The sequence below is a fragment of the Pedobacter sp. UYEF25 genome (assembly GCF_054061655.1).
In genome coordinates this window covers 288,358-346,028 of record NZ_JBSSEL010000003.1, presented here as the reverse complement: position 1 = coordinate 346,028, position 57,671 = coordinate 288,358, and the positions used below count along the sequence as shown (strand labels likewise).

General features: G+C 37.6%; 51 protein-coding genes (2 of these 51 only partly in view). 26 read left to right on the top strand and 25 right to left on the bottom strand.

What is annotated here, in order from left to right:
- Window positions 1-2,266, bottom strand: the 5' portion of a protein-coding gene (locus ACVWYG_RS05495) for a UvrD-helicase domain-containing protein (protein WP_457269152.1). 989 nt of this gene lie to the left of the window's left edge; the window shows 2,266 of its 3,255 coding nt (coding positions 1-2,266); the start codon lies at window positions 2,264-2,266; its stop codon lies beyond the left edge, outside the window.
- 477 nt (window positions 2,267-2,743) lie between these two features.
- Here ACVWYG_RS05495 and ACVWYG_RS05490 point away from each other — a divergent pair, with 477 nt between their 5' ends.
- Together ACVWYG_RS05490 and ACVWYG_RS05485 are read left to right on the top strand one after the other, a co-directional pair.
- A complete protein-coding gene (locus tag ACVWYG_RS05490; protein WP_457269151.1) occupies window positions 2,744-3,514 on the top strand; it encodes a lytic transglycosylase domain-containing protein in 771 nt (256 codons plus the stop codon).
- Window positions 3,515-3,645: 131 nt separating this feature from the next.
- Complete coding sequence (locus ACVWYG_RS05485; protein ID WP_457269150.1) at window positions 3,646-4,695, top strand: 2Fe-2S iron-sulfur cluster-binding protein; 1,050 nt, start codon at window positions 3,646-3,648, stop codon at window positions 4,693-4,695.
- 10 nt (window positions 4,696-4,705) lie between these two features.
- Here the strand turns inward: ACVWYG_RS05485 and ACVWYG_RS05480 are convergent, their stop codons facing one another.
- From ACVWYG_RS05480 to ACVWYG_RS05470, 3 genes are all read right to left on the bottom strand, one after another.
- The gene (locus tag ACVWYG_RS05480) at window positions 4,706-5,497 is read right to left on the bottom strand and encodes a DUF4249 domain-containing protein (protein ID WP_457269149.1); all 792 of its coding nucleotides are present in this window, start codon (window positions 5,495-5,497) and stop codon (window positions 4,706-4,708) included.
- Window positions 5,498-5,501: 4 nt separating this feature from the next.
- On the bottom strand, window positions 5,502-7,883 hold the full coding sequence (locus tag ACVWYG_RS05475) for a TonB-dependent receptor (protein WP_457269148.1): 2,382 nt from the start codon (window positions 7,881-7,883) through the stop codon (window positions 5,502-5,504).
- 162 nt (window positions 7,884-8,045) lie between these two features.
- Entirely contained in the window at window positions 8,046-8,504 is a 459-nt protein-coding gene (locus tag ACVWYG_RS05470; RefSeq protein WP_457269147.1) for a ferritin-like domain-containing protein, read from the bottom strand.
- A gap of 158 nt (window positions 8,505-8,662) precedes the next feature.
- On the opposite strand from ACVWYG_RS05470, the gene ACVWYG_RS05465 reads away from it, so the two are divergent.
- Window positions 8,663-9,199: a YciE/YciF ferroxidase family protein gene (locus tag ACVWYG_RS05465; RefSeq protein WP_457269146.1), complete on the top strand. Its 537-nt coding sequence runs from the start codon at window positions 8,663-8,665 to the stop codon at window positions 9,197-9,199.
- Window positions 9,200-9,553: 354 nt separating this feature from the next.
- On the opposite strand, the gene ACVWYG_RS05460 is transcribed toward ACVWYG_RS05465, so the two are convergent.
- Window positions 9,554-10,186 (bottom strand): class I SAM-dependent methyltransferase, encoded by a 633-nt coding sequence (locus ACVWYG_RS05460; RefSeq protein WP_457269145.1) that lies wholly within the window; start codon window positions 10,184-10,186, stop codon window positions 9,554-9,556.
- A gap of 42 nt (window positions 10,187-10,228) precedes the next feature.
- Entirely contained in the window at window positions 10,229-11,137 is a 909-nt protein-coding gene (locus tag ACVWYG_RS05455; RefSeq protein ID WP_457269144.1) for a hypothetical protein, read from the bottom strand.
- Window positions 11,138-11,591: 454 nt separating this feature from the next.
- On the opposite strand from ACVWYG_RS05455, the gene ACVWYG_RS05450 reads away from it, so the two are divergent.
- Window positions 11,592-12,509: a mechanosensitive ion channel family protein gene (locus ACVWYG_RS05450; RefSeq protein WP_457269143.1), complete on the top strand. Its 918-nt coding sequence runs from the start codon at window positions 11,592-11,594 to the stop codon at window positions 12,507-12,509.
- Window positions 12,510-12,620: 111 nt separating this feature from the next.
- On the opposite strand, the gene htpG is transcribed toward ACVWYG_RS05450, so the two are convergent.
- The 3 genes from htpG to ACVWYG_RS05435 all read right to left on the bottom strand — a co-directional run bounded on the left by htpG (window position 12,621) and on the right by ACVWYG_RS05435 (window position 15,907).
- Window positions 12,621-14,507, bottom strand: coding sequence for a molecular chaperone HtpG (gene htpG, locus ACVWYG_RS05445; RefSeq protein ID WP_457269142.1), 1,887 nt, complete (start codon window positions 14,505-14,507; stop codon window positions 12,621-12,623).
- Window positions 14,508-14,575: 68 nt separating this feature from the next.
- Window positions 14,576-14,968, bottom strand: coding sequence for a response regulator transcription factor (locus ACVWYG_RS05440; protein ID WP_457269141.1), 393 nt, complete (start codon window positions 14,966-14,968; stop codon window positions 14,576-14,578).
- A gap of 87 nt (window positions 14,969-15,055) precedes the next feature.
- Complete coding sequence (locus ACVWYG_RS05435) at window positions 15,056-15,907, bottom strand: N-acetylglucosamine kinase (protein ID WP_457269140.1); 852 nt, start codon at window positions 15,905-15,907, stop codon at window positions 15,056-15,058.
- Window positions 15,908-16,484: 577 nt separating this feature from the next.
- On the opposite strand from ACVWYG_RS05435, the gene ACVWYG_RS05430 reads away from it, so the two are divergent.
- Entirely contained in the window at window positions 16,485-18,314 is a 1,830-nt protein-coding gene (locus ACVWYG_RS05430) for a M61 family metallopeptidase (RefSeq protein ID WP_457269139.1), read from the top strand.
- Window positions 18,315-18,463: 149 nt separating this feature from the next.
- Here the strand turns inward: ACVWYG_RS05430 and ACVWYG_RS05425 are convergent, their stop codons facing one another.
- On the bottom strand, window positions 18,464-18,934 hold the full coding sequence (locus ACVWYG_RS05425) for a hypothetical protein (RefSeq protein ID WP_457269138.1): 471 nt from the start codon (window positions 18,932-18,934) through the stop codon (window positions 18,464-18,466).
- 197 nt (window positions 18,935-19,131) lie between these two features.
- On the opposite strand from ACVWYG_RS05425, the gene ACVWYG_RS05420 reads away from it, so the two are divergent.
- Together ACVWYG_RS05420 and ggt are read left to right on the top strand one after the other, a co-directional pair.
- Window positions 19,132-20,907: an AMP-dependent synthetase/ligase gene (locus ACVWYG_RS05420; protein ID WP_457269137.1), complete on the top strand. Its 1,776-nt coding sequence runs from the start codon at window positions 19,132-19,134 to the stop codon at window positions 20,905-20,907.
- Window positions 20,879-22,600: a gamma-glutamyltransferase gene (gene ggt, locus ACVWYG_RS05415; protein WP_457269136.1), complete on the top strand. Its 1,722-nt coding sequence runs from the start codon at window positions 20,879-20,881 to the stop codon at window positions 22,598-22,600. The genes ACVWYG_RS05420 and ggt overlap by 29 nt, the downstream gene beginning before the upstream one ends.
- 94 nt (window positions 22,601-22,694) lie before the next feature.
- Here the strand turns inward: ggt and ACVWYG_RS05410 are convergent, their stop codons facing one another.
- The 7 genes from ACVWYG_RS05410 to ACVWYG_RS05380 form a co-directional block, all read right to left on the bottom strand.
- The gene (locus ACVWYG_RS05410) at window positions 22,695-23,768 is read right to left on the bottom strand and encodes a glutaminyl-peptide cyclotransferase (protein ID WP_457269135.1); all 1,074 of its coding nucleotides are present in this window, start codon (window positions 23,766-23,768) and stop codon (window positions 22,695-22,697) included.
- A complete protein-coding gene (locus ACVWYG_RS05405; RefSeq protein ID WP_457269134.1) occupies window positions 23,746-24,111 on the bottom strand; it encodes a YraN family protein in 366 nt (121 codons plus the stop codon). Before ACVWYG_RS05405 ends, ACVWYG_RS05410 begins: the two co-directional genes overlap by 23 nt.
- Before the next feature lie 55 nt (window positions 24,112-24,166).
- A complete protein-coding gene (gene dnaG, locus ACVWYG_RS05400; protein ID WP_457269133.1) occupies window positions 24,167-26,110 on the bottom strand; it encodes a DNA primase in 1,944 nt (647 codons plus the stop codon).
- Between the two features lie 93 nt (window positions 26,111-26,203).
- The gene (locus ACVWYG_RS05395) at window positions 26,204-27,769 is read right to left on the bottom strand and encodes a serine hydrolase (protein ID WP_457269132.1); all 1,566 of its coding nucleotides are present in this window, start codon (window positions 27,767-27,769) and stop codon (window positions 26,204-26,206) included.
- A 56-nt stretch (window positions 27,770-27,825) separates the two neighbouring features.
- Window positions 27,826-28,773 (bottom strand): hypothetical protein, encoded by a 948-nt coding sequence (locus ACVWYG_RS05390; protein ID WP_457269131.1) that lies wholly within the window; start codon window positions 28,771-28,773, stop codon window positions 27,826-27,828.
- A 109-nt stretch (window positions 28,774-28,882) separates the two neighbouring features.
- Window positions 28,883-30,067: a M20 metallopeptidase family protein gene (locus ACVWYG_RS05385; RefSeq protein WP_457269130.1), complete on the bottom strand. Its 1,185-nt coding sequence runs from the start codon at window positions 30,065-30,067 to the stop codon at window positions 28,883-28,885.
- Complete coding sequence (locus ACVWYG_RS05380; RefSeq protein ID WP_457269129.1) at window positions 30,054-30,497, bottom strand: SPOR domain-containing protein; 444 nt, start codon at window positions 30,495-30,497, stop codon at window positions 30,054-30,056. The genes ACVWYG_RS05385 and ACVWYG_RS05380 overlap by 14 nt, the downstream gene beginning before the upstream one ends.
- Before the next feature lie 186 nt (window positions 30,498-30,683).
- Here ACVWYG_RS05380 and ACVWYG_RS05375 point away from each other — a divergent pair, with 186 nt between their 5' ends.
- Window positions 30,684-31,418 carry a lysophospholipid acyltransferase family protein gene (locus tag ACVWYG_RS05375; RefSeq protein WP_457269128.1) on the top strand — a complete coding sequence of 245 codons (735 nt, stop codon included), beginning with the start codon at window positions 30,684-30,686 and terminating at the stop codon, window positions 31,416-31,418.
- Window positions 31,419-31,423: 5 nt separating this feature from the next.
- On the opposite strand, the gene ACVWYG_RS05370 is transcribed toward ACVWYG_RS05375, so the two are convergent.
- Window positions 31,424-32,173 carry a LytR/AlgR family response regulator transcription factor gene (locus ACVWYG_RS05370; protein ID WP_457269127.1) on the bottom strand — a complete coding sequence of 250 codons (750 nt, stop codon included), beginning with the start codon at window positions 32,171-32,173 and terminating at the stop codon, window positions 31,424-31,426.
- Between the two features lie 28 nt (window positions 32,174-32,201).
- Window positions 32,202-33,233: a sensor histidine kinase gene (locus ACVWYG_RS05365; protein WP_457269126.1), complete on the bottom strand. Its 1,032-nt coding sequence runs from the start codon at window positions 33,231-33,233 to the stop codon at window positions 32,202-32,204.
- A gap of 239 nt (window positions 33,234-33,472) precedes the next feature.
- Between ACVWYG_RS05365 and ACVWYG_RS05360 the strand changes: the two genes are divergently transcribed.
- Entirely contained in the window at window positions 33,473-33,646 is a 174-nt protein-coding gene (locus ACVWYG_RS05360; RefSeq protein ID WP_457269125.1) for a hypothetical protein, read from the top strand.
- 154 nt (window positions 33,647-33,800) lie between these two features.
- Here ACVWYG_RS05360 and ACVWYG_RS05355 read toward each other — a convergent pair whose 3' ends face one another.
- Window positions 33,801-34,028, bottom strand: coding sequence for a response regulator transcription factor (locus tag ACVWYG_RS05355; protein ID WP_457269124.1), 228 nt, complete (start codon window positions 34,026-34,028; stop codon window positions 33,801-33,803).
- A gap of 232 nt (window positions 34,029-34,260) precedes the next feature.
- On the opposite strand from ACVWYG_RS05355, the gene ACVWYG_RS05350 reads away from it, so the two are divergent.
- From ACVWYG_RS05350 to ACVWYG_RS05335, 4 genes are read left to right on the top strand one after another with little or no spacing between them, the layout of a single operon-like run.
- Window positions 34,261-34,668: a hypothetical protein gene (locus tag ACVWYG_RS05350; RefSeq protein WP_457269123.1), complete on the top strand. Its 408-nt coding sequence runs from the start codon at window positions 34,261-34,263 to the stop codon at window positions 34,666-34,668.
- 2 nt (window positions 34,669-34,670) lie between these two features.
- The gene (locus ACVWYG_RS05345; RefSeq protein ID WP_457269122.1) at window positions 34,671-35,318 is read left to right on the top strand and encodes a hypothetical protein; all 648 of its coding nucleotides are present in this window, start codon (window positions 34,671-34,673) and stop codon (window positions 35,316-35,318) included.
- Complete coding sequence (locus ACVWYG_RS05340) at window positions 35,267-36,076, top strand: sensor histidine kinase (protein ID WP_457269121.1); 810 nt, start codon at window positions 35,267-35,269, stop codon at window positions 36,074-36,076. Before ACVWYG_RS05345 ends, ACVWYG_RS05340 begins: the two co-directional genes overlap by 52 nt.
- 1 nt (window position 36,077) lies before the next feature.
- Entirely contained in the window at window positions 36,078-36,719 is a 642-nt protein-coding gene (locus ACVWYG_RS05335) for a response regulator transcription factor (protein WP_457269120.1), read from the top strand.
- A gap of 64 nt (window positions 36,720-36,783) precedes the next feature.
- On the opposite strand, the gene ACVWYG_RS05330 is transcribed toward ACVWYG_RS05335, so the two are convergent.
- Together ACVWYG_RS05330 and ACVWYG_RS05325 are read right to left on the bottom strand one after the other, a co-directional pair.
- Window positions 36,784-37,512, bottom strand: a complete 729-nt coding sequence (locus tag ACVWYG_RS05330) for a YebC/PmpR family DNA-binding transcriptional regulator (RefSeq protein ID WP_457269119.1) — start codon at window positions 37,510-37,512, stop codon at window positions 36,784-36,786.
- A 119-nt stretch (window positions 37,513-37,631) separates the two neighbouring features.
- On the bottom strand, window positions 37,632-38,576 hold the full coding sequence (locus ACVWYG_RS05325; RefSeq protein WP_457269118.1) for an NAD-dependent epimerase/dehydratase family protein: 945 nt from the start codon (window positions 38,574-38,576) through the stop codon (window positions 37,632-37,634).
- 445 nt (window positions 38,577-39,021) lie between these two features.
- On the opposite strand from ACVWYG_RS05325, the gene ACVWYG_RS05320 reads away from it, so the two are divergent.
- The 11 genes from ACVWYG_RS05320 to ACVWYG_RS05270 all read left to right on the top strand — a co-directional run bounded on the left by ACVWYG_RS05320 (window position 39,022) and on the right by ACVWYG_RS05270 (window position 50,561).
- Window positions 39,022-40,179 (top strand): Gfo/Idh/MocA family protein, encoded by a 1,158-nt coding sequence (locus ACVWYG_RS05320; RefSeq protein ID WP_457269117.1) that lies wholly within the window; start codon window positions 39,022-39,024, stop codon window positions 40,177-40,179.
- 3 nt (window positions 40,180-40,182) lie between these two features.
- Window positions 40,183-41,235: a sugar phosphate isomerase/epimerase family protein gene (locus tag ACVWYG_RS05315; protein WP_457269116.1), complete on the top strand. Its 1,053-nt coding sequence runs from the start codon at window positions 40,183-40,185 to the stop codon at window positions 41,233-41,235.
- Between the two features lie 23 nt (window positions 41,236-41,258).
- Window positions 41,259-41,795, top strand: coding sequence for a c-type cytochrome (locus ACVWYG_RS05310; protein WP_457269115.1), 537 nt, complete (start codon window positions 41,259-41,261; stop codon window positions 41,793-41,795).
- Window positions 41,796-41,813: 18 nt separating this feature from the next.
- The gene (locus ACVWYG_RS05305; protein WP_457269114.1) at window positions 41,814-43,271 is read left to right on the top strand and encodes a Gfo/Idh/MocA family protein; all 1,458 of its coding nucleotides are present in this window, start codon (window positions 41,814-41,816) and stop codon (window positions 43,269-43,271) included.
- 72 nt (window positions 43,272-43,343) lie between these two features.
- On the top strand, window positions 43,344-44,018 hold the full coding sequence (locus ACVWYG_RS05300) for a 3-keto-disaccharide hydrolase (protein WP_457269113.1): 675 nt from the start codon (window positions 43,344-43,346) through the stop codon (window positions 44,016-44,018).
- Window positions 44,019-44,104: 86 nt separating this feature from the next.
- Complete coding sequence (locus ACVWYG_RS05295; RefSeq protein ID WP_457269112.1) at window positions 44,105-45,370, top strand: nucleoside permease; 1,266 nt, start codon at window positions 44,105-44,107, stop codon at window positions 45,368-45,370.
- Window positions 45,371-45,412: 42 nt separating this feature from the next.
- Window positions 45,413-46,285: a sugar phosphate isomerase/epimerase family protein gene (locus ACVWYG_RS05290; RefSeq protein WP_457269111.1), complete on the top strand. Its 873-nt coding sequence runs from the start codon at window positions 45,413-45,415 to the stop codon at window positions 46,283-46,285.
- Between the two features lie 9 nt (window positions 46,286-46,294).
- On the top strand, window positions 46,295-47,161 hold the full coding sequence (locus ACVWYG_RS05285) for a sugar phosphate isomerase/epimerase family protein (protein WP_457269110.1): 867 nt from the start codon (window positions 46,295-46,297) through the stop codon (window positions 47,159-47,161).
- A gap of 154 nt (window positions 47,162-47,315) precedes the next feature.
- Complete coding sequence (locus ACVWYG_RS05280) at window positions 47,316-47,900, top strand: gluconate 2-dehydrogenase subunit 3 family protein (protein WP_457269109.1); 585 nt, start codon at window positions 47,316-47,318, stop codon at window positions 47,898-47,900.
- Window positions 47,901-47,928: 28 nt separating this feature from the next.
- Window positions 47,929-49,629, top strand: a complete 1,701-nt coding sequence (locus tag ACVWYG_RS05275; RefSeq protein ID WP_457269108.1) for a GMC oxidoreductase — start codon at window positions 47,929-47,931, stop codon at window positions 49,627-49,629.
- A gap of 50 nt (window positions 49,630-49,679) precedes the next feature.
- A complete protein-coding gene (locus ACVWYG_RS05270) occupies window positions 49,680-50,561 on the top strand; it encodes a hydroxypyruvate isomerase family protein (protein ID WP_457269107.1) in 882 nt (293 codons plus the stop codon).
- A gap of 44 nt (window positions 50,562-50,605) precedes the next feature.
- On the opposite strand, the gene ACVWYG_RS05265 is transcribed toward ACVWYG_RS05270, so the two are convergent.
- Window positions 50,606-53,215, bottom strand: coding sequence for a lamin tail domain-containing protein (locus ACVWYG_RS05265; protein WP_457269106.1), 2,610 nt, complete (start codon window positions 53,213-53,215; stop codon window positions 50,606-50,608).
- A gap of 43 nt (window positions 53,216-53,258) precedes the next feature.
- Here ACVWYG_RS05265 and ACVWYG_RS05260 point away from each other — a divergent pair, with 43 nt between their 5' ends.
- Entirely contained in the window at window positions 53,259-54,251 is a 993-nt protein-coding gene (locus ACVWYG_RS05260; protein ID WP_457269105.1) for an aspartate-semialdehyde dehydrogenase, read from the top strand.
- A 133-nt stretch (window positions 54,252-54,384) separates the two neighbouring features.
- Window positions 54,385-55,791 carry a D-alanyl-D-alanine carboxypeptidase/D-alanyl-D-alanine endopeptidase gene (gene dacB, locus ACVWYG_RS05255; RefSeq protein WP_457269104.1) on the top strand — a complete coding sequence of 469 codons (1,407 nt, stop codon included), beginning with the start codon at window positions 54,385-54,387 and terminating at the stop codon, window positions 55,789-55,791.
- A gap of 325 nt (window positions 55,792-56,116) precedes the next feature.
- Here the strand turns inward: dacB and ACVWYG_RS05250 are convergent, their stop codons facing one another.
- Together ACVWYG_RS05250 and ACVWYG_RS05245 are read right to left on the bottom strand one after the other, a co-directional pair.
- A complete protein-coding gene (locus tag ACVWYG_RS05250) occupies window positions 56,117-57,511 on the bottom strand; it encodes a LutB/LldF family L-lactate oxidation iron-sulfur protein (RefSeq protein WP_457269103.1) in 1,395 nt (464 codons plus the stop codon).
- Between the two features lie 103 nt (window positions 57,512-57,614).
- Window positions 57,615-57,671: the end of a M28 family peptidase gene (locus tag ACVWYG_RS05245; protein ID WP_457269102.1), read on the bottom strand. The gene runs 1,584 nt beyond the window's last position; 57 of the gene's 1,641 nt are visible here — the last part of the coding sequence; the start codon falls outside the window, past its right edge — the gene reads right to left on this strand; the stop codon is at window positions 57,615-57,617.

The window sequence follows — 57,671 nt, the reverse complement described above, 5'->3', positions numbered from 1 at the left end:
CTTCTTCCTGCCACCAATTTAAAAAAGCAGTAATCCCCTTTTCTCCCTGCTTTGACGATTTGTTAGCCAAATCTCTAAATACCAAAAGATAGGGTAGAAATGGATTAATTTCATCCTTGTTGTAATGGTCTAGTTTAAAAGCCCGGATTATTTTCTCTACCATTTCTGGCATGGGCAATTGCATCCATTGTCTGTAATTTTCGCAAAAGTCCAATGGCAATACATTAGATAAGGCTGACAATGGAGTTTTACTCAACACAAAATAATTGTCTCCGTTTAACTTCTCGCCATGTATTTGAGCATAGAGCGCAATGCAATTGGCTTTGTATAATGCAGAATTACTTTGCGTAACCACCAACAACTTCAATACATTTACAATTAATTTTATGGCAATGTTATTGGCAATTTTTAGGGCTTCGCCCGATAAAACATCGAAACCGGCCTGCATTAAGGCATCGACAGTTAACGCAGCGTCGCCATTAGATCTAACAAGCACCCCAATCTCTCGCTGATGGTAACCGCGCTCATTTAGCAATACCCTAATTTCTAAAATCATGTTGATTAGGGCTGCATCTTTTTGATTTTCAGCATCAATTTCCACCACCTGGTTATCACTCCCATCTGTTTTGTTGAAATTGATTCGATGTATTTTTACAATACCTCCCTTTTTTGTGTTTACATGGCTTTTTTGCGCAACTCCCTCATAAATGCGCTCAATAATCTCTCCATATGAATTCTCTTGTGCACTCCAAAATCCGTTCAAATATGCATCCTCTTCTGAAATATTCTCGTTGATTTTAAGCTGTAGCGATCTCGCTAATTTTGGATAAAGTTGATTGTTGAATGCTATAATTTCTACTGTACTCCTATAATTGTCTTGCAGTTGATCATCAAAAACGTTTATCTCCTGAAGATCGACTTTTGCTTTTTGATGGAGCAACTTATAATCTCCATCTCGCCAGCGATAAATTGACTGCTTGGCATCGCCAACTACCAAATGGTCATGTAATTTACCATTATGGGTAGAAATAGCATTGAGTACTAAGTTTAAGAAGCTGTTCCATTGATTACCAGAAGTGTCTTGAAATTCGTCAAATAAAAAATTGCGATATCTATTGCCCATCTTCTCCCATATAAAAGAAGGGTTATCGCCGGCATCTTCTGCAATGCCATTTAAAAGTTTTTGCGCATCACTAAACAATAACGTTTCATTTTCTTCTCTATAAGCTGCTAGGAGTAGCGCCATTTCTTGCATAAGCCTCAAGAGATACCCGTTTTTTAAAAAAGCTTTCGCTAAAATATAATCGCCATTTCCTACCTCGTAAACAGATGCCAACTCTTTTAGAATTGGGTTTAAATTGTTAAAAAGATGGTGTTGCTTTCCTTTTTGAAACCATTCTTGCTCATCGTCAATAAAATTCGAAACCTTTGGAACGTAGTCAAAGCCGCCGTTGGCAATCGCACCAAATTTTGTTAATGGCGAACGACTTTTACCCTTAAAATCTGCCACTTCGCAACCGCTTTCTTCAATTGCATTTTGAGCTTTTTCTGCGAGAGACGTTAAATCTTGCTCATACTTTTTTATAAAATTCTCAGAAAAGTCAATGTACTTTTTAAAAACGGCATCTACGTTTTCTACTCCGAACTCTCCCAACGCAATTTCAAAATCCTTAAACTTGTCTTTAAAAACCTCACCGGACAGCTCTAACAGCTCTCTTTTATAGTTCCATGATTGATTATTGGCAATGCGGCTTAGGGCTAATTGGATTATCCATTGCAACAGATTATCCTTCTCGTCTAAAAGTTTTTCTAATCGCCCGCTCAGGTCCTGCTTAACCTTTTCTATATTCATTTCTAAGCTATAACCAGAATCTAGTCCAAGTTCAAAAGCGAAACCACGAATCACCTTTTGCACAAAACCATCTATGGTGCTTACCGAAAAGTGACTGTAATCGTGTAGAATCCTCCGGTAAATCACATCCGCCAGTTTTTGTAAACCGTTGGCTTCTAATGTCGGGTACTGTTTAAAAATAATTTGTCGGTAGATGTCTATTTTACCTGATTCATCGCCTTTGGCTAAAGCGAGTAATACCGATAAGATTCTACTTTTCATCTCTTCGGTCGCTTTATTGGTGAAGGTTACCGCCAGAATCTCCCGATATTTAAACTCGCCACTAAACAGCAAAACAAGGTAATGTGCGGCCAGACTAAATGTTTTTCCCGAGCCCGCAGACGCTTGAAGAATTTTTACTGGTTTTTGCATCATATGTTAATTTGTTTTTTGATACGTTTGGGGTATAACTGACATTTAAGTAGTCCGAAAACCACAAAATTAGGTAAATCCGTTAGGACAAATTGCATAATTTTAAGCACATCTTCAGAAAAAATTCAGTAAAAGATTCAACCTAAAGCAGTAATAAAATTTTCTGCACATCATTTCAAAATTCATTTGTTCGAAATAGCTTTCCAAAAAAAAAGCTCATGTTTTCCATGCAGATCCTCCATTTTATACGGAAAAATCTCTCTTTTAATTTAGCATTCTTTTAAGCTCAAATTAATGTAATCAGCCAACTTTTCCCTCGATTTCTGCATTATTTAACCAAATCTGCAGATAAAAAAATCATGTCTGAAGCTAGTTTAAACCGACGTTTTACACCTTAATTAGCATAACTGTTTGATATTCTGATAATTGTTATTACCTTTGCGAACGTTTTTAATTAATTTCACCAAAAAAAGGAGGAAGATGTTAACGAAACACCAAACACCATTTTTAATGATGTGCTCATTATTAATTTTGGCAACAGTGTTCGCTTACCTGTTACCCCAAGCAAAAAAAAATTTTTCTGAGATAGAAAAATTAAACACTTTTAAGAGTAAAAAAGCAATTTTGCCGCAGCCGCAGCAGCCAGAAACTTTAATGGCGCGCCTTAGCTTTGCGAATGAGACCTTACCTTTGGGCGACAAGAAAATTGAACTTAAGATGAAAAAATCGCTTAAGGCACACAATTTCGAAAACACCCAGACTTATAGGTTGCAAAAACGTGCTAAAGAATGGTTTCCAATAATAGAACCAATACTTAGAAGATTTAAAGTCCCCAACGATTTCAAATACATGGCTCTTGTAGAGTCTGGATATAAATCTGGCGTATCTAGCAAAGGGGCAGCTGGCGTTTGGCAATTTATGCCTGGAACAGCTCGCAGCTACGGTCTAAACGTTGGAAACGGAGCAGACGAACGATACGATTTGCGTAAATCTACCATTGCTGCATGCAAATATTTACTTGAGATGCATGGCACCTTAAAAAGTTGGACGCTTGTAGCCGCCGCCTATAATGTTGGCGATGCCAGGATTAAGAAAAGAATAAACAACCAAAATCAAGACAATTATTTTAAATTAAAGTTGAATGGCGAAACTGGTATCTATGTTTACAAGCTGATTTCTATGAAACAGATCATCGAAAATCCTGGTAAGTATGGTTACGATAAGCAAAAAGAACTATTAGCATACAATTAACCAACAAATTACATAGACAGGTCGAAGGGTTTTTAACCTTTCGACTTTTTTTATGATCACACGTTAACATAAGGTAATAAAAAAAGGAAAAAATTTCCCTGATTTGAACAAATAAGTTATTTTGCGGATGGATGTACAAACTTAAAGTTATCGATATAATTAGCCAACCGAATGACAACATAACCATTAAATTTGAATCTTGTGGCAAGCCCTATCCTACCTACTTAGCCGGTCAATTTCTTTCCTTAATCTTTAAAAATGGGGATAAAGAAATCCGTCGTTCGTACTCTTTCAACAGTTCTCCGGTGATCGATGAGGCCCTTTCCATAACTGTTAAACGCGTTGAAAATGGCGAAATTTCTAGACTAATACACCACAAAACGACAATAGGAGATGAATTTAATGCCTTACCTCCACAGGGCATTTTTAGTTATCACCCTATCAAAACGAAAAAAAGAGATCTTTTCTTGTTTGGTGCAGGAGTAGGCATCACGCCACTTTTCTCCATCCTAAAGACGGCTCTTGTCGCAGAAGATCAGTCCAAAATTACACTGATTTACAGCAACAGCTCTATCGAAAAAGTGCTGTTTTATGAACAAATAAATATCTGGCAAAAAAACTATCCAAATAGGCTCACCGTCATCTACGTTTTTAGCAACGAAAAAAATTTAGCTACCGCTAGGCTAAATAAATTTTACATCGAACAGTTGCTTAAAAATCACTTAAAATTCCAGAAAAGTAATGCTTTATTCTACAGTTGCGGCCCGATCATCTACATGGATTTATGTCGCATAACTTTGTTAGGAGCAGGCTTTTCGCAAATGCAAATAAAGCGAGAGACTTTTGTACTTCCAGAAGAGGAACTCGATGAAGACGATGCTTCGACAACAAAAGTGATTGATAAAAGCACCTATTCGGTAGTCATCAATTTTAACGGAAAAACGGATATTTTGCTTATTCCATATCCAAAAAGAATATTAGAAGTAGCTTTAGCAAACAACATTAATCTCCCCTATAGTTGCCAAGCTGGAATGTGTAGCGCTTGTACTGCATTTTGTACAAAAGGAGGCGTAGCAATGGATTACAATGAGGTACTGACGGATGATGAAATAGCAAGCGGCAAAGTTTTGACCTGCACCGGCCGCCCGACCGAAAACGGCACGACGTTGCAGTGGGTATAAAGAGGTTTAATTACTTAATGGTAACCGTTACTTCTTGAAAGGTATTTGCGCTAAAATAACCTAAGGCTCCGTTGCTTATGTTTGAGGTTGGATTGGACGGCGTGGCTCCTTGGTTTGGGCCATTTGAAGATTGTTGAACCAGCGCATACCAATAGTTATAAATTGCCTTATCTGTGCATTCCATTTCGACTTTAATTTTATCTCCAGCTTTGAGGTCATTATTGTCTGCGTTGTCATAATAAAATTGCATCTGTGTGGTATTGCCATTAGTCAACCGATCACTGCTTGCATAGGTTCGTTTAGAAATCACGCCATTAATGTAGAGGTTAAAATGGTAAAAATTCGCTTCCTCTTTTGGATCTGTAAAATAAATAATTGGATTAATGCGCTCTCGGCTAAAAAAATTATTGGTTATTACACCAATAGAATCTAATTTCACCAAGTTTGGCATCGTAGAAGTTGCGAAATAATTTTGGTCGTTTAAATGTATGCTCAATGTGTAGCTTCTCCCAGATACGCCTTGCATTTTATGATGATAGCTGCCAGCGCTAGTTTCTAAAAACTTATATACATTGCCTTTACTATCTGCAACTTGCACTTCAGCGCCCTTTAACTGAGGATATTGTCCGGCATCATCATAGTTGATCGATTTAGAGATGGTAATTACTTGATCTTCGAACCCATCTGTTATTTTGCCCTCTATTACTATTTGAGGAGGTGCAGTCCTTGTATCAACCTGAACTATTTTTTTACAAGATGCCAGACTGAAAAGCACTATCGCGATAGAAATAACCTGTTTCATGCTTTTAAAATTTAAAATTCCAAGTAATAGATGGGATCGCACCGAATAAGGATGTTTGTTGAGCAACAATTTTTTTCGGATTTTCCGGATCGTTGATAAAATCAATTGAATATGGGTTTTTTCTGGCTAAAGCATTATACACACCGAAGTTCCAACTAGAATGAAATTTACCCGTGTTTCTCCCTTCTAAAGTAGCACTTAAATCCAAACGCATGGTATAAGGAAGTCTGCCTGCGTTCCGTTCGGTGTAGTAAAAATAGGTTTGATTATTTACTACATATTTTCCTGCGGGATACGTCACTGCATTTCCGGTACCATAAATTAGGCTAGAGGAAAGAATCCATCTTTTGGAAAGACTATAAATACCAACTAAAGATAAATCGTGCGTTCTGTCTTGTCTCGCTGGAAAATATTTATCATTATTTAGCGCTACAAATTTCCTTTCCGTGCGCGACAAAGTATAACCGAACCACCCATTTAACTTTCCGAATTTCTTTTTAAAAAATAATTCTAATCCATAAGCCCTCCCTTTACCATATAATAATTCTGATTCTACATCAGTATTGGCAATTAGCTGAGCTGAATTTTTATAATCGATCTGGTTCTGTAGCCATTTATAATAAATTTCCGCAGAAAGTTCATATTTGTTTTCATCTAGGTTTTTAAAATACCCAAAAGCCAATTGATCTGCAATTTCGGGCTTTATATTGTTACTACTTAGCACATATTGATCTGTAGGAGAGCTGGAATTAGAATTTGTCAACACATGTATATTTTGACTGTTTCTATTGTAAGAAAACTTCAAAGAATTTCCCTCATTTAATAAATAACTTATCGAAAATCTAGGTTGTAAATTGAAATAACTTTTATAAACCTTACCATTACCCACATTATCGGTCTTCAAAGTATTGCCTGTCGTATCGTACGTTTTAAAATTTCCAGGACCCAATAAAAAGAAACTCGAAAGGCGTAAACCGTAGATTATACTAATGTTTTTAGATGCGTTCCATTCGTCAGATAGATATGCTGCGGCTTCTAAGCCATATCGCTTTTCTTGATTTAGTGAATTGATTTGAGAACTTGCGGGAGATTCTAAATCGATTGGCGAAATGCGGTGATGTGTTACGTTCACTCCAAATCTCAGCAGATGATTGTTGTTAAAACTCTCAAAATCCTGCTTTAAATTAAAATCTCTAATGTAGCTTTTGGCTGTAAAATCATTGGCATCATTCAGCAGTTTTACCGTGTAGTTGTAATTGTTGTAAATTAAAGAAGTGTTGGAAAACAAACCATTGCTAAAAATGTGGTTTAACCTGAGCGTAGTGGTAGCATTTCCCCACCTATTGCTAAAAAGATCCTTTACTCCGATATTGTCGCGACCAAAATAACCGGAAAGATAAAGCACTGTTCTATCGCCTAAGCGATAATTAACCTTTGCATTGATGTCGTAAAAGTTGAGTGTACTGCCTTTGATTGTGCTATCTTTCGAAGCCTTTAAAAATAAATCTAAATAGGTTCGCCTAAAACTCACCATAAAAGAACCTTTATCTTTTACAATTGGACCTTCGGCTTTGATCCGCGAAGCAATTAAACCGAGGCCACCCTGAAATTTATACTCTTTGTTATTTCCATCGTCCATTTTCACATCAAGGACAGAAGACAATCGCCCGCCATATTGCGCGGGCATTCCGCCTTTATAAAGACTCACATCTTTTATTGCGTCTGCATTAAATGTAGAAAAAAAGCCGAGTAAATGTGATGAGTTATACACAACAGCTTCATCTAATAATATTAAGTTTTGATCAGCAGCTCCACCTCTCACGTAAAAGCCCGTGTTTCCCTCCCCAGCTGCTTTAATGCCTGGCAATAATTGAATGGTTTTTAAAATGTCTTTTTCGCCCAATAAAACAGGAATGGTATTTAAAGTTTGCATATCAATCTGCTGCAAATCCATTTGCGCGCTTTTAACATTGTCATTTTTGTGATCTGTTGCTTTTATAGAAATTTCCGAAAGTGTGTTTAATGCGACGAGTTGCACATCCATCTGCTCATTTTTGCTCAGTTCAATTGATTTGTTGAAAGAGACATAGCCCACAAAACTAACAGTTAACGTATAGCTTCCTTTAGGCCGGGTAAGCGCAAAGTATCCATAATTATTACTTTTAGCCGAAATAGAACCTTGACCGCTAAGTCTAACTGTCGCACCGATTAAGCTTTCGCCAGTTTCCGCATCGCGAATAGTGCCACCGAGCGCAACGTTTTTTTGAGCAAAACAAACAGGAACGTCAACTAAAATAAAGGTGGCTAACGTTAAAAAACTTACTAAAAGAAAATAATATCTACTGCTCACAAACGAATTTAACATTGAGAATTTTTCTCTCCACATCAACTGAGATTAATGAAGTGGATTTAATTTTTAAAAATTGGTTGAAAGGTGAAAGTTAGGTAATAAACGCTAAAAATATTCTGTCGTTTAAAAAATTTTTCTCCAAATACTAAAAAAGGCCATATCACCTGATGATATGGCCTCTGCACAAATGCGTGTTTTTTATATTGTTTGATATTTCGCAATAAGCGTCTTAATTTTACTTAATGCTTCAGTTACGCCAGCTTTTTGTTTGTTCAACAACGTGATGTGGTCACTGTGGGTAGCATAATCAGCACACAACTTATTATATTTATCTACCGCTGCTTGCTCACCTGTTTCAATGGCTTTTAACACAGAGGCTTCATCCTTACCGGTAAGTGCATCTTTGATGTCTATCCAAGTGCGATGTAAAGCTCCGAGTACGCCGCCGCTGTCATTGTCTGAAGTCTCGCCATGGGTAAGTAAGTGCGCTTTCAATTCCTCTTCGTAAACTTTTCGCTGAGCCGCATATTCTAAAAACACGGCTTTCAGCTCTAAATTGTCTGTGGTTTCTGCAGCTGAAGTATATCCCTCTTTACCGTCATTTAAAACTGAAATAAGTGATTTTAGGTCGCTAATGATTTCCTGATTGTGTTCCATAATTTAAAATGTTTATGCCTTACTTAACCCTGTTTACTTTAAAAAGTTCTTCAAATACGTGCTTTTCAGAAAGAATCGGGGTAAATACGTAAAGCAATAAATTTCTAAACATTAGTAAAACATGTGGGTTTTTAAACCTAGATTTTAAAAGACATATTATGGCAACCACTAAAAAACCAACCGGAAATACCGGAAAAATGAAAGATTCTGAATTTCATGAATTCTTTATAGATGAATTAAAAGATATCTATTGGGCTGAAAGTCATCTAGCTAAAGCGATACCTAAAATGGAGAAGGCAGCCACCAGCGATAAGTTGAAAGCTGCTTTCAAAAAACATGCCGCTGAAACAGAGGGGCACGTTAAAAACTTGGAGAAAGTGTTCGAGTTGTTAGATGAAAAAGCTGCTGCAAAAAAATGTGAAGCGATGGCGGGAATTCTTGCTGAAGCGACCTCAATCATTGAGGATACGAAAAAAGGAACGATGGTAAGGGATGCGGGCTTAATTTTAGCAGCGCAAAAAGTTGAGCATTATGAGATTGCTACTTATGGTACACTTAAGGTATTTGCAGAAAACATGGGACACAATGATGTGGCTCAATTACTTTCTAATACACTTCAAAATGAAAAGAATACAGATACAGCGCTTACAAAATTAGCAGAAGGTTCTATTAACGAACAAGCTACTGAAGAGTAGATAATAATGCAATTAAAAAGGTTCTGTTCAAGAAACAGGACCTTTTTAATTTTTATAAAAACCAAAAATTTATGCTACTATTTATATAAAATCATTTTGAGTAGTTAATAGTTATGCACATTGTGTACAAACAGAAAAATTGGCAAACCTATTGTTTAACCATTTACGTATATATAGATACTATCGTTAACTTATGGTTATTAAAATAAACTCTTCGTGTTTTTCTTTAGCGCATGTTCGAAATAGGACTGACAGAAATTCTAAAACTGTACTTACAAAGCTAGATTGGGTAATTGCTGACAGGATAACAATAGCGATTATGTTTTTGATTGTCATTGTAGGTTCACTGGTCTTCTAATTCATATCCTTTTTGTATACAACGGCATGAATTAGATTTCTGTAATAGCTTTTCAGCGATATAATTCTATATCCATACTGTTGAAATAATGGTTTCATATCTGGTATATCTCGTGGTTTTACATCAGCCACCAATCTGAAAAATAAATACATTGCTTTGACTAGCATATTTCGCCAATTGACAGATCGGTTTTGATCCAGATGAAAATCAGTAAATAGCCAAAGGCCTTCCATCTTCAAACTCCTGTGTATAATTACAAAATTATTGAGTGCGTCATTCTCCAAAAAGTTATCAAACAGAAATGCTGAAATCACGACATCATATTTTTCAACTTCAACAAGATTTTCGACTGAAAAATGATGATAATTGACTAAATTTCTTCCTATAAATCTTTTTTTAGATATCTCAATCATCCTATTGGAGGATTCTACATAATCTATCACCAAGCCATCTCGAAACTTCTCAGTAATTTCTTCAAGTATCCATCCGGTACCTCCACCAACGATGAGAATTTTATCATTTTCGCAGATGTAAACCAATTGTTGTTTTTGCGCATTAACTTGCGAATTCCCGAAAACTAGCTTTGCAAGCACGTCATAATATTTCGCTATGCCATTGTAATTACTCAAATCTTACCTTTTTAAATGCGCTCTTCCTGCATTGAAAGATAACTAATAAAATTGCATCCCAACAATTCCACAAAGCGCTTTTACCAAAATCAAGCCATCAATAATCATTAGGTAATACATAATCTTATGTCTCTTGTGCATGGAATATGCGAGATAAATGGTCAACCCAAATGGCAAAATGGTCAAGAAAATATGGATGGTACTGAAATGTTCCAAAAATGCAAAGACAAGCATCGATAAAACGCCCACACAAACTAAGGGCATTAAAACATTGAAAATAGTTTTACGCAACCCGTATCGAACTACGAAAGTTCTTAATTGTTTGTTCGCATCTGTGGGATAATCTTTTATGTCGAATATAATGGCGTTAACTGTACAAAACATCAGATTTTTGATGAATAGGAATGCCCAGATAGTTACGTTAAAAACACTTACATCACTTTCTATCTTAAGGACAACAAGCGGCAAAACATTAGCGCAACAAGCCCAAACAAAGCCAATTATAAAAGGTTTAAGCCAACCTCTATGTCTAAGTTCTAACTTAATAAACGATTTGGGCAACAACCCATAATAAAAAATTGCAGCCATTGAAACAACACCGATAGCCACCCAGTAATAAACAGGAAGGCTTAAAATGTGGTGATAATTTTCCACAAATATATTTACCGCAATAGCCAGGCATATTAAGCTAATGACTAGCTGACTAAGCCCAATTAGTTTTTTATGTTCAAAGTACCATTTGTTGCGGGGATTTACTGCTTGCGGATCTGTAGAGGCGTGGTGATAGGCAAAAGTGTAATAGACGATGGGCGCAAAAAACAATAGCAAATAGTAACTTAAACTTAACTGAGGAAGATTTAATTGCAATATCGACTCGAAAGTTAACGCTACCGCCAACAACCCGACAAAGTAATTTCCAAAGAATATAAACTTGATAATTTTATTACCCATTTAAAGCCGATGTGCAAAAGCTGGGCAATTTCGGTTATATTCTTCGCTTTTAAAAGCATTAAATTGTCCAAGAAAGGCTCGTTTTTTACAAAACGCTGTTGAATCCAATTCCTCCCTAACATTAAAATAAGTTTTTAATGATGGTAAACACGGCTAAAAGAGAGCGGATTTTAGTTAGCTAAAATAAATTTTCGAATCCTTTACTCTAAACCTCTGCCAACAAAGTTTAAATCAGCAAATCATATTCGAATGGATTTTAGTGCTTACGCCGAATTATTTTAAGCGTTCACCAAAAAAAACACCCTAAAAAGTCTTGATGAATCGTGGACCCTGAAATGAAAAGAGAGGCCATTCCATAAACCTTTTGTTGGACAGCGAAACCAATTTTGACTTTTATTTGTTAACGTATTAACGCGAACAACCATTGCTTCAATAAAACCACATAAACAATCAGATGAATTTTAATATAAACGACTCCGCGAAACTAATCACAGACAAATTATCGTTATGGTTAAAGGACTTTATTAAAATATTACCAAATGTTTTATTGGCTACGATAGTGGTCGTTATTGGCTTTTTTGTAGCTAGGTACATTCATAAACTTGCTACTAAATTATTGGATAAACTTTTTAGAAACCATACCTTAAATAACTTATTTTCTTCCATTATTTATATATTTTTTCTTGGGATAGTTGTTTTTATCGCGCTAAGCATTTTAAACTTAGATAAGGCCATAACTACCATTTTAGGCGGTGCTGGTTTATTGGGTTTGGCCTTCGCTTTTGCGTTTCAAGACATTGCAGCAAATTTTATGTCCGGAATTTTTATCTCTTTTCGCAGACCAATTAGTGTAGGCAACATTGTAAAAATTAAGGATTTTATGGGGAAGATAGAATCTATCAATCTTCGAGATACGGTAATTAGAACTTTTCAAGGCCAAATGGTTATTATCCCAAATAAAGAGGTTTTTCAAAATCCAATAGAAAATTTTTCTATGTTAGGAAAGCGGCGATTCGACCTGTCTATTGGTGTTTCTTATGGGGAAGACTTGGAACGAGTTGCTCAAATTACGATGGATGCAGTTAAAGATCTTCCAGGATTGGACATAAATGAGAAAACCACTATGTTTTACAATGAATTTGGGGACAGTTCTATCAATTATACCATTAGATTTTGGGTAAATTCCTTGGAACAGCCTGATTATTTGAAAGTTGGAAGCGACGCGATTATTAAAATCAAAAAAGCTTACGATGCGAACGATATTATGATTCCTTACCCAATCCGAACCTTAGATTTTGGCATTAAAGGTGGCCAAACGTTGAGCGAAATGGAAGTGAATCTTCAACAGAAGAGCAATAATTTTCCTGAATAATGCCACCACACTGTTGAATTGAGTTTAAAAGATTCAATAAAAATCTTAAAAATAAAAAGCGCCCAGATTATTATCTGAGCGCTAAAAAATTATTTAAGTTTCTTAAATAAGCTAAATTAACGACACACTTCTAGTTACAAACGAAGTTAATTCTGGACCTGTAAGCATTCCCTGCGATAAGAGCGCCAAATCTACCGCTTGCTTCACCAAAGTTGCCTGATCTTCTGCAGAAGCCTTTAGAATTTTACCAATCAGGGCATGATTACCGTTAATGGCCACCTTATAATTATCGGGCATTTGACCATAAAATCCCATTCCACCGCCCATCGCGGCCATATCCTTCATCCTTCGCATAAACTCATCCATGGTAACGGTTACTGGCATTTCTTCTGGATTTAAAGCAACTACTTCTACCTGCATTCCAGGTCGGGTAATGGCCTTCTCAAAAATTTCAGTCACCTGTTTCACTTGATCTTCAGAAAGGACGTGCTCATTGTTTTCATCTTTTTCTATCAATTTATCAGCGACCCCAGAGTCTACGCGTTTAATCGTAGTTTTTTCTAGTTTTTGCTCTAACTGATTAATAAAATGATTGTCAATCGGAGAATCTAACACCAATACATCGTAATTTTTCTTATTTGCAGACTGTATAAAAGCATCCTGCTTTTGGGCATCGTTGGTGTAAATGTACACTACATTGCCATTTTTATCGGTTTGTAGCTCTTTAACCTTCTCGTGATATTCTGGCAGCGTAAAAAGTTTGTTTTCAGTATTTCCAAGCAGCGCAAAATCTTTCGCCTTCTCATAAAACTTTTCTTCACTTATCATACCATACTTAACGAACATACCAATGTCTTTCCATTTATCCTCGTAAGCTTTTCGATCTTTATTAAACAATTCCTGCAGTTTATCCGCTACCTTTTTGGTGATGTAATTATTGATTTTTTTTACATTTCCATCAGCTTGAAGAAAACTTCGAGAAACATTTAAGGGGATATCTGGAGAATCTATCACGCCATGCAACAGCATCAAAAACTCAGGAACAATATCCTTTACCTCATCAGTGATGAATACCTGGCGCGAATACAGTTTTATTTTATTTCTCTGAATTTCAAAATCATTTTTCAATTTTGGGAAATACAATACGCCGGTAAGATTAAAAGGATAATCAACGTTAAGATGTATCCAGAAAAGAGGCTCCTCTGTAAAAGGGTATAACTCTTTGTAGAAATTCAAATAATCTTCGTCCTTTAATTCGGCAGGCGCTTTTGTCCAAATTGGATTGGTGGTGTTAATGATGTTGTCAACAGCTACATCAATGTATTTTTTCTTGCCTTCAGCATCCTCTCCGTCTTCTTCAGAATTGGTTTTGATTCCAAATTTTATCGGAACAGGTAAGAATTTCGCGTACTTATCTAAAATATCTTGTATTTTGCTGTCTTCTAAAAATTCTCCAGAATCTTTATTAATGTGAAGCACAATATCCGTACCTCTTGCAGTCCTTGTTCCTTCAGAAATCTCGAACTCGGTGCTCCCATCACACACCCATTTTGCAGGTTCGGAACCTTCTTGATAAGACAGGGTATTTATTTCTACAAGATCTGCAACCATAAAGGCAGAGTAGAAACCCAACCCAAACTTCCCGATAATTTCATTAGCATCTTTTGAATCCTTAAATTTCTCTACAAATTCACTCGCTCCAGAAAATGCTACTTGATTGATGTACTTCTTTATCTCTTCTGCAGTCATTCCCAAACCGTTATCGCTAACAGTTATCGTCTTTTTATCTTTATCTACAGCAACCTCTACCAACGGCTTACCAACTTCGCCAGTATATTGCCCTAAAGCGCCTAACCGTTTTATCTTCTGAACGGCGTCAACTGCGTTAGAAACAAGCTCGCGAAGAAAAATCTCATTGTCAGAATATAAAAACTTTTTTATAATTGGAAAAATATTCTCGGTGTGAATAGAGATACTTCCCTTTTCCTGTATACTCATAGCTTAATAATTTTAAACCAAAGCATAACAAGGGCTGTTCCAAAACAAAATTTTGCCAAATTGACAGACTAGTTTAATTTATAACTGCTTTCGTTTTCTTGTTTCGATAAGATTGCTGCTAACTTTTCCAGTAGCACGTCCATTTGAAAAGGTTTAGAAAGAAAATCATCCTGTCCGTGTTGTAAAGATGAGATTTCATCTGCCTGATATAATCCAGAAATTAAAAGAATTGGAATGTAGGAAGTAGCATCTGAAGCCTTTAATTGTTCACAAAGCAAACGCCCATCTATATGACCTAAAGATATATCAAGTAGAATTAAATCGGGTTCAAAATACGCTATCCTTTCAAAAATTTCTTCTCCATTATCCAACCCCGACACTTCGAAACCACCAAGCTCTAAAATCAACTCTAGCGTTTCCAAAACCTCTTGATCATCGTCTACTACTAATATTTTTTTCATACTGTATTTATTTGCACACATTGATAACACTCATTTCTGCATTCTGTTTAAAATGATTTCTTATTTAATTCGCCCATTCCTATGCACTTATACCATACCTTCTTGTTTCAGTATAAAGTTAAAAAGCTCTTCTATCGGCTTATGGAGTATCTTTCCTATTTGAATGCCATTCTTGTCTAAAACCTCCTTCAGTGATTCTTGATAATAATGGGCGATTGAGCCGACAAAGTGACAAGGATTGTGCTGATAATTGAGATAATCTTTAAGGTTGGTGTCTACAAATTCTTGAAAACCTTCTCTTAAAACCTCTTTAATGTATGGATGTGAGCTATTATCCGCCATGAACCTACTAAAATTAGCGAGATAAATATTTGGAAAAGGCTGTTGATAAACGTGCGTAATTACCTCTTCTTTTTTCGCACCATACACCTCTCGGAACGTATTTCTAAGCTCCTTGGGCATTGATTTACATAGATAACCAAGTAAAACTTTTTTCCCAAAAAAAGTTCCTGAGCCTTCATCTCCCAGCACATAACCAAGTCCGTGCACACCTTCATGAATTTTTTTTCCATCAAAATAGCAAACATTACTGCCAGTGCCCAATATGCTAACTAGGCCTTCCTCATTGCCACAAGTGGCATATACAGAGCCGAGCAAATCATGATCTACAGAAATGAAAGCATTTTTAAAAACAGCCGATAAGCCATTAGAAACAACTTCATGTTTATCGGGTGAGGAACAACCGGCGCCGAAAAAATAAATTTCCTTAACCACCGGCGCACAATTTAAAAGATCCGAATTTTTTGAAATATGCATACTGATGCCTGCTTCGTTCAAAAAATAAGGATTTATTCCAATGGTGCTGAATTCAAAAGTTTTGCCCTTATCATACCCCATCCAATCGGTTTTTGACGAACCGCTATCTGCCACAAGAATCATGGCGATAAATTTAAAAAAAATTGATATTTTTTCGTAATTATTTCTTGAATTTATTGTTTTTCGTTTTGAAATCCAAAAACGTAAAGGCAACTTCTGGCAGAATTAATCAAAAAACTTGGAGATCAGTGCGCTATACACTTGGTTTTTTTGGAGCATTTTAACACGCAACGTGTCATTATCTTTTATTGGCGAAGAAAAGATGCTGTGCGGGTAGCCAATTGATATCGCGTCTCATAATTATTCCAAAAATTCTCTCTATTGCCAATACAAATAACGATAACTTTGAAACTAGGACTGTAAAAATAACTGGCAGAATATTGTATATAGATCAACCTTTCTCCCGTCTGCCCAAATGATCCAAGTTTATCTGTGTAGATTTAGTCATCTGCCTATACATGGAAGAATTTATATCGGCGGTTTATTTATCAAATAACTAGTAGAACTATTTTCAATCCAGCCAATAGAAAAAATTTTGTCTGCCTCTGAGATTGAAAAAGCAAGAAATGTCTTTAATCTTCGCATCTTTTCTTAGAAAAAGTCGCCAATAACTATAAATTTGTGGGTAAAGCAAAAAGATATGGTAAAAAGAACGACAACTTTAAGTGCAGTATTTATTTTATTTGGAATTATGACAACAAGAGCACAGGTGAAAATAGGTTTTGAAGTTTCGTTTAAGGAGCCTCAAGCACATTACGCTGAAGTTAAAATGAACATTTCTAATTTAGTTAAAAACTATGTAGATGTAAAAATGCCTGTTTGGACGCCAGGATCCTACCTCCTTAGAGAATTTGAAAAAAGTGTAGAAGAATTTAGAGCGACTTCGTCGGGCAAAACTCTTCGAGTAGAGAAAGTAAGGAAAAATATTTGGCGGATTTTCTCTGCAAATGCAAAAAACATCGAAATAAATTATCGCGTGTATGCATTTGAGATTTCTGTCAGAACGCCTTTTATCGATGACTCCCATGCTTTTTTATCGCCAACAGGCATTTTCATGTATCCTGATGGCTTAATTCAATCGCCAAGTACAGTAACTATAGTTCCTTATAAAACTTGGACTAAAGTTTCTACAGGCTTAAGTCCCGTAGAGGGAAAAGCATTCACCTATGTGGCTCCGAATTTCGATCTTCTGTTCGATAGTCCGATAGAGGTCGGCAATCAGGATATTTTTGAGTTTAATGCAGCTGGTGTTAGGCATGAAGTTGCTATGTACGGCGGTGGCAATTACGATAAGGAGAAACTAAAGGTAGATATGGCTAAAATTGTAGAACAAGAAACAGCCGTTTATGGGGAGAATCCAAATAAGTATTATGTGTTTATCGTACACAATTATGCGAGAGGCGGCGGCGGCTTGGAGCACTTAAATTCCACCACTTTGGGCGCAAGCAGAATGGGATATGCTTCTGAAAAAGGGTACAAATCGTTTCTTGGATTGGTTGCACACGAATATCACCACCTTTGGAACGTTAAAAGACTTCGCCCTGTGGCGTTAGGTCCATTTGACTATGATAGAGAGAATTACACGACCGATTTGTGGATCGCTGAAGGATTTACTTCCTACTATGAAAATAAATACATGTTGCGAGCGGGTTTTACAACTAACGAAGAATTTCTAAGCGCAGTAACTTCTGGCGTTGCAACTGTAAAAAATACCATTGGTGCGAAATATCAATCGGCAGCTGCCGCAAGCTACGATGCTTGGATTATCGGTTACAGACCAAATGAAAACTCTAAAAACAACTCTATATCCTACTACAACAAAGGCGAAGTGATCGGAATAATGATGGATTTGAAAATCATTAATGCAACAAATGGCACCAAGAGTTTGGATGATGTGATGAAAGCAATGTATTTGCAGTGCAAAAAATTAAATCGCGGTTATACCGACGCAGAGTTTAAAGCAATGGTAGAAAAAGTATCTGGCGAAAACTTTACTGATTTTTGGAATAACTATGTTTATGGTGTTGAGGATGTAGATTACAATAAATATTTTGGATACGCTGGCGTGATGATTTCTGCTGAGAATGCGACGCCAGGCAAACCATATACTGGCGCAACTGCTTCGCTGAGCAATAGCGCAGTAACCGTTAGTGGAATTGATAGAGATTCGCCAGCATGGTTGTCGGGACTCAACGTAAATGACGAAATCTCTAAAATAGACGGTTTAACCCTGCAAGAAGTATTTGCCAACGTAAAATTAACCAGTCCAAAAGTAGATTTAGATACCATCCCTGTGGTTACAAACAAAGCCATAGGCGATAAAATTTCTATCACTGTAAATAGGGATGGCGTTGAAAGAACGATCGATCTAAAATTAGATGTAAATCCAAATGTGAGATTAAAACCAAACATTGACCCGAAACAAACCGCCGCACAAAAAGCCGTTTTCATAAAATGGACTGAAAAATAAACCATATAACTTAGCAGGGTTTAACTGTGGCAATGGAGAGTTAAAAACGTTTAACTGCTGCTGACCGAATTTCAAATTACATCTTACTAAAACAATAAGGCCCTTGAAAAATATCTCAAGGGCGTTATTACTGATAGATAAATTATCAATTATTTAAAAGTATATCTAAATCCAAGTCCAAATCTTCCCACGTTCGTGCTGCTATTATTGTCGCCGATGTATATCCTTGGCCTCCAATCTAAAGATAATGCGATCGGCGCGCCGTCGAATTTGTAATCGAGCCCGCCCATCGGAATTAAATAGAACGCCGAGCTTCCGTTTCCTATGCCAACAGATGGACCACCGCCAGCAAAGAAATCTAAACCCTTTGCGCCTGGAATTGCCGCGTTATATTGCAGAAAGGCTTGAATGAAGGTGGCATTGCTCCCGAACAATACTTCGCCCTGTACTGCGCCATTTTTACTAAAGTGATGTCTTATAGTTGGACCAACAAGAGTGGATCCGTCGCCAAAATCAATTCCTAAACCTGCACCTGTTTTGTAATTTTGGGCAAAGGCTGTATTATTTGAAAATAAAAATAAGCCTCCGGCTGCTAAAATAGTAAATAGAATCTTTTTCATAATGTTAAATTTAAGTTGTTCGATCGATAGCAATTTTAATGCCATTTAATTGTCATGTGAAACAATTGATTAGTCCGATTATAGCCTTAATTATAAACTGATCATGCTCAATGTATTTAATTTCGAGTAAAAATCAGCTATAAAACAGTTACATACAGTCGATTTTTATTAACTTAACAGCACAATACCTAACCATTATGAACGAAAATGTAACAAGGGTTTTCGACCTGCTAAAACATAGTTTAGATACACCTAAACTAGAATTTGTGAGTGGGAAACTTGCAGGAAAATGGATAAATTACTCCACTGAGTCTTTTTGCAAGACTGTAGACAAATTATCCCGCGGGTTAGTTAAACAGGGTATTGGCAAAGGTGGACGGGTGGCGGTCATGTCTCATAACCGCCCCGAGTGGAATATTGCAGATTTTGCAGCAAATCAGCTGGGTGCCTATCAAATACCGTTATATCCCACATTATCTAGCCATGATATTGAATTTATTTTGCGCGATGCAGAAATCACGATCATCTTTGTTTCCGGCGAAGAGTTATATGCCAAATTGCGCTCTTGCGTAGAGAAGGTAAATCCAGAAATTAAAATATTCACTTTCGATGTCGTTCAAAACGCTACCCATTGGGACACACTGCTAAAAGATGGAGAAACTGCATTAGAAATTGATTTAGAAACGTATAGATCTGCCATTACCGCAGACGATTTGTTAACCATTATTTATACTTCTGGAACTACGGGCACACCTAAAGGCGTAATGCTAACACACAATAACCTCGTTTCTAATTTTAAAAATTCTGCTGTCATTCTTCCCGGCAACCTTCAGAAAGGTTTAAGTTTCTTACCGCTGTCCCACATTTTCGAGCGGATGATAATTTATCTGTACATGTTTTCCAGAGTGGATATTTATTATGCAGAAAGTATGGAAACCATCGTTTCTGATATACAACATGTAAAACCACAAGTGTTTTCTACAGTCCCAAGGCTATTAGAAAAAGTTTACGACAAGATATTAGAAAAAGGCAAGGAACTTACGGGACTAAAGCGGCAGATTTTCTTTTGGGCTTTAAAGCTTGCCGAAAATTTCGATACCGAGGTGAGCGGCTGGTATACCTTTAAACTCAATATCGCTCGAAAACTTGTCTTTAGCAAATGGCAAGCTGCTCTTGGCGGTAATGTAAACGTAATCATATCAGGCGGAGCTGCCCTAAATCCGCGCCTTGCGAGAATATTCTGGGCTGCAGGAATGCCTGTTTTCGAAGGTTATGGACTTACCGAAACCTCACCTGTTATTACAGTAAATCACCTGTCAGGAATAATGTTCGGTACGGTGGGCGAACTGATCAAAGGTGCAGAGTTAAAGATTGCTGAAGATGGAGAAATTTTAGTTCGTGGCGAAAACGTAATGAAAGGTTATTACAATCGGCCGGATTTAACTGCCAAAGAAATTGATTTGGAAGGTTGGTTTCATACGGGAGACATTGGGGAACTTATAGACGGCAGATTCCTGAAAATTACCGATAGAAAAAAGGAAATGTTTAAAACTGCCGGAGGAAAATATGTTGCACCGCAAATCCTCGAAAATAAATACAAAGAATCTCCTTTTATAGAACAGATTATGGTATTGGGAGAAAACAGAAAATTCCCCTCTGCCCTTATTGTTCCGAATTTTATCTTTTTAAAAAAATGGGCCGACAGGCATAATGTCAGCTTTTCTGATGAGTCTACACTAATTAAAGACCCAAGTGTGGAAGCAAAAATACAAGAAGAAATAGATAGATTTGGAGCTGACTTTGGCAATTGGGAAAAAGTTAAACGTTTTGCGCTTCTTTCCAAAGAATGGAGTATTACAGGTGGTGAACTTACCCCAAAGTTAAGTTTGAAAAGAAAAGTAATCAATGAAAAGAACGCAGTTTTAATCGATAAAATCTACACAGATGGAGAAAGTTTCAAACCTCAACATTAAGATTGTTTGGCGTTGTATAAATATTTCGCTCCTGCTAATTTTAAATGGTTGCGCAGCGGGTCAGCTAGGGAAAAATAATAGCGGAGAATTTAAAAATGGCATGGTGGTTTCTGCAAACGGAATCGCGTCAAAAGTGGGTATTGAAATTTTAAAAAAAGGAGGTAATTCGGTAGATGCAGCGGTTGCTGTACAGTTTGCTTTATCGGTGGTTTATCCCAATGCAGGAAATATTGGTGGCGGCGGATTTATGGTTTACCGAGCTGCGTCTGGCGAAAGTAATACATTAGATTTTAGAGAAAAAGCCCCGTCGGCTGCTCTTAGAGATATGTATCTGGACAGCTTGGGAAATCCTGTTGTAAACAAGAGTTTACATGGGCAAATTGCATCTGGCGTACCTGGTTCTGTGGCTGGTATGGAAGCTGCTCACAAAAAGTACGGAAAGTTAGCTTGGTCGGTTTTATTGCAGCCAGCTATTGATTTGGCCAGAAATGGTTTCCCAATTACAAAACGTCAGGCCGCAGAACTTAACGCCAATCATCCTACATTTATGCGTTATAATCCAGAAGGAACGGCTTTGATAAAATTAACCGGCCCTTGGCAAGAAAGCGAGTTACTTATCCAGAAAGAGTTGGCAAATACCTTAATATTAATCCAAGAAAAAGGAAAAGCAGGATTCTACGAGGGCGCGGTAGCAGACTCGATTATTGCGGAGATGAAAGCCGGAAATGGAATTATTACACACCAAGATTTAAAAGATTATAAAGCGATTTGGCGAAAGCCAATAATAGGCAATTATAAAGGTTATGAAGTGATTACGATGCCACCTCCTTCAAGTGGCGGAATCGCCCTGGTACAGCTTTTACAATCAGTTGAGCCGTATCCTCTTAAAAAATGGGGACACAATTCAGAGGCTACATTTCAGGTAATGGTCGAGGCAGAACGCAGAGTATATGCAGATAGAGCAACGCACTTAGGCGATCCGGATTTCTATAAGGTGCCGCAAGCCCAATTATTGAATCCAACTTATAACAAAAATAGGATGGCTAGCTTCCGCTTTGATTCTGCAAGTAGTAGCGCGTCCATAAAAGCCGGCCAAGTTGGCACTCCCGAACATCTGGAAACTACGCATTTTTCTATTATAGATCATGATGGAAATGCGGTGGCCATTACTACAACCTTAAATGCATCTTATGGATCCATGATTGTGGTAAAAGGCGCAGGTTTTTTGTTAAACGATGAGATGGATGATTTTTCTGTGAAGGCTGGAGCACCAAATATGTTTGGCCTTGTTGGTGGCAAAGCGAATGAAATTGCGGCGAATAAACGGATGCTAAGTTCAATGACACCCACTATTTTAGCAAAAGATGGAAAGCTTTTTATGGTCGTTGGAACTCCAGGCGGCTCAACCATCATCACATCAGTGTTTCAGACCATTTTAAATGTGATCGATTTTGGAATGTCGATGCAACAAGCGGTAGAAGCTAAAAGATTTCATCACCAATGGTTACCAGATCAAGTTGATGTGGAAAAAGGCGCTCTCGACAGTATAGCCGTACAGAAGTTAAAAAATAAAGGTTATAAAATCATAAAATCCGGCAATATCGGTCGGGTTGATGCCATTTTAAGAATGCCGTGGGGAAAATACCAAGGTGGCGCAGACCCAAGAGGAGATGACGAAATTGCAGGATATTAGTACGCGTGCCGAATTATGAGTAAGGATTAATGTGTGATGGTTGATGATTAAACCGCACAAAGATCAATAACATAAAATTAATTATTACGCGCTCCTATTTTTTAATCAGCTTAATTTGAAAGACATAAGGCCATTTTTTACCAGTTACAAACAGTCTTTTACCAACTTTATCGTAGGCTATTCCATTTAATACATTGTTGCCTATCGCATAATCCGTTTTAAAATAGCCATCCGGAAGCAATCCCGACATATCTACTTTTCCTTCTACAGCTCCTGTCTTTTCATTTACTATGAGGAAATAATTTTGAGTGTACACATTTACATAAATCTTCCCGTCTACAACTTCTAATTCGTTAAGGCTATCTATTGGGCCCTTATTGTCAAAAACTTGAATGCCTCCAGTTTTTTGATATGTGTTTTTATCCAAGAAGTAGATGTTGTTTGTGCCGTCTGTAGTTAAAATTTTTGAGCCGTCAAAAAACATACCCCAACCTTCCTGTCCCACTGTATAAGGTATTGTTTCGAGCTTTTTAAAAGTAGATTTTTCGTACACAAAAGCTACATTTGTCTTGTAAGTGAGTTGCAAAATTTTATTGCCAATCATTGTAATTCCCTCGCCAAAATACGCAGAATCTAATGTGGCTTTTTGTAACACCTTACCACTATTAACTTCCACTCTTCGCAAACTAGAATGGCCATAATCTCCAGCACTCTCATAGAAGAAACCATCATGATACTCAAATCCTTCAGTATAAGAGGAGGTATCATGTGGAAGCTTTTTAATGATTTCATAGCCATATGCTTGAGGAATGATGTTAGAAAGCAGAATAAAATTTGAGGTTAGATCCTCAGACTTACCGCCAGAAAAAATCTTTGCGGCAAGCAAATGATTGCCAAGCAACAGCTCATCTGTTTTTATAGAAACCTCACTGGTATCGTTTTTTGAAAGGTAATGTGTGTGATCTAACAAATAGACCACAGAATCTACCTTCTTATCGTTACCAAAAAGTATTTTAACGTTTAAGGGGTTGCCCAGTGCAATACTAGACCCCATTTCGGGCGTAATAAAACTACGATAAGTATTGGCGTTTTCATTTTTACACGCATAAATCATCGCAATTAACATCGCTAATACGATGGGTTTTTTAATCTTCAGGCCAAAAAGCATCCTCAATATGTTTTAAATTATACGTTTTATCTTTGTTAAATAAAATGGCAATTACGTCGAAACGAATGTCATTCTTGTGTTCCATGAGTTCAATGTATTCTGTAGAGGCAATTTCCATTTGTTTTTGTTTCGAAACCGTTACAAAATCCTCAGGATTACCAAAATTTCTGGAACTTCTAGTTTTTACTTCTACAAATACCATAATCTTATCCTTATAAACAATTAGATCAATCTCCGCTTTTCCAAATTCCCAGTTCTCATCTAAAATTTCATATCCTTCATTTTGTAAATAAACTTTGGCAAGTTCTTCTCCTCTCCTACCTAAATCATTGTGTAATGCCATGATAAAATTATGTGCCAAATTACAATTTAAGTTAGGCGTTCTATTCTTTTTAACGTTATTTCACAATTACTGAACCTAAAAATTTAGAAATGTTCGCCTCAGCCCTTTTAATAATGCTATACTTCTGCATCAAAATTACCTGGTTATCGCCGTCTGTTTCCTCTTTTATTTCTTTTAACACGTTCTGCAGCATATTCTCCACTTTTCGCTTTTTTAAGTGATATAAACCTCCCAAAATAGTTGCTTTAAGATCCATACTTTCATCTCGTACAAAAATATTGTGTTTATTTCCCCAGTTTTCGCTCAGCGAATATGGCGTACTCGAAAGTGTAATCGCTAAATCTGCTATTTCTGCATCATCATGTTTGATAAAGAAATTAGGTTTGGGCAGGCGGCCATTATCAACTTCGCTGCTATAAATCTGAATCACTTTGGCACAAATTGTATTGCTAAAAGTAACGTCATTTAGGTTCTGGATAACAAAAGAACCGATGTATAAATCATCTAAGTTATCCCAGTTTACGAATTCATTTCCGTAAGTAATTAACAAACGCACAACCTCTCTTTCTTGGTAATCGTCATTGATTGGTTCGGGTTTTTCTAAAGAAAGAAAAGCACCATCTGGAATATAATCCGCAGGATAATTTTCTGGTTGATTGTAATTAGCTGGATTATTTTTAAAAGTTTTCTTTAACTCAGCTGCACGAATTTTATTCAATTCAGAAAGCAATACCCGTTCTTCTATTTCTAAAAGGTTGCTACATTCTCTTACAAAAACAGACGCTTTAATGTCATCCGGAATCTTCGCAATACTTTCTACAATATCTCTGATAACTTCTGCGCGCTTTATTGGATCTTTACCAGCCTCTTTAAGCAGTGTACGCGCTTTGAAGAGAATAAAATCATCTCTATTTTGCTCTATATAAACTTTAAATGCAGAAGCACCGACATGGTGCATGTAAGAATCGGGATCGTGACCCTCGGGAAAAGAAACAATTTTTACATTCAGACCTTCCTCCAAAATCATATCAAGGCCGCGTAACGAAGCTTTAATTCCAGCCGCATCACCATCAAACAACATGGTCACGTTTTTGGTAAAACGCCCAATTAAACCGATTTGATTTATCGTAAGGGAAGTACCAGAAGAAGCGACAACATTTTCTATTCCTGCTTGATGTACGGAAAGCACGTCGGCATATCCTTCTACCAAATAACAATTGTCATCTGTTCTTATGGCCTTTTTCGCATGGAACAAACCATATAAAACATTAGACTTATGATAAATATCGCTTTCGACCGAGTTTACATATTTTGGAACTTTCTTATCGGTTTTCAGAGTTCTGCCGCCAAAACCAATAACTCTGCCAGTAAAATTGTGTATTGGAAAAATGACCCTTCCCCTAAACCGATCGTAAATTTTTCCGTTGTCGTTTTTGATAGATAATCCAGTTTGCTCCAAAAAAGTAAGCTGATGGCCAGCATCTGTTGCACTTTTTGTAAGCGCGTCCCAACTGTCTGGAGAATAACCGACTTCGAATTTCTTTAAAATGTCTTCTCTAAAACCACGTTCCTTAAAATAGCTCAATCCAATGCCTTGTCCCTCTTCTGTTTTCCAAAGCTGTTCTGCAAAATAAGTAGCCGCAAATTGCGAAACTATATATAAACTCTCCCTTGCATTCTGTGCTTCTGTATCTTCTGGCGTAAATTCTGTTTCTTCGACCTCGATGTTGTACTTATTGGCCAAAAATTTTAGCGCTTCTGGGTAAGAGTACTTTTCGTGCTCCATCACAAAACTAACGGCATCACCACCAATGCCACAGCCAAAGCATTTAAAAATCCCTTTGCTTACCGAAACATGAAAAGAGGGCGTTTTTTCACCATGGAACGGACAATTTCCAACTAAACTCGTTCCACGTTTTTTTAAGTGTACAAAATCTCCAACTACCTCGTCTATACGCGCGGCATCAGTAATTTTATCTATGGTTTCGCGGTTTATCATGTTTGGGTAAGGTAGCTTTATAAGGCTACATCTAGCAAAAATATTTTTCTAATGCTTTCGTTGTTAGTCTTTTGCAATTTAAAGTGTAGATTACTAAAGCTTTTTAAAAGCTAAATCTTGGAAATCGAAGCTAAAGTCTGTCAATGGCGAAATGGCCTCCATTTTAAAACCATCTGCTTTCCCGTTAGTATCTAATGTAAAATTTACAAAAGCATCGGCATCTAAGCTTCTGTCATACCATTTAACAATGTAGGTGTTGCCTTTGTAGAAAGTCATGTCGCCTCGTAATTTTGGTGCATTCTTAGCCGCAAAATGCATTTTTCCATTAACGTTGCTAACGGATACCTCACCAAACCAACTATCCTTGTATGTTCCGTAATAATTGGTTTCTTTAGGCTTCGCCTGATTATTTTTTTTCTGTTCGAGGATAATATCATTCCATATCTTGCTCACAACAGCATCTGCATCTTGCTCTCTCGCCAACCTGCTATCATTGTATTGCTTAATTCTATCTTGATTTTTTACCTTAAAATATCCGTCTTTAATGGTATTTGTTATCGCATTAAATGCGGCACCCGATTGCTGATTTGTCAATACAATAATTCCCAGTTTTAATTCGGGCAAAATGGTAATTTGAGTTACGATGCCAGAAAGTCCGCCTGTGTGTGTTGCTTGAAAATATCCATCGACATCACTTAAAAACCAACCCAGGCCGTAAGCTGTAAAGTGGGTGTTATAAGGCGACCCCCCAGAAATAATAGTCTGCGGTGACCAAAGCTCGTTCGCTACCGAAGAAGAAAATAAACGTTTACTTAAATTGTCTCCATATTTCCCGCCGTCTATCATGGCAGTTACCCATTTGCTCATATCTACCACATTAGAGTAAATACCTCCGGCTGCGTTTGCTACTTCTCCAAAACTTAAACCTACCGGGATAAGTTTTCCTTGATATGGAGCATGTCCATCAATTACATTGCTTCTATCCTTTAATCGATACCAAGACGCCGCTGTTTTGGTCATGCCAAGTGGCTGAATAATTTTTGTTTCGATAAAATCTTCATAAGGCATTTTTGCCACTCGAGTCACAATTTCTCCGGCAACGATATACATCAAGTTGTCGTAATCAAACTTGGTGCGAAAAGACGATACTGGTTTCAAAAAACGCAAATTGTGAATCAACTGAGCTTTTGTTACATCTGATGAATCTGGCCAGATCATTAAATCGCCAGCGCCAAGACCAAGTCCGCTTCTATGCGTAAGTAAATCTCTAATTGTAAATTCACTCGTCACATATGGATCATACATTTTAAATTCTGGAATAACATCTGTCACCCTAGTATCCCACGTAATTTTATGTTCATCTACCAACATGCCCAAAGCCGCAGCGGTAAATGCCTTTGTGTTAGACGCCACCCCAAATAAGGTATTTTCGTCGACTGATTTGTTGGTTTTAATAGATCGAACCCCGTAGCCTTTAGCATGGATAAGTTTACCATCTTTAACAATTGCAACGGCAATCCCCGGAACATCAAAGGTTTTTAATGTTTTTTCTACGACACTATCTATTTGCGTAGACGTTAATACCTGGGCATAAGAACAGAAGCTCCACGCAAAAAAAACAGAAAAAAATAAGGCTTTTAATATAATTTTCGACTTCATTTTAGATAGTTAGTAAAGAGGCTAAAGATAATAAAACTTTTAATTGAGGCGATTGTCTACTTCGGCTTTTCTAGCTCATAATCTTTGTGCAATACCAGAAAGCTTGCACGCTCTTCCTTTTTAAAAGGGATGTTCCAGTTGCCTTGGTAACTGATTTTTGTTGGCAGCTTAAATCCTTCGAAATAGCTCATTTCTATGTTCATCTGCACATCAAAATCGAAAAAAAGATTGCTATATTTCATATCGACATAACGCCCCAAAATATTGAAATTACGCTTATCAAAAATTGTAACCAGCTTTTTAATCATCACTTTACCTTTACTAAAGCTACTTAAATCTGGTTTTTCCGCTACCGTAAACCTATAAACGGGTATGGAGTCTAAATAGATGCCGCTGCTAAAACTATAATCGTAATATTGCCTCATATTTGCAGAAAAAATTTCTGTTTTATCACCGATAAACGGAATTCCCTTTATTGGTTTGCCCGGATTAAAGATGAGGGTTTTAAGTTTATCTTTATAGCTCTCGTTCTTTCCACCGTTTGAACCATCACTCATAGAGCCGTCATTTATGAAGTCGCTGTTGTAAGAATTCATAAAAATATAATCGAACATTTCCACTGTATAGAGCTGAAATTTACCATTCCGTTTATAAATATTTCCCTTATCCATCTTAGCCAGATATTCCATTTTATATTTTCCATGGTTATCGTGCTTGATTTTTCGGTACATGCTACCGTTTACTTTATCATTCTTATCATAGGTATAAACGCTGTTTTCAGCAATAAAACTGTACCGCTTCATATCTCTAAACGATTGATAAAAAGACGTATCGTTTATAATTTTTCTAATAAAAGTTTCAATGTTTAAACGCTCAGCCTTAACATTTACAACAGAATCTAATGTAATGGTTTTTATGGTGTCGGGATTGAAACGAGGGATTTCTTGTGCAGCTGCTGACACGGCTATAAGACTGAAACCTATTAAAAAAATAAATTTATTCATGCGGATTTACGTTGGCAAAAACAATGCCCGAAAAGATATTTACGTATGGTAAATTGGCTTCAACAAATGAACGAAGATAAATTTCTCCCATAATGATTGACAATCACCACTAATTCCCCAATTGCTTCACCGCAATATAAGCCATCAATCCGGTCGAGATTTTCAAAGCATCTTCGTCTATATCGAAATTTGAAGTATGTACCGAATTGGACGTATTTTTTGCTTTATTACCAGTACCGAGTCTATAAAAACAAGCATCAGCAGCTTGAGAGAAATACGCAAAGTCTTCCGCAGCCATCCAAATATCCAAATCTTCCACTTTATCAGCTCCTAAAAACTCAATGGCGCATTGCTTGGCGCGATTGGTTAATTTTTCTTCGTTGATTAAAAATGGATATCCTTTTCTGATTTCAAAATCGCAATGGCCACCCATACTTTCTGCCATGCCTTCGGCCATCTTCTTCATGCGTTTGTGCGCTTCTGCTCTCCAGTCTTCGTTCAAGGTTCTAAACGTTCCTTCTATTTTTACTTCGTTGGGGATGATGTTTGTTGCGCCGTTTGCAATCACTTTTCCAAAGGAAAGCACCGAGGGCAGACGCGGATCTGCAACCCTACTTACTATTTGTTGCAGGGCTATAATGATGTGTGACGCAATGACAACCGGATCTATATTCTGTTGCGGCTGCGCGCCATGACCACCTTTTCCTGTAACTGTTACATACAGTTCGTCGGTAGAGGCCATGTAAATCCCAGACCTAAAACCAACTTTTCCCGACGCTATAAAAGGCATAACATGTTGACCAATAATTGCTTGAGGCTTAGGGTTTTCTAAAACCCCTTCCTTTATCATAATGCTTGCTCCGCCAGGAAGCAATTCTTCAGCCGGTTGAAAAATCAGTTTTATGGTTCCTCCAAATTCTGCTTTCAACTCATTTAAAATTCGAGCGGTACCAAGCAAAGATGAACTGTGCACATCATGTCCACAGGCGTGCATAACACCAATATTTTTAGATTTATACTCTTTATCATTACTTTCTAAGATTGGCAGTGCATCCATGTCTGCACGCAAAGCAACGACTTTGTCAGAAGGCTTATCGCCCTTTATAAGGCCGACTACGCCAGTGTTTGCGCACTCCGTATATGGGATGCCCCAAGAAATTAATTTTTCCTTGATGTACGCAGAAGTTTCAAATTCTTTGAAAGAGAGTTCTGGATGGGCATGGATGTGCCTGCGATAGGCAACTACATCTGCAAAAATATTGTTGGCAAGCGTCGTAATTTTATCTTTGATCATCGGCTGGGGCATCTAAATTTGGGGCATTAATCTTTTCTTTAATTATAAATAACGTTGGAAACGACGATCGAATTTCGCTCATCAATCGCTGTGCCTCTAAACGCGATCTAAAATCGCCAACACGTAAATAATAGTTTGGAGCTTTATAGATAATATAAGTATTGATACCAGGATTCTCTGCTCTAAAAGTATTTTGCTGGTTAAAAACCTCGCGCCTATCAGAACCATAATACACTTGCACCCTGTAGCCGTAAGCAGAAACTATTGGCTTTCCAGCAGCAACAGGACCGTCGACAGATTTGTATACCTCTATCCGCTTTGCGATAAGGCTATCAATCATCGGATCTTTTATAATGGTGACATTTCCTTTCTGCGCAAAACAAAAACTGCTTGCAAAAAGCAACAAGGAAATTGAAAATAGTATCTTCATAATAAATTTGCGCAGCGTACGCTAAAAAGGTAAAGGTTAATTGCTGGTGCAAAATTGAACATTATTGCTGGGCATTGCAAACTGTACTTTTAAAACCTTCTTGCAAAGCAACAGTTTAGGCCAAAAACTTGAAACAAGATGCTTTAATATCTATCTTTGCCGTTCAAATCTTTCCGTTTTGCGCCCATGAGCAAATTTTTTGGCTATTTACTCACTCCATTGTTTTACCTTTCTTTTGGACTTTCTCTTTTAATATTTCACCCATTACAATGGCTTGCGTACCGACTTTTGGGTTATAAAGCCCACAAGGTAGTAGTAGATTGGTTAAACTTTTTTTTAACCTATTCTCAATTATGGCTTTGCAACCATATAAATTTCGATAATCAATATGATCTCCCAATTGATAGACCAATTATTTTTGCCTCAAACCACCAGAGTATGTTCGACATCCCAACACTCATTTGGTTTTTAAAAAAACACCATGCTAAATTTATTTCAAAAATTGAACTTACGAAGGGTATTCCGTCCATTTCGATAAATTTGCGATTGGGCGGAGGCGCCAACATAGATAGAAAAGACAACAAACAAGCAATTGCCGAACTTTTGAGGCTCGGTAAACGTATGCAGAACAACAACTGGAGTACTGTAATTTTTCCAGAAGGCACACGAGCAAAAGATGGGAAATTAAAGCCCTTTCAATTTGGTGGACTCGCTACCCTTTTAAAAGCAGTACCCAATGCGCTTATTGTACCAATTGCCATAGAAAATTCTTGGAAAATTGTACGGTATGGTTCCTACCCATTAACCACAGGTAACGCCTTAAAATGGACGGTTTTGAAACCGATAGATCCTAGCAAACAATTGCCAAATGAAACCATCTTAAAAGTTGAGCAACAGATTAGAGCAAAGTTGGGACAATAAATTTTCTAAATGTTTTTGTTGCCAACAACTCTAAAAAAGGCGTCTCTATACGTATCACCAATCGGAATTATTTTATCACAAATTTTTATCCGGCTACGCTCTATGCTTTCTATTTTATCTATTGAAACAATATACGATTTGTGCACCCGAATAAATTGGCGCTCAGGTAGTGATTCTTCCATTTTCTTCATACTTTGAAGTGTTATTACCCTTTCTTCTGAAGTAAAAATGGATATGTAATCTTTTAAACCTTCGATATACAGGACTTCATTCAAATAAATTTTTTGGATTTTATGTTCGGTCTTAACGAAAATAAAATCCTGAATTGGGTTACTTACTACATTAGCTAGAATTTCTGGAACTATTTGTTGATTTTGCGGAGTTGCTTGTTTGTTCGTCATTTGTTTGTTGTGCACTTTCTCTACGGCCTTATAAAACCTATCAAAGGCAATCGGTTTTAACAAATAATCAGCAACATTTAAATCATAACTTTCTAGTGCATATTCTTGATAAGCAGTTGTGAGTATGAAGTTGCACTTATTGCCGGCTATTTTAAGAAATTGAATTCCGGTCAGTTCAGGCATCTGGATATCTAAAAAAACCAGATCTATATTTCCTGCCTGTACCAGTTCCAGCGCTTCTAATGGATTTTCGCACCTTTTTATTAGCGTTAAAAACGGTATCTTAGAAATATAATCAACCAAAATATCCAAAGCCAACGGCTCGTCGTCTACAACAATGCAATTTATATTCATGTAAAATTCTCTTTTTTTGCCAACATAATTAAATATCTATCAACAACTCGGTCGTGTAATGTTCCTCGGCATTTACCACGTGCAATTTATACCTTTCGGGATAAACCAGCTGCAGTCTTCTTTCCACATTCATAAGACCTACGCCCCCTTGCGCATCTTTGTTTCGCTTAGTTTTTTTATTAATAACGCTAAAATGTAATATTTTTTGATTGGCGGTTATATTAATTCTCACAGGATCCAAAGGATCATTGACAATTCCATGCTTAAAAGCATTCTCTACAAAAGAAATGAGCATAAGTGGTACAATGCGCTGGTCATCAATTTCTCCATTTATCGTCAATTCTACATACGCCCCGTCTTTAAAACGGATTTTTTGCAAATCGATGTAACTTGTTAAATAATCAACCTCTTTGCTTAACGTTACGGTTGGCGTATTGCTCTCGTAAATCATGTAGCGCATAATCTCAGACAACTTCATCACTGCATCTGCTGTTTTGTCTGATTTTTGGTAAGCAAGCGAATAAATATTATTTAGAGAATTGAACAAAAAATGAGGATTTAACTGAGATTTGAGGAACTGAAGCTCCATTTCTCTACTTTCCATCTCTGCTTCTCTAGTTATTCTTTGAGTTGTAAACCAATCTGTTGTAAAAAACACCAACGCGCTAGAAATCAGAAAAAAGCCTGAAATAAATCCTGAGATGGCGACATAACTAGCGATAGGAATTTCCCTCTTTCCGGTGGCCTCTCTAAATTGCACCAACATATCATCAGGATTTAAGGCAGCCACAATTGCTTTTATTAAGATTGCTAGCGCAAGCAGACCGAAAAAAGTTATCAGATAAATCCCATACTGTTTTCTTTTTTTTAAGAATTCTGGTATTAATATTAAATAGTTAATGTAGAAGAGCGAAATATTTAACACGCCAAAACCAACATAAGTAATCCAATTATAAGTTGGACTTCGGGTACTATTGGTTAAAAAAGCGGCACCGGCAAAAAACAACGGAAACATCCAAAAAATAAAATTAACGATAATTTCCCCTCTATTTTTCTTCATCTATCCAAATATAGCTTGGTTTGTCTTAGTAAATTCTGAGATGCAAATTAAATATTTTATCTACATAAATAACGAACATTCTACGAACGGGCATTTTTTTTAGACGAACGCCTTTATAACGCTATTTTTTCGGGAAAGCTGATTTTTGGCGGGTTTGTCTACAATGTTTGGCAATTGGTATAATACATTTTCGCAAAACTTTAAGGTTGCGTTTCTTTGAATTGTAAAACGAAAATACCATGAAAAAATTAGCAAACACTTCTCCTTTTTTATTATTGTTATTGCCTGTTTTTATGATGATTGTACTCACCATATCACTAAACACAAGTCAGATTAACAAAAATGAAGACACCGCTATAAAAACAACATCCAGCAAATCTATTTTGCAAACTGCAGTTTCGCTATTCTATTAAAAAACTCAAGTCGTTTATCCGAATTGAAAAGCATTACTTCTCACACAACAAAGTGTGCAGCCAAAAAAATATAAAAAAAAATAAGCCTACTCAAATGATGGGATCATTGGCAGGCCTATTATAAGGGAGAGGTTTATTTACTGGTCTCTTATTATTAGAAAGACAGCACGCGCTGCTTAAATGCCCAGCCAATAAGCTGATAAGTATTTCTTAAGTCTAACTTTCTAACCATATTTCTTCGATGAGTGTTTACGGTGTGCTCACTGATAAACAGCATATCTCCAATTTCTTTACTGTTATAACCTAAAGCGAGTAGCCGCACGATATCGGTTTCCCTTGCGCTGATGGTATCATAACTGTTTCTATGTTGCATAGTGTTCATGGCATGTTGAATTTAAGGTTTAAACAGTATTAGTTATGTTTGCACTGCGAAAAATCCCCTATGGCTCACTTTCGCTTTTTAACATGTCCAAAGGTATCAATGAAAACATTTCTGACTTAGTTCCAATCACCCTAATTAAAAGGGTAATTTTACGGTATTCTCAAAAGGTGTAAGCCTATTGATAAATTTGGAAGAAATTTGCATTTTTACGTTTAACAAAAAACCCATAAATATGATTTCTAGAAGCAAGATTGAAAAAGTTCCTGTTACGTTAGCCACAGCGATGGTAGCAGTTTTTGATGAATCTCCTGAGCAACGCGAAAGCAAATCATTCACTAAAGCCATTTGGTTTCCCGCTGAACAAATTCTAGAAATTGCAAAATTACTAGAAGATGGAAAACACGACGGTCTAAGAATTTATTTTGCTCGTTACTTAAGTGATCAAAAAACACATTGCCTTGCTGGGAACGAAGGCAAAAATACGGTTCTGTTGGTGCCAACTATGCCCTCTGAACCAACATCATTAACGGTTAGAAAAATGGCGACCATGCAAACGACCGGCACCCACGTAGACGATCCAAATGAAATTTCAAACGGCGGACATAGATGCCCGGACATGTGCGAAGGGGTTAAACTATAGCAATGCCACTTTATTTCCCCTTCACTGTTACATTTGAAATCCTGTGCTTTTGCATAGGATTGGCTCTATTATGGAGAGATAAAAGCTTATTTTGGCGATTGGCAATTGTCTTTCTTTTTGTCACTTGTGTTACAGAAGGATTCGGCATCTACTTGGCAGAAAAATATCACAATAATTTAACACTTTACAATTATTTCTATCTGCTAGAACAAGGATTTATTTCTTACACAATGTATTGCTGTTTCAAACCATACATCGATCCAAAACTGTTGATAATTAGTGGAAGTATACTGTTGGCGTTGAGCGATATTTACTTTTTTTTAGGATATACCGGTATGGATTTCAACTCACTCTCCCAAAATGTAGAAAGTATCTTGTTTGTAATTTATAGCTTGCTGTATTTCTATTTATTTTTAAAGGACAAGAAATATGTAAATATTTCCGATCATCCGGAATTTTGGTGGGTTACGGGAATATTATTCTTTTATTTTGGCAGCGTAATCTTTAATCTGTTTTATAGGTCAATCACTCTCAAACTTTTTAATCGTTCTATTTACTATTACCTTACCACCGTTTTGAACTTAATTCTCTATAGCCTTTGGACATACTCCTTTATTTGCCGGGCCAGGCAGCAGAAATTACAAAGCTAATATTTATCGCTACTGCAATTTTTTTGCTTGTTCCATTATTTCTTATTCTGTATATAAGGTCTTACAATCAACACAAAAAAGAACACATTTTTGAGAAGGTAGCGTTAACTCAAAAGCTTGCCGCAGAAAAGCTGACAGCCATGGTAGAAGTTCAAGAGCAAACCATGCAAACCATCGCTACAAATCTACACGACAATATTGGACAGTTGTTGAGTTTAACCTCTTTAACGCTTAATTCCATCAAACTAGCAGATAGTGAAAAAGCACAGAAGAAAATCGAGGACTCCTTATCCATTTTAAGCAAAACCATAAAAGAACTTAGGTCTTTAGCCAAGCAGCTTCATGGAACACAAATTGCAGAGAAGGGGATTGCAAACATCATCGATCAAGAGGTTGCATTGCTTTCAAAAACGGAGGTTTTTAATTTGGTTGTAAAAAACGAAGTCGACGAAACAGTAGCTCCGTCACCCGAAAAAGATTTAATTATCCTTCGGATGTTCCAAGAAATTGTAAATAACATTATTAAACATGCCCAAGCAAAAAACATTTCCATTTCTACAAGTATAAAAAACGGCACATTTTACTTAATTGTGGAAGAAGATGGAATCGGATTTGATGTTGCCAATGCAGGCGTCCAAAAAACGGGTATGGGCTTAAGTTCAATCAGACGGCGAGTGGAGCTAATAGCTGGAAAAATAATCATAAATTCGGAGAAAAATATAGGAACGAAAATTCTTATTGAAATCCCCTATCCTTAACATGACGCAAGAGAAAATCAGAATAGCCATTGTCGATGACCACACGCTGTTTAGATCGGGGTTAGCTAATCTTTTAGATGAGTTTGACGACATTGAAATCGTTTTCCAGGCTACAAACGGATTAGATTTACAAGAAAAATTACCGAAGCAGTTAGATATTCATTTGATTTTAATGGATATAAATATGCCGATAATAGACGGCTATCTTGCAACATCCTGGGTTAAAACCAATCATCCAGATATAGGAGTGTTGGCTTTAAGCATGCACGAAGATGAAGAAGCAATTATTAAAATGTTAAAAGCTGGAGCAGGCGGATACATGCTAAAGCAAGCTACCCCAAATGATCTGTTGCATGCTATAAAAACCATCCACGAAAAAAAATTCTTCATTAATGAACTGGTTTCCGGAAGGTTATTTGCTGCATTAAAAGACGAAAATTTTAAACCCGCCCTTACCGAAAGGGAGCTGATTTTTTTACAACATTGCAGCACTGAACTGACGTATAAAGAGGTTGCAGACGTCATGTTTGTAAGTCCGAGAACGATAGATAATTATCGAGAATCTTTATTTTCCAAGTTGAACGTAAAATCGAGGACAGGATTGGTGGTTTATGGGATTAAGCATAACTTGATCAAGATCTGAAGCCAATGAAAAGCCGAAATGGACCTAGCTTCAAATTTAGCTAGCGGAAGACCTTAAAATCGAATTATTCCGCCATGTTATGGTAAACGGCTTGCACATCATCATCTTCTTCTAATTTATCTATTAACTTTAAAACGTCTGCTGCCTGCTCTTCATCAACATCTTGAAAAGAAAGGGGAATACGTTCTAATTTAGAACTCTTTAATTCAATTCCTTTTTCTTCAATTGCTTTATGCAAAGGGCCAAAATTTTCAAAAGCACCTTGGGCCACTACCACATCGTTACCCTCTTCATCAGCTTCTACATAAAGATCCTCCAATCCAGCATCAATAAGTTCAAATTCCAATTCTTCTAAATCCATTTCTGCGGTGGGATTAAATCTGAAAACGGATTTTCTGTTAAAAACAAAATCTAATGATCCCGTTTTCCCCAACGTTCCGTTTGTTTTATTGAAGTAGCTACGCACATTTGCAACGGTTCGATTGGTATTGTCTGTTGCTGTTTCAATTAAAACTGCAACGCCATGAGCCGCATAGCCTTCATAAACATATTCCTCATAATTCGCCATCGATTTATCAGATGCACGTTTTATAGCTGCATCTACCCTATCTTTGGGCATATTAACTGCCTTTGCATTTTGTATAGCAGTACGCAAACGACTGTTTGTATCGGGCGATGGCCCTGCATCTTTAACAGCCATAACAATGTCTTTACCTATTCTGGTAAATTGTACGGCCATTTTGGCCCAACGTTTAAATTTTCTCTCTTTTCTAAACTCAAATGCTCTTCCCATATTCGAACTCTATTTAGTTAGCCCTTGTCTAATTGACAAGATCTATTTTATATTAATTGGTTTTCGGATCTACTGAATAACTTCCAAATTGCAAGCCACTTAACGACTACTTATTAGAACTACTTTTTCAAATTTTTAAGCATATCTGCTGTTATTTTGGCTAAATCAAATTCAGGTTTCCATTGCCAGTCTGCCTCTGCACTACTGTCATCGATAGATCTTGGCCAGCTCCCTGCAATTTGTTGCCTTGGGTCACCAGTAGAAAAAGTAAGTTCAAAATTAGGAATATGTTTTTTGATTTCTTCCGCCAATTCGACAGGTGTAAAACTCACCCCAGCAAAATTATAACTGCTTCTTACAGAAATTTCCGACGCTGGTGCGTCCATTAATTCGATCGTTCCTCGAATTGCATCGTCCATATACATCATGGGAAGTTCTGTGTCGGCAGATAAAAACGATTCGTAGGTAGCCTTTTTCAACGCATCATGAAAGATGTGTATTGCATAATCGGTGGTACCGCCACCTGGTGCAGCCCTCCAGCTAATTAATCCTGGGTATCTAATGCTGCGAATGTCTAAACCATATTTCTGATGATAATATTCACACCATCGTTCTCCTGCAAGTTTACTTGTGCCATAAACGGTATTAGGATCCATTGTACAATATTGGGGAGTAGCGATTTTAGGAGAATGCGGACCGAAAACTGCGATAGAACTTGGCCAATAAAACTTTGCAGTTTTAAATTGTAAGGCAAAGTCTAATACATTTAACAAACCGTTCATGTTTAAATCCCAAGCTAACTTTGGATTTTGCTCGCCCGTGGCAGATAATAGTGCAGCCAAGAGATATACCTGAGTTGGTTTATGCTTGCTAAAAATATTTAGGAGCATTTCTTTATCTAGCACATTTACAAATTCAAAGGGTCCAGAATTTTTTATGTCGTAATCCGGTCGTCTAATGTCGCACGCCACTACGGCATCTACCGAATAGATTTTTCTAAGCATCGATACCAGTTCGGTACCAATTTGGCCATTCGACCCCAAAACCACTATTTTCTCTTGCATAAGATCTGTTAGATTTAGGCAAAGGTAAAAAAACGAGGTAAAACCAATCAGACCGAAGTACGATTTCGTGTGATTTTTTAAAAAATTTTAAGTAAATCGATTTATTTTGCGTGCAAATGGCTAAGAAAAAAAAAATTACCCCTATTTTATTTCAAATAAAAATGAGTAATAAATGCATTACATTAAATGATTTGAGTTTTCTTTACCACAATTCTCCAAAATTTTATCTAATATTACGTGTCAAAATGAATTAACCAAATACTAGTTCTTATAAAATAATACAGTTTCAATGTAACCAAATGGTGCTATTTACTCTAGTAAAAAAACCCTCCGACGTAAAACATGTATACGAATTGAAGGGAAAGTAAATCCCGTGCAATTGCTCCTTTAATTTAATTATTTGGATGAGGTAAAACTGAAACGACTAGTAACACTTTTAAAAAGGATGAAAAGAAAAATAAGAATGGGAATGATCGGCGGTGGAAAAGATGCCTTTATAGGTGCCATTCATCGTATTGCAGCCAATATGGATGGCTTGGTTGAACTTTGCTGCGGAGCATTTAGCGTCCATCCGGAAATTGGGCTAGCGTCTGGAAGATCCCTTTTTCTGAGCGAAGACAGGATATATGCAAACTATCAGGAGCTTTTTGAAAAAGAAAGCAAATTGCCAGCCGATAAGAGAATAGATTTTGTAACCATTGTAACTCCTAATTTTGCGCATTTTGAACCTGCTATGTTGGCTTTAGATCATGGATTTAACGTGGTGATCGAAAAACCAATGACCATAACATTAGATGAGGCCAAACAATTACAAAAAAAGGTAGAGCAAACTGGTCTTACCCTTTGCTTAACACATACCTATTCTGGCTATCCCATGGTTAAACAAGCCAAACAAATGGTTAGCGAGGGCATGATTGGAGCAATCAGAAAAGTGATTGTCGAGTATCCGCAAGGTTGGTTAAGTAAGCTTTCTGAGCGCGAGGGAAATGCACAGGCTGCTTGGCGAACCGACCCGAGTAAAACAGGGAAAAGTGGTTCTATGGGAGACATTGGTACGCATGCCGCCCATTTGGCAGAATACATTACCGGCTTGGAAATAACAAAAATATGCGCAGATTTAAATATTGTTGTACCTGGTAGAGCAATAGATGATGATGGTAATGTGCTATTAAAATTTGACAATGGAAGCAATGGCGTTCTAATTGCGTCTCAAATTGCCGCCGGTGAGGAAAATGCCTTAAAAATTAAAGTATACGGAGAAAAAGGTGGCTTAGAGTGGCATCAAATGGAACCAAACAGCTTAATGGTTAAATGGACAGATAAACCTGCAGAAATTTATCGTGCTGGAAGTGATTATTTAGGCAGTTTTGCAAAACACAACATGCGGACGCCAGGTGGCCATCCCGAAGGATATCTTGAAGCTTTTGCAAATATTTATAGAAATTTTGTGCAAACATTAGACGCCATACATCGAGGAGAAAAACCAACGGCAGAAATGCTAGATTTCCCAACTGCAAAAGATGGTGTTAGAGGAATGGCATTTATAGAAAATGTGGTAAATTCTAGCAATTCAGATCAAAAATGGTTAGACAATAAAGTTTAAAATATGACAACTATTAAAGGCCCTGCAGTTTTTTTAGCTCAATTTATAAGTGATGAAGCACCTTTCAACTCTTTAGACAGCATTTGTGCTTGGGCACAGGGATTGGGATTTAAAGGCATACAAATGCCAACAACCGACAACCGATTTATAGATCTGCAACAAGCAGCCGAGAGTAAAACCTATGCAGATGAGTTGAAAGGGAAAATAGCCTCCTACGGATTAGAAATCACCGAGCTATCTACACATTTACAAGGTCAACTTGTGGCTGTACATCCGGCTTATAATGATCTTTTTGATGCTTTTGCTCCAAAGCAATTCCACAACAATGCGCCGGAACGTACTAAGTGGGCTGTTCAACAGTTAAAATATGCCGCTAAAGCATCGCAAAATTTGGGGCTAACGGCACATGCAACTTTTAGTGGATCTTTACTCTGGCAATATTTTCATCCGTGGCCCCAGCGCCCTGAAGGCTTAGTAGAGGAAGGTTTTAGAGAGCTAGCAAAACGATGGATGCCCATCTTAAATGAGTTTGACAATTGCGGAGTGGACGTTTGTTACGAAATTCACCCAGGGGAAGATTTATTCGATGGGGAAACGTACGAAATGTTTTTGGCTGCGGTGAATAATCATCCAAGGGCGTGTTTGCTGTATGATCCTTCACACTTTGTGCTTCAACAATTAGATTATATCCAATACATCGATTTTTATCACGAAAGAATAAAAGCTTTCCACGTTAAAGATGCAGAATTCAATCCCACAGGAAAACAGGGCACATTTGGAGGCTACCAAAGTTGGATCAACAGGGCAGGTAGGTATCGTTCTCCGGGCGACGGCCAGGTAGATTTTAAAACCATTTTTAGTAAACTGGCTAAATATGATTTTCCAGGGTGGGCTGTGATGGAATGGGAATGTTGTCTAAAAAATCAAGAGGATGGTGCAAGAGAGGGTGCAGCATTTATAGAACAAAACATCATTAAAGTGACCGATAAAGCGTTTGATGATTTTGCTTCTGCAGGTAGCGATGCCGACTTTAATAAAAGGATACTTGGAATTTAAAATAAACACACACTAATACAACGATGAAAAAAACAATTTTAACATTAGGCGCCGCAATTATATTGATGGGTTCCTATTGCACTTCAAGCAAAACTGGCGAGCAATCTGCAGATACCTCATCAATGGCTAAGGTCGATAATGTAGTAACTGCAGCGCCTGCAACCAATGAACCCGCTAAAGCAGACACTCAAAAAGTCACTCTACCTAAGGTCGAACCGAAAGAGACTGAAAAACCAGTTATAAAATTACCTCCTCCAGTAGTCGCAAAAGATAATTCTGCTATTGCAGGAACCCCTGCTCAAATTGCTGCGGGAGGAAAATTACTAGCAAAGTCAGATTGTTTGGCCTGCCATAACGAGCAAACTAAAATAGTAGGGCCTGCATACGTTATGGTGGCGGAAAAATATAAGCCGAATGAGGCAAATATAAATTACCTGGTGGGAAAAGTGATTAACGGTGGCTCCGGCGTTTGGGGAGCAATCCCGATGAGCCCTCATCCTACGCTTGCAAAAGCAGATGTGAAATTAATGGTACAATATATATTAGCCTTAAAAAAATAGAATTAACCTAACTAAACAATGGAAAAAAATACAGAAATTAAAGATGCGACTAACCGGCGCGGATTTTTAAAAACAAGTGCAATTGCTGCCGCAGCGTTTATGATTGTTCCTCGGCACGTCTTGGGCGGCCCAGGTTTCTTGGCGCCTAGTGATAGATTACTAGTTGCTGGCGTTGGTGCTGGTGGTAAAGGCGAGAGTGATATTGCAAACTTTGCAAAAAGTGGTAAAGCTGACATTGCTTTTTTATGCGATGTAGACGATCGCAGGGCGGCTGCCAGCAGAAAAGCTTTTCCAAAAGCTAAGTACTACAAAGATTGGCGCGAATTAATGGACAAAGAACATAAAAATTTCGATGCGGTCTCTGTATCAACCCCCGATCACAATCATGCCATTATTGCTTTGGGAGCCATGCAACTTGGCAAACATGTTTATGTGCAAAAACCTTTAACCCACGATATTTATGAGGCTAGAATACTCACAAATGCTGCCCAAAAATATAAGGTAGTCACTCAAATGGGCAATCAGGGAGCTTCTAATGATGGTCCGCGCCAAATGAGAGAATGGGTTGAGGCAGGTTTAATCGGCGACGTTCACACCGTTTACGCTTGGACGGACAGACCCGTTTGGCCACAAGGAATTCCTTGGCCCGCAAAATCAGAAAACATACCAAAGGAATTAGATTGGGATTTATGGCTAGGTACCGCGCCTCAAGAGGACTATGTGGACAAACTTATTCCTTTTAACTGGAGGGGATGGTGGGATTATGGAACAGGTGCTTTGGGAGATATGGGCTGCCATTTATTAGAAGCACCTTTTAGCGTTTTAGGACTTAAATACGCCAGCGAAGTAGAGGCTAGCGTGGGATCTGTATATGTAGATGAGTTTAAACGTGGTTATTTTCCAAAAAGCTGTCCTCCATCTAGTCACGTAACGTTAAAGTTTCCAAAAACGGAACGTACCGCTACCGATGTAGAAGTGCACTGGATGGACGGTGGCATCCAACCACAACGTCCTGAAGAATTAGAAGCAGACGAAACTTTTGGAGATGGCGGCAACGGAACATTATTTATCGGATCAAAGGGAAAGATGATGTGCGAAACTTACAGCGCCAACCCAAAATTACTTCCACTTAGCAGAAATAAAGACATTAAAGTGCCTGAAAAATATGCTAGAGTGAAAGGTGGTGCTGACGGTCACTATGCACAATGGGTAGAAGCGGCTATTGCCGGGCACGGAAAACAAAAGGTAAGTTCGCCTTTCGAAATTGCTGGACCGCTGACCGAAGCATTACTTATGGCGAATTTGGCCATCAGAAGTTTTGACATTCAAGTAACCAACAACGGTAAAACGAATTATCCCGGAAGATATAAAAAAATGCTTTGGGACAACAACAACATGAGAATTACTAATTTTGATGAAGCAAACCAATTTGTAAAACGTACATACAGAAATGGTTGGGGCGATTTAAAAGTTTAGTAAACAGTGCTTAATCAATTCTAATTAAATCGTCGAATGTAGAGAATTTCGGCACATCTTAGTATAAAATAAATGAAAAAATTTAGTTATGCCATGCTTTTATGCGCGGCCGTTGCGTTATCTTCTTGCGCACAAAAAGGGTATCAACAACTTTCTAAAGGAGCGACCATAAAAGGATGGCATACCTACAATAAAAATGTGGTGGGCGCTGCGTGGACTACAAATGACGGTGTATTTCATTTAGACCCGACCGTAAAAGATGGAGGGGGCGATTTGGTAACCGATAAAGAGTACAGCAATTTTGATTTAACATACGATTGGAAAGTTGCTCCGGGATCTAATAGCGGGTTAATTTTTTATGTCCATGAAGATCCGAAATATTCAGAAACCTATACTACGGGAATAGAAATGCAGGTAATAGACAACGACGGTCACCCAGATGGAAAAAACCCAAAACATCGTGCCGGCGATCTTTACGATTTGATCTCTAGTTCTTCTGAACCGGTTAAGCCTGTAGGTGAGTGGAACAGGGCTAGAATTGTAAGTGATAAAGGAAATCTTACGCTTTTCTTAAACGGTGTGCAAGTCGTAAAAACCACTATGTGGGATGAAAGCTGGAGTAAACTCGTTGCGGGAAGCAAATTCGCAAATTGGAAAGATTGGGGTACCTTTCACAAAGGAAAAATTGCTTTGCAAGATCATGGGGGAGAAATGTGGTATAAAAATATCTCTATAAAAGAGCTTTAGGTAAATTACCGCTGTAGGAAGGGATATGCTCTACCTACAGCGATAAACATAACTTGACCTTAAATACCATTTAACATTTTAACCAAATGAATTTTATTACAAGATTTAAACTGTCGAGCATGATGTTCCTGGAATTTTTTATCTGGGGCGCATGGTTCGTTACGCTAGGTACATTTTTGGGAAATAATTTAAAAGCTTCGGGTGCAGAAACTGGCGCTGTATTTTCTACCCAATCATGGGGCGCCATTGTTGCCCCGTTTATTGTGGGTCTAATCGCAGACAGATATTTTAATGCCGAAAAAATACTCGGAATATTACATCTAATTGGGGCAGTGCTGATGTATCAAATGTATGTAGCACCAGATATAACCACTTTCTATCCGTACGTCCTTGGCTATATGATTATTTTTATGCCAACTTTGGCGCTTGTAAATTCAGTCTCGTTCAATCAAATGAAGGATCCAGAGAAAGAATTTTCTTCTATCCGCATTTGGGGCACTTTGGGATGGATCATAGCTGGTTTACTAATTAGCTACTTTTTTCACTGGGACTCAAAGGAAGGTACTGAAACTGGCTTATTAAAAAACACTTTTTTAATGGCTGGCATTGTTTCGCTTGTACTCGGTTTGTTCAGCTTTACTTTACCGAAAACGCCGCCAAAGATTTCTGCTGATCAGAAAATAACCGTTTCAGACGTTCTGGGTTTAGACGCCTTAAAGTTATTGAAAGACAGGAATTTTCTGATATTTTTTATATCCTCAATCTTAATCTGCATTCCGTTGGCATTTTACTATCAAAATGCAAACCCATTTTTATCAAACATAGGCGTAGCCAATCCTACAGGCAAGATGACCATAGGCCAAGCGTCTGAAGTAATTTTTCTATTGTTTTTACCTATATTTTTTAAACGCTTTGGATTTAAATTCACCATCTTGATTGGCATGTTGGCTTGGGCAGTTCGTTACGCATTATTCGCTTATGGAAATGCCGGCGAATTGAGTTTTATGCTGATTATCGGTATTGCGCTGCATGGTGTTTGCTATGATTTTTTCTTTGTATCAGGGCAAATTTATACAAATTCTAAAGCAGGTGAAAAATTTAAAAGCTCGGCACAGGGTCTAATTACATTAGCTACTTATGGCGTCGGCATGTTAATCGGTTTTGCCGTCGCCGGGAAAATCTCCGACGCATACAAAGCCACGGATGGTTCAATGGATTGGAAAATGATTTGGATAATCCCTGCGGGAATCGCATTGCTAGTGTTTGTTTTATTTGCTTTAACATTTAATGAAAAAACGAAGAATAATATAAATAATGAAGAGGAAGCAACTAGCAAACTGGAATTTAAATAGATATATTTAACCATAAATCATTCACATTATCTAACAACCCAAATGATTACCAGAAGAAATTTCATCGTATCGAGCAGCATGGCTGCAACCGCAGTATGGCTACTGCCTGCTTTTGCATGCAATGGTGCAGCTAAAAATGTCGGCTTACAACTTTACAGCCTTAGAGATAGGATTGGCGATAATGTAAAGCTCATTTTGGAACAGGTAGCCAAGGCGGGATACAACACGGTAGAAACTTACGGTTTTTCGATAAAGGATAAGTTTTGGGGATTGGCACCAAAAGATTTTAAGAAAATTTTAGACGACGTGAACCTAAAGGCTACTAGTGGACACTACGGACTTGGTAATTTCTTAGTAGATGGAAATACCGATGAGCTAATTGCAGCCATTGAAGCTGCAGGAATTCTTAAAAGCGAATATTTGACTGTTCCATATCTAGATGCAACTTTACGGACGAGCGTAGATGATTATAAGAAAATCGCCGAAAAACTCAATAAGGCAGCAGAAATGTGTAAATCTACCGGATTGAAACTAGCCTACCACAACCATAACTTTGAATTTGATGCCATTGGCAATATTGATGGGTACGAAACATTACTAACCGAAACGGACAAAAATTTAGTAGATTTCGAAATGGATTTGTATTGGGTTGCTAGAGCTGGGAAAATTCCGGTACAGCTATTTAAAGAACATCCGGGAAGGTTTAAAATGTGGCACATTAAAGATATGGACAAAAAAAATCCAAATCTAAATACAGAAGTTGGCAGCGGACGAATAGATTTCAAACCCATATTTGCGCAGGCTAAATTAGCCGGAATGGAACACATTTTTGTAGAACAAGAAAATAATTATTACCCTAACGAATTAGACTCGATTAAAACGAGCTGTGATTATATTAAAAAAGAACTAATTTAAAACAGCATTATGACTACCAGAAGATCATTTGTAAAACAGGCAGGATTTATTGTAGGAGCTGCAGTAGTGGCACCTTCCTTTGCCTTCAGTAAATCGCCTAAAAAAATAGGCTTGCAGTTGTACACCTTGAGAGATATGCTACCAAAAGATGCTGCTGGAACCATTGCGCAAATTTCAAAAGCAGGCTATCAAGAAGTAGAAACATTTGGATTTGGTGACGGAAAGTTTTTCGGGTATACACCCAAAGACTTTAAGAAACTTTTGGCCGACAATGGTTTAACAGCCCCGAGTGGACACTATGGTATGGATGAGTTCGATAGAACAGGAAAAACCGATCAATTAAAAACCAACATGGATGCAGCACTCGCCGTTGGAAGCAATTATTTCACCATCGCTTCTGCCCATGCTGGTGAAGGGGCTGATGGCTTTAAAAAATTAGCTGAGGATTTTAACAAAGTTGCTGAATTGGCAAAAGAAGCCGGATTAAAATTTGCTTACCACAACCATAATTTTGAGTTTAAACCTGTTGGTGATACGACTGGATATGAAATTTTATTAAAGGAAACGGACAAAAACCTCGTTAATTTCGAAATGGATATCTATTGGGTAGTACGTGGCGGTAAAGATCCAATCACCTTGATGAAAGAAAATCCAGGAAGATTTGTGATGTGGCATGTTAAAGATATGGACAAGCAACATCCGGAAGAAAATACAGAAGTTGGCAAAGGTTCCATAGATTTTAAACCAATTTTTGAAGAGGCAAAATTGTCTGGTATGAAACACTTCTTCGTTGAGCATGAGAACAACTATTATCCAGATCCTATTGGCTCTATTAGAACAAGTTGTGACTACATAAAAAATAATTTAGTTAAATAAACATTTGCGGACAATACAGTTTTTTACAATTAATAAGTCATTTAATTTACTCAATTTTACTAGTATATTAATTGTAGCACTTAGTTGAGCGTTTTCTTGGAGAATGTTTAAGATACCCATCAATAAATGATAACCAAATATAACTATTGATAACATGCAAAGAAGAGAAGCATTAAAAAATGTTGCTGTATTGTTTGGCGGAGTCATTTCAGCAACCACAATGGGCATTTTATTTGAAGGTTTTATACTCCCTGAAAATGAAAAAAATCGAGTGTTCTTTACTGCGGATCAGGAAAAAATGCTCGCTGAATTTGCTGAAATTATTCTTCCCACAACTAAATCCTCACCCGGAGCTAAGGCAGCTGGTGTTGGCAAGTTTATTCCAATGATGGTGAGAGATTGTTATCCAGCAGACATACAAAAAGCCTTCTTTGATGGGTTGAAAGAAATGGAAGCCAAATCAATTAACAACTTTAATAAAGCTTTTTTATCTTTAACAACTGCAGAACGCACAAAACTAGTTGGCCAAATAAGAGAGGAAACCATTCAACAAAAAAGAGCAGATAGAGCAAGTGATAAAAAGGAAAATTATTTTTTTGCAATTGCTAGAGATTTAACTATTCTAGGTTATTTTTCTTCAGAAATTGGTTGCGTTCAAGCCCGCAATTACGTTGCCATTCCTGGGCGATACGACGGTGCTACGCCTTTAAAACCTGGGCAAAAGTCTTGGGCAACTTAATTCTAACAGTGGTAATCTAACAGAAGTGATGAATGTAAATACAAACTTAAAAGCAGAAAATACCTACGATGCAATTGTTATAGGATCCGGAATTAGTGGTGGCTGGGCTGCGAAAGAGCTTACGGAGAAAGGTCTAAATGTGTTGATGTTAGAAAGAGGAATGAATGTCGAGCACATTAAAGATTACCCTTCAGCGTTAAAAAATCCATGGGAATTAGAACACCGTGGAACGATAACAGAGGCTCAAAAGGCGACTCATCCGGTTCAAATAAGGGATTATCCATACCAAGAAGCAAATGAGAAATGGTGGGTTAACGATCTAGAATGTCCTTACACAGAGGATAAGAGATTTGATTGGTATCGGGGTTTTCAAGTTGGGGGCAAATCTTTAACCTGGGGAAGGCAGAGCTATCGGTTTAGTGATCATAATTTTGAGGACAACGCAAGAGATGGCCACGGAAATGATTGGCCAATTCGCTATAAAGACATTGCTCCTTGGTACAGCTATGCGGAGCGTTTTGCTGGGATAAGTGGGTCGAAAGAAAATTGGCCGCTCCTTCCTGATGGGGAGTTTTTACCTCCCATGGATCTTAATTGTGTCGAAAAATTAGTTAAAGCAAGACTTGAGGAACATTATAAAAAGTCTAGAATTTTAATGATTGGTCGGACCGCTAACCTAACTGTACCACATAAAGGCCGTGGCAGCTGCCAATATCGAAATCTATGTAGCAGAGGTTGCCCGTTCGGAGCCTATTTTAGTACACAAGCTTCAACTCTACCTGCTGCAATGGCTACGAAAAGATTAACGTTAAGGCCTTACTCCATTGTAAATCACATTATTTACGATAAAGATACTAAAAAAGCCAAAGGGGTTATGGTCATTGATGCGGAGACTAATGAAACAATGGAGTTTTATGCTAAAATTGTTTTTGTTAATGGGTCTACCTTGGGGACAACATTTATTTTGTTAAATTCAACTTCTGAAGCGCATCCGAACGGGTTGGGCAACGCCAGCGGACAGTTAGGGCATAATTTAATGGATCACCATTTCCGTTGTGGAGCGAGCGGTGATGCGCCAGGTTTTGAAGATAAATATACGTATGGTCGCAGGGCAAATGGTATTTATATTCCAAGATACAGAAACACTGGAGATGAAAAACGCAACTATTTACGTGGTTTCGGTTATCAAGGTAGTGCGAGTAGAAGTAACTGGCAGGATGATGTTGCCGAATTGGCCTTTGGAACCGATTTTAAAACTAAAATGACAACCCCAGGGAAGTGGACAATGGGACTCGGCGGGTTTGGAGAAATGTTACCATACTACGAAAATAAAGTTTACATCAATAAAGAAAAGAAAGACAAATGGGGCCAACCTGTATTGGCTATTGATTGTGAGTATAAGGATAACGAGAAAAAAATGCGTGTTGATATGATGAATGATGCTGCTGAGATGTTAGAAGCCTCGGGGATAAAAAACATCAGCACGTATGATGCCGGTTGTTACCCAGGAATGGCGATTCACGAGATGGGAACAGCAAGAATGGGTAACGACCCAAAAACCTCTGTGTTAAATAAATTTAATCAAATGCACGAGGTAAACAATGTTTTCGTAACAGATGGTTCTTGCATGCCTTCAATCGCTTGTCAAAATCCTTCGCTAACATTTATGGCTTTAACAGCCCGTGCTTGCGACTATGCAGTAACCGAATTGAAGAAAAATAACATTTAAATAGATAAGTTTTTATCAAAAAATTAAACACTGGTATTAGCATCCCAACCATGGAAAGACGAACAATTTTGAAAGGCATTATCGTAGGTGGCGTAACGCTTGGTACTTCATCAAAATCTTTCGTTTCCACTATGCAAACCAACCAGACAATGACTAAAAGTTTATCTCTAAAAGGAAATATCAATCAATCCGTTTGCCGATGGTGTTTTAGTAGTTTAGATGTAGATACCTTATGCAGGGAAGGTAAAAAATTAGGGCTTAAAGGCATTGATCTGGTTGGCCCCGAAGACTGGCCAACCCTAAAAAAACATGGTTTAACATCCAGCATGTGTAACGGTGCAGAGATTAATTTAGTAGATGGCTTTAACGACCTTAAATTTCACGATCAACTCATTCAAAACTACACCAAAATGATTCCTTTGGTTGCGGAGGCCGGCTATAAAAATTTAATCTGTTTTAGCGGTAGTCGTAGGGGAAAGGATGACGAAACTGGATGGAAAAATTGTGTTGAGGGACTTAAAAAAATTATTCCTTTGGCCGAAAAACACAATGTTGTCTTGGTCATGGAACTTCTAAATAGTAAAGTTAACCATAAGGATTATCAATGTGACAATACACCGTGGGGCGTAGAGCTATGTAAGCGTTTAGGTTCTGAATATTTTAAGTTGCTGTATGACATTTATCACATGCAAATTGATGAAGGCAACGTAATAAGTACCATCAACAATAACCATCAATACTTTGCGCACTACCATACAGCAGGTGTTCCGGGCCGTAATGAAATTGACGAAACACAAGAACTAAATTATCCGGCGATCATGGAAGCTATTTTAGCAACTGGGTTTAATGGATTTATAGCGCAGGAATTTATTCCTAAAAACAACGATAAATTAGCTTCCTTAAAAAAGGCAATTTTAATTTGCGACGTGTAGGTTTTGAATTTGGCAAATTAATGTGTCGGTAAACGGGCAAGCGTTTAATTGATTTTTGTAGCGAGTACACAAGTTTTTTTATACCTGGAAGTTTGTCCTTTTAGATCGAATACATCAAAAAGCACAATGTAAATGCCAACATTTGCTTTTGTCCCAGAATCTGTAAAACCATCCCAATTTAAACTTCCTTTGGTCGATATTGTCTGGTTTTTAAGCAATCGCTTAACTAAAACTCCCCGATCAGAAAATACATTTACAGTGGCAAATTTTTCGCCTGTGGCAAACTGATAATCGATTTGCAGGAAATCTTCGAATCCATCACCATCTGGCGAGAACGTTTTGGCTAACAAACTGACATACACATCCGCTCCGCTTTTCGATACTGAATTTTTATAAGTTGGTGTTGCAAAACCCGAGCTACTTGCAGCTGAAGTGAAATTACCGTTTGCATTTGTTGGCTCGGTAAAAGAAATTCGTTCTAAAGATACGCCATCAGTGTTCTTTAACAATAGATTGTGCATCTTTTCTGTGTAACTAAATCTGTCTATCCCTCTCCCATTACTTAAGAGGACAATAGTACCTTTATCGTTGTTAAAACCCGGCAGCGTAGTCATTTGTATAAATTGAGGTTGGTTTTCAGTCAGATAATTTTGCAAAATATTTTCAGAATTTGTTGTCAAAACCCAATAACTCCCCGGCTCAATAAGCACTGTTGAAGAAGTGATTTTCTTAACGTTTGCAGGATTTCCTTCTTCATCAACGTTAGCTAATTGTAGCTCTTTCAAATCTACCAATTCGGCAGTATTGTTGTAAATCTCTACAAAATCTACCCCATTCGGCCTTGGGTTAAACAATATTTCTGAAATTAAAACATCATTTTGAGCGATTTTTTTTGCTAAGAAAAGCTTAGCAAAATTGGCATTTGGATCGATCAAATTCCCTGCACAGTCTGTAATATTGCTAATCAACAGCATATTTTCCTTACCTCGGATCAAGGGCGTGCCAAAAGCCAACACAGCCTTATCGAAAATGGCGGAGGAAAATCTAATTTCGACAGGATTACCAACACCGTTATTAATTTGATAGTTAATTAATTTTGAGGCGGCTACACTATCTACAGGTTTTGAAAATACAATTTCTACCGTAACACTATCCACCACATTGTAACTAAGCAACCTTGGAATCTCGCTACTCACTTGAGCGCGATAAATAGAGTTTTGTTTCCCTGGAGTTCCACCCGATGCATCCATAGTTGCCCCCCAGTTTTGGATACCCGTACACACGTTTTTAGGATCTATAAGTTCAAAAGTATATCCTCCCTTTTTTTTCACATCGTCTTTATACCATCTATCCGAATAAGCAACTTTGTCTATTTCAACCCCTTGTGCATTTACCAATGTCAACACATCACCTGAATTATTCAGACTTGGCCAAGGAGATAAGCCAATCGTTTTCCCAAAGGGTTTGTATATTGAGGTATCGACCCGCGCGCATAAAACAATATGTGCTCCGGGTGCAATGGTATCCGCTTTAAATGTATACGTTGAAGTTATATCGCTGTATTTCCATCCAGTGGTGAGTAAATATTCATTGGTCGTATTCCAAAGCTCTACAAATTCGGTGTTGGGCAACCCAGGACTGTTCGACGGATTCGCAAAAATCTCATTAATCACCAAATCCCCCAGGCTCCCGCCATAAGCTTTTATGTAGAAAAAAGATTTGGATGCACCATCTACGATCCTATTGCCCTTTCTATCGGTTATTTCCTTTGACGAAAGTACATATGGTCCGCTGGTTAGTGGATTTTCAAAATGCAAAATATAACTTGCCGAATTAGTGCTCTGTTCTACTAAAACAGGATGCCCAACTTGACGATCTAAATTATAATTAAGCGGCAGCAAAGCTGATGAAGTATCCACAGATTCAGAAAAAACAATCTGGACACGTAGAGAATCCAGTACCGTAACGCCATTCATCTCTGGTGGAGTAACATCGGCAGTTAAATCTTCAATAGAAAAATCATCAAAAATATATTGGTTAAATCTTGACGCCGTAGCATATTTACACAAAACGCCAAAGTACGAAGACTCGACAAAACTTTTATCTAACACTGAGCCTTCTAATGTATAATTCCCACCTCCAAGCACATCTGTAAACAGGCTCCAATTCCCATTTAAATCTCTTGTAACTCTAATCTTGGCTTTTACCAAATTGCCGCTTAATCTATCTTTTGCAACGCTGCTAATTATCTTACTGGTAAACTTACCATTTTGCCGATAGAGATGAAAGGCATCTTTCATCCCTGTTTCCCCAATCTGAACGAAATATCCTTTTAAACTTCCTGTTAAGTTTGCCTCATCCGAAACCAGATAAATTCGAGTGAAGTTAGTAGAAGTTGGATCGAACTTTAATTGGACGAAAAATTCCCAACTTGTATTTAGACACAAGTCATTTTTGGTAGAGAGATAGATGGTTTGCGAAGCAAGTTTTTGCCCATTGCTTTGCAACTGCCCATCGGCATTAATCAAAAAAGATTCCGCATTTCCTTTCCAAGCTGGATTTTGGCTGAAATTTCGATCGTTAAAACCCTCAACAACTTGAGAAAAACAAACTTTAGAAATTAGAAGTAGCAAAAAGAGCGTAATTTTTAGCATATTTGGGCTCTAATAGAATGTCTTATAAATATAATTAATTAAAATGAAAGTTGCAGTAGTGGGTGCCACAGGTTTGGTGGGCACTGTAATGTTAAAGGTATTGGAAGAGAGAAATTTTCCGTTAACAGAGTTAATTCCAGTCGCATCAGAAAAAAGTGTGGGTAGGGAAATTACCTTTAAAGGAAAAAAATTTCCAATAGTAAGCATAGATACTGCCATAAGCATGCGTCCAGATATTGCTTTGTTTTCTGCAGGCGGTTCTACTTCTTTAGAACATGCTCCGCGTTTTAAGGAAGCTGGTACTACGGTGATCGACAATTCTTCTGCATGGCGCATGGATCCAAAAATCAAACTTATTGTACCAGAAGTAAACGCGCATGAGCTTTCTGTAGACAGCAAAATTATTGCGAATCCTAATTGTTCTACCATTCAAATGGTGGTAGTGCTTAAGCCTTTGCACGACAAATATAAAATTAGACGCGTAGTAGTCTCCACCTACCAATCTGTAACCGGAACCGGAGTAAAAGCAGTAGAGCAGATGATGAACGAACGTAAAGGCATCGTTGATGGCCCTATGGCCTATCCTTATCAAATCGACATGAACGTTCTGCCTCATATTGACGTGTTTACCGAAAATGGCTACACCAGAGAAGAGATCAAAATGATTAAGGAAACGAACAAGATCATGAGCGATGATAGCATTAGGATTACCGCTACCACAGTTCGTATACCCGTTTTAGGTGGTCATTCAGAATCAGTGAATATCGAATTTGAGAACGACTTTGATTTGAAAGAGGTTAGAAGTATCTTGGAAAGTGCGCCTGGAATTGTCGTAGTCGATGACGTGGCTAACTTAAAATACCCAATGCCAAAAGACGCTCATGAAAAAGATGAGGTTTTTGTCGGGAGAATTAGGAGAGATGAATCACAAGCAAAAACTCTAAATCTTTGGATTGTCGCAGATAATTTAAGGAAAGGCGCGGCTACAAACGCGGTACAAATTGCAGAATATTTGGTCAGAAAAGAGCTAGTGTAAAATACACTGAAGTTTACTGTTCAACTAAAAGATAAAAAAAAGATGCCCTAAAGGCATCTCTTTTTGTTTCCATGAAATACGGCTTGACGCCGCTTAAAAAATGATTTTGATGTTTATGCCATCTATTATTTAAATGAAAAAACTCGCCTTTATTGCATTATTTCTTTTTATAACATTTAATGCTTTCTCGCAAAATAGAATTGAAAACATTTCTAGCGCTTTCGACAAGTTATTAAGTGATGATCAAACAAAACATGCCGTTGCATCAATTTGTGTACTCAATGGCAACACAGGAAAAACATTGTACGCGCATAATGAGCAGGTCGGTTTAGCTACTGCCTCAACGCTGAAAACCATTACTGCAGCCACAGCGTTTAGTGTATTGGGCAAAGATTTTCAGTATCAAACCACATTGGTTTATAGTGGAAATATTGCTACGGACGGAACGTTAGACGGAAATTTGATTGTTGTAGGTAGCGGCGATCCAACGTTAGGATCTTGGCGATATGCAAATACCGAAAACGCAGTACTAACTATTTGGGTAAACGCCATTAAATCTGCGGGAATTAAAAAAATAAATGGTTCAATTATTGGAGACGATAGGATATTTGGCACTCAACGCCTGCCAGATGGTTGGATTTGGCAAGATATCGGCAACTATTATGGCGCTGGAACGAGTGGCTTAGCTTGGAGAGAAAACCAATTCGACATAAAATTAAAACCTGGGACGAGTTCTTCAAAAGAAGCAACTGTTGTTAAGACCGTACCTGAGATGCCATACTTACAAATCGTAAACGAATTGAAAACTGGCAGCAGTGGTAGTGGCGACAATGCTTACGCTTTCCTCCCAACTTACGGAAATACAGCGTACCTGCGCGGAAGCTGGGGCATAGGAATTAACAAATCTGGTATTTCGGCAGCGCTACCAGATCCCGCTTTTGACTGTGCATTTCGTCTGCAAGACACATTGAAACGTTTAGGTATTGTAGCAAATAAATCTACTACGACTGCCAGATTAATGATTGCCAATAAGGAGTCTTTTCCGAGCGCTGTACATAAATTAGCTACCATCAGTTCGCCAACACTTAGCGAAATGGTTTTCTGGTTTTTAAAGAAAAGCATAAATCTTTACGGCGAAACCCTCTTGAAAACCATAGCCCAGAAAGGAGGCAAAGAGGCAACAACTTCAAATGGTGCAGCGGTAGAGGTCGACTATTGGGCAAATAGGGGCATAGAAAAATCTTCATTAAATATTATAGACGGTAGCGGGCTTTCACCGGGCAACCGCATTACAACATCGGCTATGGCAACTGTCCTCTATCAGATCCAAAAGGAGGGTTGGTTTGCAGACTATTACAAGGCTATTCCCGAGTACAATGGAATGAAATTAAAAAGCGGCACCATAAACGATGTTTCTGCGTTTGCCGGATATCATACAGATCCCGCTGGAAACAAATATATAGTTGTGATAAATATTAACAATTATAGCGGTGGCGGGATACGAGAGAAAATTTTTAAAGTTTTAGACGAATTGAAATAATGTTTAAGCTATTGGGTTCACTCATATTCCTATCGTTTGCTGCGAACGCACAATTCTGCCCAACTCGGATTTTGGGACCTATTTTATTATTTTTAAACTATTTTTGAGTAAATCCGTCTATTTTGAATCCAAAGAAAGGAGTCGCATTTGTAATTCGCTCACTCGATTTGTCCGCTGTGCGTTGTGGCCAATTATCGCATTCTTTGCTAGTTTTAAAACTCACAAGCTATGGTGGGCGGCCTATTGAGCTCCCAATATCGTTTAGTCAGATAAAAAATTTGGCAATCATCTTCCAATAATCCTTAACTTTCCTTTAAGTAAAACATCAATCAACTACATCTTTTTTTTGCAGTTTTTCTGTCCATTGTTTAGAAAAAGATTTAACAGCTACTTTTGGCAATTCACGATGCTTTCCGAAACTCTTTTTAAAAAATGTTTTAAGTATAAAATTCTTAACTGATCCGCTGCAGAAATCCATCCACTTCCTGCTTTTCATCATTTTAGAAAACATTGTCCATCCAATTTCTTCAACCTTGCTATTTTGGTGATTTTCTGTGGCGTCTCTCCTATTCAATAGAAGCATTTTATGGATGTCAATTTTAACAGGGCATACTTCAGAACATTTTCCACATAAGGTAGAAGCATAGCTTAGATGCTTAAATTCTTCCATCCCTTTTAGATGCGGAGTAATTATTGAGCCAATTGGCCCACTATAGGTTGTATTGTAACTATGCCCGCCAATATTTTTATAAATTGGGCATGCGTTTAAACACGCACCGCAGCGGATGCAATATAAAGCTTGGCGTTGTTCTTTTTGGGCCAGCAAATTTGTCCTGCCATTATCCAATAAAACCACATACATTTCTTCTGGGCCGTCTGTTTCATCGACTTGTCGAGGGCCGGTTAAAATAGAATTATAGACCGTTAAATTTTGACCTGTGCCGTGAGAAGCCAAGAGCGGCCAAAATAAATCTAAATCCGCAATAGACGGGATAATTTTTTCGATTCCAACAATGGCAATATGAATTTTCGGAAAACTTGTGCATAAACGGGCATTCCCTTCATTTTCTGTAATTGCAATACTACCAGTATCTGCGATTAAAAAATTACCTCCAGAAATTCCAACATCAGCATTTAAGTATTTATCTCGAAGCAGCTCCCTGGCTTTTTGAGTAAGTTGCTGCGGGGTGGCATCAGTAGGAGTTCCAAACTTTTCATGAAAAAGTTCCGCAATTTCTATGGCGCTCAGGTGCATTGCCGGGGTAACAATGTGGTAGGGTGGTTGCCCCAAAAGCTGTACGATAAATTCCCCTAAATCACTTTCCAAGGATTCGATGTTGTTTTTCTCCAAAAAATCATTTAAGTGAATCTCCTCCGTAGTCATCGATTTAGATTTGATAACTGTTTTGGCATTGCTTTTCTGAATGATTCTTAAGATCTCCCGTTGTGCTTCCTCTACATCATTTGCCCATATAATTTTCCCACCCCGTCGCAGAAAATTAGATTCAAATTCGGGTAAAAATTTATCTAGATTTTCCATGACACGCCACTTTACAAGGTGCGCTTTCTTCTTGGAACTCTCTAGATCCTCGAACTTCTCCAGACCTCGTGCAACAGCAGAATTGTATTTGCCTATGTTGTAATTGATGGTTTTACGGTGTTTTAAATCGAATGCCTTTTCATCGGCCTTTTCCAAAAATTCTTCGGCAGTTTTAATCATAGATCAAAGATATGAAAAACCGTTGGCAGGAAAAATGATCTTCAAAAAAAGCCCTTTCAATAAACATTGAAAGGGCTGAATTCCTTATTTTTTTTACTCGAACTTAAGGTTTCAATGGATTTCCTTTTCCATCCATGTCAACAATTGGTCTTTTAGCCCC

Bases quoted from the DNA above. Each gene is read 5' to 3' on its own strand.
- ACVWYG_RS05490 (WP_457269151.1), top strand. From the start codon at position 2,744: ATGTTAACGAAACACCAAACACCATTTTTAATGATGTGCTCATTATTA.
- ACVWYG_RS05485 (WP_457269150.1), top strand. From the start codon at position 3,646: ATGTACAAACTTAAAGTTATCGATATAATTAGCCAACCGAATGACAAC.
- ACVWYG_RS05480 (WP_457269149.1), bottom strand. From the start codon at position 5,497: ATGAAACAGGTTATTTCTATCGCGATAGTGCTTTTCAGTCTGGCATCT.
- ACVWYG_RS05475 (WP_457269148.1), bottom strand. From the start codon at position 7,883: ATGTGGAGAGAAAAATTCTCAATGTTAAATTCGTTTGTGAGCAGTAGA.
- ACVWYG_RS05470 (WP_457269147.1), bottom strand. From the start codon at position 8,504: ATGGAACACAATCAGGAAATCATTAGCGACCTAAAATCACTTATTTCA.
- ACVWYG_RS05465 (WP_457269146.1), top strand. From the start codon at position 8,663: ATGGCAACCACTAAAAAACCAACCGGAAATACCGGAAAAATGAAAGAT.
- ACVWYG_RS05455 (WP_457269144.1), bottom strand. From the start codon at position 11,137: ATGGGTAATAAAATTATCAAGTTTATATTCTTTGGAAATTACTTTGTC.
- ACVWYG_RS05450 (WP_457269143.1), top strand. From the start codon at position 11,592: ATGAATTTTAATATAAACGACTCCGCGAAACTAATCACAGACAAATTA.
- htpG (WP_457269142.1), bottom strand. From the start codon at position 14,507: ATGAGTATACAGGAAAAGGGAAGTATCTCTATTCACACCGAGAATATT.
- ACVWYG_RS05440 (WP_457269141.1), bottom strand. From the start codon at position 14,968: ATGAAAAAAATATTAGTAGTAGACGATGATCAAGAGGTTTTGGAAACG.
- ACVWYG_RS05435 (WP_457269140.1), bottom strand. From the start codon at position 15,907: ATGATTCTTGTGGCAGATAGCGGTTCGTCAAAAACCGATTGGATGGGG.
- ACVWYG_RS05430 (WP_457269139.1), top strand. From the start codon at position 16,485: ATGGTAAAAAGAACGACAACTTTAAGTGCAGTATTTATTTTATTTGGA.
- ACVWYG_RS05425 (WP_457269138.1), bottom strand. From the start codon at position 18,934: ATGAAAAAGATTCTATTTACTATTTTAGCAGCCGGAGGCTTATTTTTA.
- ACVWYG_RS05420 (WP_457269137.1), top strand. From the start codon at position 19,132: ATGAACGAAAATGTAACAAGGGTTTTCGACCTGCTAAAACATAGTTTA.
- ggt (WP_457269136.1), top strand. From the start codon at position 20,879: ATGGAGAAAGTTTCAAACCTCAACATTAAGATTGTTTGGCGTTGTATA.
- ACVWYG_RS05410 (WP_457269135.1), bottom strand. From the start codon at position 23,768: ATGCTTTTTGGCCTGAAGATTAAAAAACCCATCGTATTAGCGATGTTA.
- ACVWYG_RS05405 (WP_457269134.1), bottom strand. From the start codon at position 24,111: ATGGCATTACACAATGATTTAGGTAGGAGAGGAGAAGAACTTGCCAAA.
- dnaG (WP_457269133.1), bottom strand. From the start codon at position 26,110: ATGATAAACCGCGAAACCATAGATAAAATTACTGATGCCGCGCGTATA.
- ACVWYG_RS05395 (WP_457269132.1), bottom strand. From the start codon at position 27,769: ATGAAGTCGAAAATTATATTAAAAGCCTTATTTTTTTCTGTTTTTTTT.
- ACVWYG_RS05390 (WP_457269131.1), bottom strand. From the start codon at position 28,773: ATGAATAAATTTATTTTTTTAATAGGTTTCAGTCTTATAGCCGTGTCA.
- ACVWYG_RS05385 (WP_457269130.1), bottom strand. From the start codon at position 30,067: ATGATCAAAGATAAAATTACGACGCTTGCCAACAATATTTTTGCAGAT.
- ACVWYG_RS05380 (WP_457269129.1), bottom strand. From the start codon at position 30,497: ATGAAGATACTATTTTCAATTTCCTTGTTGCTTTTTGCAAGCAGTTTT.
- ACVWYG_RS05375 (WP_457269128.1), top strand. From the start codon at position 30,684: ATGAGCAAATTTTTTGGCTATTTACTCACTCCATTGTTTTACCTTTCT.
- ACVWYG_RS05370 (WP_457269127.1), bottom strand. From the start codon at position 32,173: ATGAATATAAATTGCATTGTTGTAGACGACGAGCCGTTGGCTTTGGAT.
- ACVWYG_RS05365 (WP_457269126.1), bottom strand. From the start codon at position 33,233: ATGAAGAAAAATAGAGGGGAAATTATCGTTAATTTTATTTTTTGGATG.
- ACVWYG_RS05360 (WP_457269125.1), top strand. From the start codon at position 33,473: ATGAAAAAATTAGCAAACACTTCTCCTTTTTTATTATTGTTATTGCCT.
- ACVWYG_RS05355 (WP_457269124.1), bottom strand. From the start codon at position 34,028: ATGAACACTATGCAACATAGAAACAGTTATGATACCATCAGCGCAAGG.
- ACVWYG_RS05350 (WP_457269123.1), top strand. From the start codon at position 34,261: ATGATTTCTAGAAGCAAGATTGAAAAAGTTCCTGTTACGTTAGCCACA.
- ACVWYG_RS05345 (WP_457269122.1), top strand. From the start codon at position 34,671: ATGCCACTTTATTTCCCCTTCACTGTTACATTTGAAATCCTGTGCTTT.
- ACVWYG_RS05335 (WP_457269120.1), top strand. From the start codon at position 36,078: ATGACGCAAGAGAAAATCAGAATAGCCATTGTCGATGACCACACGCTG.
- ACVWYG_RS05330 (WP_457269119.1), bottom strand. From the start codon at position 37,512: ATGGGAAGAGCATTTGAGTTTAGAAAAGAGAGAAAATTTAAACGTTGG.
- ACVWYG_RS05325 (WP_457269118.1), bottom strand. From the start codon at position 38,576: ATGCAAGAGAAAATAGTGGTTTTGGGGTCGAATGGCCAAATTGGTACC.
- ACVWYG_RS05320 (WP_457269117.1), top strand. From the start codon at position 39,022: ATGAAAAGAAAAATAAGAATGGGAATGATCGGCGGTGGAAAAGATGCC.
- ACVWYG_RS05315 (WP_457269116.1), top strand. From the start codon at position 40,183: ATGACAACTATTAAAGGCCCTGCAGTTTTTTTAGCTCAATTTATAAGT.
- ACVWYG_RS05310 (WP_457269115.1), top strand. From the start codon at position 41,259: ATGAAAAAAACAATTTTAACATTAGGCGCCGCAATTATATTGATGGGT.
- ACVWYG_RS05305 (WP_457269114.1), top strand. From the start codon at position 41,814: ATGGAAAAAAATACAGAAATTAAAGATGCGACTAACCGGCGCGGATTT.
- ACVWYG_RS05300 (WP_457269113.1), top strand. From the start codon at position 43,344: ATGAAAAAATTTAGTTATGCCATGCTTTTATGCGCGGCCGTTGCGTTA.
- ACVWYG_RS05295 (WP_457269112.1), top strand. From the start codon at position 44,105: ATGAATTTTATTACAAGATTTAAACTGTCGAGCATGATGTTCCTGGAA.
- ACVWYG_RS05290 (WP_457269111.1), top strand. From the start codon at position 45,413: ATGATTACCAGAAGAAATTTCATCGTATCGAGCAGCATGGCTGCAACC.
- ACVWYG_RS05285 (WP_457269110.1), top strand. From the start codon at position 46,295: ATGACTACCAGAAGATCATTTGTAAAACAGGCAGGATTTATTGTAGGA.
- ACVWYG_RS05280 (WP_457269109.1), top strand. From the start codon at position 47,316: ATGCAAAGAAGAGAAGCATTAAAAAATGTTGCTGTATTGTTTGGCGGA.
- ACVWYG_RS05275 (WP_457269108.1), top strand. From the start codon at position 47,929: ATGAATGTAAATACAAACTTAAAAGCAGAAAATACCTACGATGCAATT.
- ACVWYG_RS05270 (WP_457269107.1), top strand. From the start codon at position 49,680: ATGGAAAGACGAACAATTTTGAAAGGCATTATCGTAGGTGGCGTAACG.
- ACVWYG_RS05265 (WP_457269106.1), bottom strand. From the start codon at position 53,215: ATGCTAAAAATTACGCTCTTTTTGCTACTTCTAATTTCTAAAGTTTGT.
- ACVWYG_RS05260 (WP_457269105.1), top strand. From the start codon at position 53,259: ATGAAAGTTGCAGTAGTGGGTGCCACAGGTTTGGTGGGCACTGTAATG.
- dacB (WP_457269104.1), top strand. From the start codon at position 54,385: ATGAAAAAACTCGCCTTTATTGCATTATTTCTTTTTATAACATTTAAT.
- ACVWYG_RS05250 (WP_457269103.1), bottom strand. From the start codon at position 57,511: ATGATTAAAACTGCCGAAGAATTTTTGGAAAAGGCCGATGAAAAGGCA.